Raw genomic sequence first — 57671 nt, 5'->3', positions numbered from 1 at the left:
TAAGCCTCCCTATCTTATTGAACAAAAATTACACAGCACGCTTAAATACTGGTAGAATGTACAGGCATTTTGCAAATCACATTAACAACCCAGAGGTGACATTATGGGAAGAAAGCGTGTAACTACTACTCAAGAATCTAGTAGCGGAAGAAATACCAAGTTTCGTGACAATTACACTGGCGAAAGTATGACTAGAAGTCAGTTCGTTAAGAAGATTGAGAGTGGTGAATATTCCAAGTACCACGTAAGAGAAATCAAAGGTGTTAAAACTCCAGTATCAAACCCAGACCCAAGCAAAGACAATAACTTGGACTAATCCACAACCTGTAGGGAATGGAGTCCCTAGCATTACCCCACCGTTTTCTTTACACGCTGCACTAACTAACACCCCACAACCTAGCTTTCAGCGAGCTTGAAATTTTTCTTATTACGACCAGCTTGAGCACTAACAACGCGCGCCTGACGTAGTAACGTCAACTGCCCAACAAGCATGTCCTCAGTAGCCTTACTATGTATTTAATCACTAACTCTTCATGCCCCATCAGCAAGCCTCTGGACTCTTTTGAGTTACGAAGTGCTAACTGTGAATGTGATCAGCCTGGTATGAGTAGGGACAGTTCCGAGTTAGGGATTGTGGTTGAATGTGGCTATATCGAATAAGTAGAGTTTGGGGAGATTCATCTTCAAACTCGATTGCTATTCACCGATAAGCGATATATCAAACAAATTGCATTGGCAAGCGCTTAACACGTAGTACAATACCCTGGTCTTTTCTGGGGGGTATATGCATGTTTAAAAACATAAAATCGATAAAAAATTTCGGTATTTTCAAGGGTGCTAAGACTAATGCTGGTCAGCCTTTCTATCAATTCAATCTGTTCTATGGCTTTAACTATTCAGGGAAGACAACATTATCAAGAGTCTTCCGTGCGATGCAGTTAGGTGAAATGCCTGAAGGGTTTGAAACTGGTTCGTTTGAAATTGATCAGCATGAAAACATTTCAATCAAAAGCAACGCGATCAAAAAGGTTGAGAACCTACGTGTATTCAATTCAGATTACATAGCAAAGAACGTTAATTTTGATGAATCAAGTGTTAGCCCTGTTTTGATTGTTGGTGAACGCAATATCGACTTAGAAAATGAAATTCAAGAACTTGAAGCAGCTATTCCTGACAAAGAACAAGAATACGAAAACAATTTAAAATCAGCAACTTTTAAAGAAAAAGAAAAGAACATACGACTTGCAGCCGTTGGTCGCAATGTCACAGACTTAAATATTCTTGGCAGATCGACCTTCAACGCTGCAAGTGTAAAATCAATGCTTAGTGGTGCAACCGCTGAACATAAACTAACGCCAGAGCAATTAGGTGCGTTCATAGATACAGCAAAAGCCACTGCCGTTGCTAGTGCGCCTAAAGCAGTAATTACTGTTCCTGATATGACAACTATCTTCAACGAAATCGAAGATATCTTGCGTACGTCAGTTACACAGATAACCATTGCTGAATTAGATGCAGACAAGAAATTAAGGGACTGGGTTGAAGAAGGTATTGAACGTAACGAAGGCCACACGACTTGTCAGTTCTGTCAAAGTCCTATCAATCCAGCACGGTTAGATGAACTAAATACATACTTCTCAAAGGCATACAAAGATTTAAGTCAGCGAATTGATTCTGCTATTGCTTCGGTAAAAGCAAAGTCATTAATTTCCAGTATTCCTAAAACTAGCCAGTTGTATCCTGACTTACAGGCAGGATTTGATGATCTTAGAAATGAAGTTGAGCCACTGAATGAATCTTTTGATGCTGTAAAGCTATCACTAATTGATTTGCTGACCGATAAAAAAGAGCACATGGCTGAAGATGTCCCCTTCAGTGCTTCAGATTATCCGTTGCCAGATGCAACAGAGTTACTTGAGAAATTCAATATACAAATCAAAGCACATAACGAAAGAGCCTCTAATCATTCAACTGAACAGCGGCAAGCCATTGAAGCGATCAAGCGTCACTATGTCTATCAAGAGACGCAGGATTACGACCACCCAAAAGCAGCAATAGATATAAAAGCATTTCAAGATGCCGCTAAAATATTGCAAGCTGACATCACTGTTATGGATACACGTGCCGCTGCCATCAAAGCCGAACTGAATAATACTAAGCAAGGCGCCCAAAGTCTTAATGACAACCTAAGACAGTACTTTGGCAAGACAGATATTGAAATTAAGTCGATTGCTGGCACTTACAAGTTCATGCGTGAAGAACGAGAAGCCAAGCACTTATCTGATGGTGAACGTACGGCTATTGCCTTTGCGTATTTCATAACGCAGCTTGAAGATGAAGAACTGAAAGATGTTAAGCCAATTGTGTATCTGGATGACCCCATCTGTAGCCTTGATTCAAACCACATTTACAACGTTCTTGGGATCATTAAAAGTAAGCTGAATCATGACCACGTAGAACAGCTTTTTATATCTACGCATAACTTTGAATTCTTCAATTTAGTGAAGATGTGGATGTCTTACTATCGTGCAAATGAAGGCAATCAGAAACGTTCGCAGTACTTCTTAATTAACCGTAAAGGCGATCATTCGCAAATTGACCAGTTGCCTGATTTATTGAAGAACCATAGGTCTGAATACGCTTATCTAATCAGTAAAATCAAAGAAGCTGTCACCCAACCACAAAACTGTGACGCTATTGCTGTTCAATCGTATGTCAGAAAGATAATGGAAGTGTATTTTTCGTTTAGGTTTAACCTGAATGATTTCAGAAAGCAAGGGACAGATTATATTGCCCCTAATTTATTGAAAGGTATTGATGACGCAGAAGTGAAGGCAAACGCCTTGTATGAGTACATGAATGAAAAATGCCATGCGAAGTCGATGGAGCTTGGTACGCAACTTCCTGAAGCCGTACAGCCACAATTAGCGGCTATTTGGAACATAATCTGCACTGCTATTGAAACGAATGATAAGCCACACTATGACGCTTATTTCGCTTGATATATTCTTCGAGTTTTGAACTCAACCTAGAGTCAGTGATTCCTTCGCTGACTCTATTAGCTAATACGCTGTAGCCAAAAAGCAGAGAGTAGGGAAGAGATTGCCCCATGATCTTTCGTGGTCATCGAACTCTCCGCAACATAGCTGTGAAAAACAGCCCTATCCCTAAAATAAACTCCAATCGATTCAGTCCGAACTGCATACAAACCTAACTCACTAAGGCAGAAGTTCCTTCACATCACAGCCCAAGGTCTCCGCAATCTGATACAACTTCTCAACCGTGATATTAACTTCACCGCGCTCAATGCGTCCCACATAACTTCTATCTATCTCTGCGAACAACGCGAGTTTATCTTGAGTTAACCCTTTGGCTTTCCTCATTTTTGCAATGCGTTTGCCCACAAGTGCTGCAATCTTCTTGTTCATGTTTTTTATTTATGAAATTAATTTGCTGAACAATTACACACTTGCGGCATATAACTCCACGGATTATAATCCTCAAAATCATCAATAAAGGCCGTTTTTGGAACACATGAAGGTAAAGATCAGAAAAGAGTTATTTCTCGCCATTTATTACAATGAACACTTCTCTGCCAATGACTTAAAGTCCTTTCCAATAGACTGTGATGAGAAAGAATACTTATCAGATGAATACGTCGAAAAAAAATTGAAGGAAATGTCGCTTATCGGCGCAGTCCTGTCGTGCGGTTTCGATAAGCATGGTGATGAAGAATTTTCCAAAGGTTTTATGTTTAACCATATCGACTGGGAGGTCGTGGATTACGACAACTACGGTGAGGACTCCAACTACCTTTCTCTTAAAAAAGAAAGCCTTTTGACGATTTTGCAAGATAAACAGTCAGAGCTGTCAGAGTCCTATTCTCTTCATAAAAGGACATGGAAGCATTTCAATCGGTTGTGTGCTCAACACTCAGAACTTCGGCTGTGTTTAGACGAGTATATATCCGAGTATGACAATCGTAGATTGGATCTCAAAGCCGAAATGCAGGCAGTAGAAAACGCAATTACCTTCTACAAAAATACAGCCCACCCAGTGGAAAGTGGGAGCTAATTTGCACAATCCTATACTTTACGCACATGCCACAAACAATATGCTCGTGGGGCAGTTTGTCCAACAGTCGAAGACCAACTTATTATTCTCATACTCTGATGAGTGGTTAGCATATGATTCCGCTTTCCCTCTTTCATTAAGCTTACCGCTCGTAAGGGGAGAATGCTCATCATTTAATGCACTGAATTTTATTCACAACCTGCTTCCTGACTTGAAAGAAGAACGATTAAGCCTTGCTCACTCGGTAGGTGTGCAATCCAACGATGCATTCAGTTTACTCTCCAAGATTGGTCATGATTGCACGGGCGGCATTTCATTTACTGAAAGCAGGGAGCCGCCAAAGATAGGATGGAAATATCGAGAGATCTCGGCAAGTGAATTAAATGAACTCGTTACTCAGCGTAAGTCATTTCTTCCATTTTTTGGGGATTATCGACCTTGTATTTCGGGAACACAGCGAAAAACAACGCTAACTAGGTTGAACAGTAAATGGTATGTACCTCAAGAGAAATCACTAAGTAGCCACATTATCAAATACCCAATGGATACAATTGAGCAAAGCAACTCAGTACTAGATATGAGCAGCAGTGTTGAGAATGAATTCATCTGTACTCAAATAGCGAAGGAACTTGGTTTTAAAGTACCCGATACGGAGATAATAACGACTGAATCAGGAGCTAAAGCCCTTGCAGTAAAACGCTTCGACCGATGTTTTGGTGACGGAGTTGTGACTCGTAGACACCAAGAAGATTTCTGTCAGATTTTCGGTGTACCTGAACATCAGAAATATCAATCGGAGAACAACCTAAGTGTCCCCAAAATTGTTGATGTTTTAAGTCTCTCTGCGGAAAGCAAGGCGAACAATCATGACTTTTTTAAGTTTATGGTTTTTCAGTATTTTATTGGTGCAACTGACGGTCATCTCAAGAACTTTTCCGTGCATATTGCTCCTAGCGGACACTATCAACTTACACCGTTCTACGATTTGCTATCAGCTTACCCCGCTATCGGTAATAGAGGCTTAAATAAGCGTAAGCTAAAGCTAGCAATGGGACTGAAAGCATCACGAGGATACAAATATCATATCAGCAAAATTTGCTTACGGCATATAGAGCAGACAGCTAATCAGTTCGGTATCAGCAATACGAACTGTCATGAAATCGTCTCTGCCTTTCTCGCTCAATTTAGTAGCGCACTTAGCTCTGTAGACAATCGATTTCCTGAAAAGGAATTTTCGCTAGTAAAGGACGCAATATTTCAACATGCCACTAAGATCGTCGAAAAGTTAAACAGATCAATTAAGTAAACATCTCGGGTAACAATTATTGCCCATTTTGTAAACATACTCGTTAGCAGTGAGGGAAAGATGGCTGAAACCACGACCAATGGAAGTAACACGACTCTTGATTTGAAGCAGTCTTTCGCTCTGTTAAGTGTCGATAAGAATGGAATCGTAACGATGAAATTTGGTGATGAAGTAACGGTTTTTATGAACGACAAATGCCCAGCAATCGCAACAGATTTGTTAAAAGTGATCGCGTCAATAAAAGCGGGAGCAGCTAACAATGGAACATGAGGAAGATAAGAGTAATGAGCTAACAGAACCTTCTTGTGAGAACCTGAGTATAGCTCGCTTTTTAGCCTTGCTCGAAAAAGACATCGAGCTGCATACAGATAAATTAGTCGTTCCTTCTCATGAAATGAAAGAAGAATTAGATGAGAGCGTCGGTGATGATTTAGTCGATTTAGATGGCGACTATTTGGGGAGAGGATAGTATGAAAGCAAAAATCGGCATTCTATCAGAAGAGCTTGCTCGTAAGCGCATGATTCGGATTGCAGAAGGAAAAGTGGCGTCTAAAGAACATTACCCTCAATTTTTGTTTGAGTCACTGGCTGATCTTTCACTACTGCTGTCTAACGAAAATGTTGAACTACTGAATTTGATTGCTCGCGAAAAGCCAAACAGTCTTGATGACCTTGCTGAAATAAGTGGGCGCAGTATCAAGGATGTTACTGATACTTTGGAAGTTCTCTCATCTAAAGGTTTTGCTTACATAGAAACGAAGGGAGGTAAATCTCGACCAATTGCGTTGTTTACAACGTTCGAGATCATTATGGGCAGCTCTCATTTACTTTGAATTGCTAACAAATAAGAATAGCTGTCGCGCAGCCGACAGCTTTAGTCAGTGTTGAACAAGCCCGAACCTCTTCTTTATATGTAAATTGTGTCTTATGAGTTTAGCGTCTAGATAAGATGTGACTTTTCTTGAAGCGAACGTTACCATGATGTGTGGCCTGATAGCTTCACTTCACATCTTTAGCTGAGTAGTCCTGTTAAGCTTTATGCGTTTGTTATGTTTTTTTTACCTGCGTCATCTGCTTTTTTAACCAAGACTTAAAACGGTTTTTCTTAGTATATTTGTGGAGGTCAAAATCCTCAGGAAACTTTGACTTGAATCTAGACTCGAAGCGCTCATAAGAAAAACCAACCTTCAGGCTATCAGCAACTTCATGTAGCTTTTTACTCAAATCTGGATCGGTGTATGTCCCAGCTTTTGGTGGTTTAACAATATCAAGACCAAAACGTTTCAAGCGTTCATACGCAGTCTCACGAACATCATCAACTTTGTCTGACAACATAGTTGATGAAAGAGCCTCTATTACTTCATTGCATTTAAACTTGCCCAGTTTATTTACTGCTAAAATTCTATCCTCAAAGCTGTTCTGGTTATGTAGTTGCTTAAGCCATTTATCTAACTCAGCAGGAACCTCTTCTACAAATTTTGGCTTAGGTGTGGTTAGCTCAACAAGAAGTTCGTTTAGGTCTTTACCATTGGAGTAAAGCTCTCTAATTTTTCTCGATGCATTAAGCATATACTGGTGAGGTTTAGGCATCGGGTGGCTTTTTCCCTCAGGGGTTAACCGCTCATGTGCATCATACCGCTTTTTTACTTTCTTCCAGTCATCAGGGTACATTTCTTTAAATTTATGAACGAAGTCATCCCCAGAGGCATCTGAATCTAATGTCAGAAGAACGGCTATAACCTTTTCATCTTTTCTAAGAATTATTTTTCCTTTTGGTACTCTTTGTCGTCCCATCTTTGGTATTCTCCAAACTTTCAAAAAACATAACCCGTCTTAAAGCGTTTGTTAGCACTCTGACTCGTATTCTTTGTCGATATCTTTAGCTATTTCTATAAGTTCATCGAACTGCCTCTCGACAAAGCTTGCAAATATATAAGCGTCTTTTTCATTTAATTTTGATTCCCTATTAAAGTAGAGTTCTAGCTGTTGAAGCGGGTACTCTAACTGCTCATAGTGAAAGTTAACTGAGTCATAAACACCCCACTCAGAACGTGATTCAAGAGCATTCTTAAAGTCTTCCAACACTTGAGATACCGTAGTCAAATTGATTTTACCTAATGCAAATGATTGTCTCGTATATGTAGCCTCATAAATTTTGCCTAGGTGATAACTCAATGTTTGAGGGAATGAGTCTTCAAGTTTATTGTCTTTGTACATTAATCGATGCTCCATTTCTTGCTTTTTAAGTTCATCCACCACTTGCTTTAATAGTTCAGCAATATATTTTCCCTGAATTTCTATCAACGAAGGAATGCTAACGGTTGTAAACTTAGACTCCGATGAATTAGAGAATGATGTCACCATTTGGAAGCTGACAGGACTCAAGGAGATGCGAGATATAAAGCAAGACTTATACGCTCCATTTTCTTTTTGAGATGTAGGGTGTCCCGCGGCACTATTTCGTATAATTCGAATTTCGTCTAGTTGCTTAGGACGCTTTATATTTTTCAGCTCTAATGAGTCAGCAATATGTTTTGCAGCATCTTGCTGCAATAGTAAGGTTTGCAAAACTCCATAAACGATGAGATAACTTGCTCCTTCACTCTCGGTTGAGCATAAATTGGGATATGCTTCTATTGCTAACTCGGTATCACCTACAAGATCAAGCGCTGAACACAATTTGTTCCAGTTTGCTTTATTCCCCATGATTTGAAACTGCCGCCTAGACGCATTGATGTAGTCTCTAATTTCTGATTCTAGCTTCCTGACCATACTCTCTCCTGATGAACTGATAAGAGTGCTAACAATTTATTAGATCCCCAAGTGGAGTAATTAAAAACCCCACTTGGGGAATTTTCCGCATCTATCGAACACTAGTTTTCTGCATAAACTATTGTTTTGGACAGAGTACCACCATATGCAACAAAATCACCAATGAGAAAAACGACAAGGCATGGTATCTCTACATACCTCTCATTTTACATGACGAAATCTATAGAAAAATCTCTAGTTGGGAGTAATAAGGTTTGTTACCGCTAACTCAAAAAGGGGCAGATCCGAGCTAGCTCAAAAGCTCTTTCAGGTAGCTATTCCGCTTATGAGAGTGGCTTGGGGCTTCGGTGATACTCTTCATATCATCGCTACTACCAACGATATGAATTTCACTTTCAGCTCTCGTGATTGCCGTATAGAGCCATGCTCTATCAACTATTCTTCCGTTTTGTAGGGCGATGATGATACGTGGAAACTGTGAGCCTTGGGCTTTGTGTAAGGTGATGGCATAACCTAATTCCATACAGTCTAGGACGGATTGTGTTACCTCGATCTTATCACCTGTATCTAGTGTTATTTCACCGTAACTATCACCAGAATGCTTTGCGCTAGTTAACGTGCCAAGAGAGCCGTTCTGAATGCCTTTTTCGTAATGATTCTGAGTGAATAACACCGCATCATTGAGGCGAAGTGGCAGAAAGAATTTGTCACCATTGATTGCGAACTCAAGGCTGGTACTATCTGGGTTAACTGCTTGTTGAGTGAGTTTATTTATTTCTGATGCTAGTGTCTTGGTTGGAGCCATGACACGACTGCTATCAGGAGATTCTTGGTAAAGCTCGCAACAGACTTTGGAAATGTCTGTTTTACTGGTTTCGTGAAAGTGTATTGCACCTGTGCTTAATTGTTCAGGCATCGCACCTTGATTAATGAGCTTTGAATATTCGGAGATACCCGTCGAATCTTCTTGTCTCTTGACGATATCTAGCATCGTATTAGCCACCGTTTTTGCTTCAACGATGTCTGCCAACACCTTTCCGCAGCCGATTGGTGGAAGTTGGTCAGGGTCGCCAGCGAATATCAATCGTACAGAGGGGTGAATGTGATTCACAAGACGATACATGGTTGGCAAGTCAATCATGCTTGCCTCATCAATCACCAGTAGGTGATTTGGTTTATCTACACTGGGTACAATAGGGTTTTCACGGAGCAATTTAGCAATGGTTGAGGTAACAAAACCGATGGACTCATGAAGTCTCATTGCAGCACGGCCACTGAGCGCAACGGCGTGTATTTCAAATCCAAGTTGATGGTAAGCCCTGAGAGCCGTTCTGAGTACCGTTGTCTTGCCTGTTCCTGCACCGCCCGTAATACAGCTTACCGAATTATCTAGACACGTTGTTACGGCTTCGATTTGTTTAGGAGTTAATTCGTATGGAAGCTCCGCAGCCGCAGAGCAATACGCAGCATTGGCGTTTTCATCAAACAAGTCATTTCGCTTAATCAGTGTATTTAGCCGCTTGGCAACGACACTTTCCATCAGAAGTTGCGCAGTTGGATGGTAGGTTCCTGTGTCGGGATTTAAAATGTACTGGGCTTTATCATGACCTGATTGGAACGCTTGAGTGACTAGCACTTTGTCTTTCAGTAACTTGTTGAGATAAGGGCGCACATTAGCATGAGTGGTGTAGGTGTGACCTTTTTCAATCTCTTTTCGAATCGCCATTTCCAGAGCAGCGCTGAGCCTTCTTGGATCATCCTGCGCAACATCGGTCTTAAAATTCGTTACCTTGATAATATCTTCAATGGCACTGAACGAAAGACCAAAGCCCATCAGAGCATAAGGATTCCCCTTGATAACATCGATGGAGGCTTCACCGTGATGCTTGAGCAGCCGTTGCTGCACACTGGCAGGGATTTTGTGCTCACTCATCCAGTTGCAATGCGCCAAATTTTTGTATTTGGCGTACCCTCTATAGAGTGCTTCTACTGAATCTTCACTCAGAATCGATGTCAGGTACTTTCTGGATTCTGGGGCGTCATTTCTTAATGTGGCATGGAATTCTTTCCCCAAGAGCTGCCAGAGCGCCCTAGCTTTGCTTTCGCCAATACCCTTGAAGTCACTTTCTCTGGCGATGAAGCGAATCAGTTGCTCACCTGTTTCGGGCAAGGTGCATTCAACATGCTCTGGCGATTCATAAGTGTGCTGCTGCATCACATAATCGCCTACCTCCATGTTTTCTATCTGGCGAGCGCCTTTGACTGACCAATGCTGACCCAGCGTTGGAAGCACAGGGATGCTATCGGGGTCGGCTTTGATAGTGACATAATACTTCCCACTATTGGTTATATAAGAGTCCTTCGCCAGCGGTACACCGCTGAATATCACGAGTTTACTCGTGCAGTAAGGGATGCTGGTGACACGCATCTGGTCTTCATACAAAGCGGCATTCATCGTGGCATCAACCCCAATTCGGATAAGGTTTCAGACAGATCACCAAAGCGCTCAAGTCGCTTTTCAAGCTCCTTAACCTTGGCTTTTAATTCAATGTTCTCAGCTTCCAATGACGACACCCGCTTTGAATCGAGCATCTTACGATTCGCTGTATTATCGTAGGCTTGGGGTTTGCCCTCGTTTTTTTTAGCATTTTCCGTAAGAGGTGGAAGCACACCTCTATCACGTAAATCGCCCTCTAGTGCTTTGAGTGCTTTTTTGAGGGCAGGATTTTGATTTAAAGCCGATTTTCCACAACCGATACCCTTTGCCACTTCGATTCGATTTAGCTGACCTCTGAACAAGATTTGTTTAAAGTCATCGTCCGTCTGTGTGGCTTTCCAAGCCTCAAATGCCTCAAGATTTTGCTGTGCTTTCTGCTGCCCACTCGCCATTAGCTATAACCCTATGCGAAAATTATTTGTCGTTACCATATGTAGCGTTAAACTCAGCTTCGCTAATATCGATTACTTCTTTCAAAGCATCTAACTCAGCAGTGGTTAATACGGTTTTCTTGTTTATTCCAAAACGCCCTCGATACATACCGTACCCTCTGTCAGCTAAGTGCCTTAGCAATGATGAGACAGCGCTTTTTAAGTGTGGCGTATGACTGATTGAAGGTAATAGTTTTTCGCTGGTATTTTGTTTTTTTGGTTCGCTCAGTAGGATGCTACTAATATCGTTGTCAATATCGGTATTGAGTTTCTTAAATATTACCCTTAATGCGTTATTTTCATTTCTCAGTCCTTTGACCGTTTCTTCAAGTATTTTTACTTGTTGTGCTAGTACGGGATCTGACACTTTCGCAGAAACGACAGTTCTTGCGATTATCGTTCCCTTATTAATATTCTGCTCTTGTTTTCGTAAGCGAACATATTCACCCAGCTTTGAGCCAGTGTTTGTTACTGTTGAAATCGCTGGACTACCAAATGAGTCAAGACATCTTTTGGCTACCCCACTCAAGGTGATTTCCACGCCATCTTGCACCATATGATCGCAGGTGAGCTTTATATTCTGTGCGTTTTCTCTTCTTTTACTATTCGCGGATTTACATAGGTCATTGTACAAAATAGCTGACGGTGACTGAGATACAGAAGTATTCATGTTTTAGTTACTCCCAATCGATTCAAAAGTATTTGCATCGAGTCTAAAAATCTTCTCTTCGCTTTTACTGACGAGTTCAATTACTTGACGGCTTAATTCTGGAAATTCTGACAGGGCGACATCGCCATTAAGAAGGTTTTCGGCACATTCAGCCCCGACATTGCTTATAAGCGCATCTGTCATCAAATTGGTAGCTTGTAGTCGTTGTTCATCATTCAACTTAAACAGAATATCGCCTAGATTATTCATAGCCATGAATCTAGCAATAGCCTGCTCTAGATCAGGTACAGAAGTATCATCAGAGTCTATGAACTCAGGAAGAAATTCAGATACAGTTGAGAGGAAATGAGTCAGTTCCAAATTGCTTGATTGACTAAAACCATACCGAATTTCTTCTTCTGTGGACTTGCTAAACATGGATATAGGAAGGCTTGAATTTTCCTCATGATTTTTGTCTTTATACGCGATCCATGCATCGAGTTTTCTCACTGAAGCTTCGTAAAATTTCATGCGCTCAGACCATTCAGTTAACATGTTTGACAGGATTCGTAGTTCACGATCCTCTCGACCTGATAACTTGTTATATAACTGCGTATTACCGTTGTCTTCAGCATCAATTATTGACTCTCTGATCTTGTCGATAGCAATTACTTTTTTCTTGATTTTTCTTATTAACTGGTTTCCTTCTACAACTTGACCTAAAAGAAACATAGGTCCAGTTATCCAAAATCGACATTGAGGGCAGGATGGACCTCTATCTCCGACAGGAACAGGTACTCCAGTTTTTTTGTAAGGGTCAAGACCTCCTTCCTCACAACTTGCACCAGGGCAAATTCCCGAAAGCTTTATCGATACGATCCCAGCGTTCTTTTTCAATGCATCAAAAGCTGTATATTTATTGTTAGCATAGGCTTGGTTAGTAACAAAATGTTCAATAACTTGGTCGATTTCTGATTCTATAAATTCAAAATCAGAAACGTTACTATCCTTAGTACGCGCTGCCTCTAAATACTCCCTCACTTTCGCATGAGAAGGGTTATCGTAATGAAGTGTCATCATGTAAGTCTTATGTCCAGCAACAAACTTCTGAACAATCCCTAATGGCACTCCTTTATCTAGTAAGTCTGTAATACCGCTCACTCGTAATGTATGGATATCGTAGCGAGATTCAGTCGGTGCTCCCTCTTTTGTCAAAGATATTTTTCTGTGTGTCTCAGGAAGTTTTCTGTTTATCCGTTTCTCAGCCTCGTTACAGAGCAATCCCCACGCTTTTGTTATAATGTGAGTTGCAACTGGTTTTGATTGGTCGTCGGATCTCTGTTGTGAGGGATCTCGGAATAAACAATAGAAAGTTTTATCTGTCATTATGCTTTCTTCTGTCAGAAGCTTTCCAAGAGAGTCTTTTCCTCTTCGCTCTGGGTAGGGGGAGTACTTACGGAGCCATTGATACTGGTTTTTTAATGATGCAAGTAGTTCATCACAAACCCAAGGGATATCGTAACCATCATCTGAAGTTTTATTGGTTGTAATGTGCAAGCCGAGCACGTCAGTAATTCCAAGTACGCCTGATGGAAGTGTTTGCAATAAACCTTCTTGTCTTTTTTCGTTCCCGATCTTGTTTTCATTCTTAACAAACTTTTCTAGATCAAAGTCATAGATAAAGTCATCTCCCTCACCAGAATCAAGAAGTTGAGCTTGAATCTTTCGTATTGGAATCCAGAGCATAAAATAGAGAAGGTTTGCAACTGATGGGCAGAACACGTTGTGTTCATATTCTCCAGTTTCGTGATTTGTTAAATGAACATAAGAAAATGAAAATGCTTTTTTGGGAAAAGCATAATCATCTTCAATGATTAAATTTCGAATCTCATTCATTATCCTTGATTCAATCGGTGTTCGTTTGCTTCCTGGACTAGAACCTTCTGCAAATCGATCCCACTTGGTGTCAACAGGATTAACAAATGTACTTAGAGATTCACGGTTGTCAGGGTTCTTGTAAAGAGTATCGTGGCAGAAATCAAAGAACTGTCTATACATCGACAAATGTCTGTTAGAGGCTTTTAGAGAGTAACGGTTCTTGAGATGGTTCCGCAGAGTGTTTCCCTCAGCATAATCATTTACATGTATCGTTCTGACAATCTCCAATGGGGATTGTGGGATGTGTTCAAGTCCAGAAAGCCAGTCAAGGAAGTATCTTGCAGAAGATATGCGTAATTGAAACTGCGTATCGTTTATAGATAAGCAATACTGAGAAAGAAGCTCAGTCCAAATCTTAAGTTCAGGAAGTTTGTCTGAGTACAAACTAAAGTCAGCAAGCTCATAAATCGTCTTTTTAGTTTTCCGCATGTACTTTCTATGCTTTAACTTAAGGGCGGGATTATTATGTTTTGAATTGAAAATATCCCTACACATATTTGTGTAAGCATTAAACGCTGAGCCATTCGTTCTGGTTGTTGTTTCTGATGATGATGAGGTTTGATAATTTTCTTCATACAGTTCAACCTGTCGATCTAGGAGTTCATCACTGATCTGTTCAATTCTGGTGAAAGTAGATGCCTTCACCATTGTTTTAGCGTTGCTACCAAGCCTCTTGTTTGCTCTACTTGCTTCTGAAGCTTGATGAATACGATTAACAAACTCATATGCATCTGGATTAACTAGCTCAGGGTATTCACAGTGCCTTACATTGTTTTTGTGAAGCATCCAGTATTCAAAAGGATCTTCAGAGAGTTTTCTTACATATGGGAAAAGTACATACCCCTTGGCATGTAGAAAGCTTAGTAATTCTAGAGTGTTTCTAGGTGTCTTATTGGAGTGTTGTAACCTGAATCTCTTTGATTTGATACCGCTATCTGCAACCACTTCATTCAAGAGTGAGGCCATCGCGTTTACAGCTTCAGTGAAATTATCTTGAGGTTTTATTACCTCATCTATAAACCTATAACCGAGAGCATCATTGTGATGAAATGATCCTTCCTTAAATAGACTTTTTGCTTCTTCAAGACTGTTGGGCTTGATTGCCTCTGCAAGTTTTTTTTGCTCTTCAATACTGAAGCTTTCTACCTTTAGATGGCATTGGTAACTAGTTTCTTCGCCAATAGCTTTGGTATAACTGTCGGCAAAAATGTATGTCGGCATGAACTTTTTGTCACTACCCGAAGCCTTTGTAGCCGCAAATAACCTTATTCTATCGCCATTAATTTTGCTGAGATCTTTGTTGAGTGGTTCTAACAACTCTCTCCAAGTAATTTGAATCTTTGCGTTCACATATTCTTGTAAGAGTTCGTTGAATTCCTCTTTTGTAGGAGTTTTGAGTATACAAAATGCTCTACTAGATGGATTAAATTTAATCACCTCACCTGTTAATGGGGAAGTGTACTCTTCAAATTCATTTGTTATATAATCCATGTAGCTTTTACCTGTGAATTAACATCGTATCTATTTCTTCGCCAGTCAACCATGAAGTCATCCATGAATTTGGCAGTTTCGCAATTGCAGGTTGATTTTCGAATCTCTGTTGAATCTGCAACCTCTCCTCTATATCTGCATCGATTCTGTCTTCGAGCTTTGCTTTGTCCTGAGCATTTTGTATGACTTGGCGAGCTTTTTCTGGTGATATATGTGTGTAAATAGCTGTGGATGAGAGTTGCTTATGCCCCATATATTTACGGATCATTAATAAATCCATCTGTAAAACGTCTGCACAGTAAAAACCATAATGATGTCTAAGGCTATGTCCTCGACGCCCATCTAAATTGATGCCATACTTTTTTTCTAGTCTTTTACATGCATTATCTATGGCTTTACTCATGGATTTCTGAGTCATTGGGTCGCCATTCTGATTAACAAAGTAATACGGATGGTGTGAATACTCACCTCTTACTTCTTCCATATACTGAATGTGCAAGGTCAGAAGGTATCTCTCGACCTCTTCTCTAATAAACCACATGATAGATGTTTCGGTATTTTTGTCGTCATACTTTATACCTTTCCAACCAGCGCTCGAAGAAAGTGCACCCAGATTGATTCTGGGCTTTAGTCCATACATTGTTTTAAGAAACTCACCGCGAGTACCAGTACGCTTTTTTCCTGCTTTACAAAGCCAGGACATACTAGAAGTTTCAGGATGGGCAAGAGTTACATGTAATCTACCATTAACAGGTTCAACATCATTGATGAGTATTTGGATGATTTCACATTGCCGTCGGCCACCATACGCAGCCATTAACAAAATGATCTTATCCCGTACATTTGTTGTCTCTTCAATAAGCAGTGGTACGTATTCTGGAGGGAAATACTTGACTACGGTCGCGCCAGACTTGGCTCTTCTGCGACCTCTTTCCTTAGATTTATGAGAATCCTTCATACTGTGGGATTTTCTTTTTATATGGAACAGAAGGCTGGTCTTCAGGTGGGCGCAGTATTCATAAGAGCGATTTATTGAGTATTCAAGGTCCTTTTCTTCCGCAGGAAGAAGCTTTCTGCTGCTTTTCAAGCCCGAAACAAACTGGCAGAACTGTTTTGTAGTGTTTTTGCAATATGTATAGTCTGCTGTTTTTGCAGCTCTCCAACCTAAAACAGCGCCTTTATCAAAAGCGCTTAAAAAATCTTCAATGAACATTTCCCAGTCGTTGGTATTTTTGGCGTTGGGTTTTACCACGAGATAATAGTAATCAAAAAGCAAACCAATGTAATGTAAGTCTCTGCTTATTGTTGCATATGAGGCGTGACCTTCTTTTTGAAGGTAACGTGCATATCTAGCAACGATGAATGAAGCATGTGGTTCAACACCTTCAGGAAACAGTATTAACGTAGGCATAGTTTCGTAGTCTGGTGCGGAAATCCCTAAGTGAATAACTGTATGTATCGTGTTCATAATTAATGACGTACCTATAACTAGCCTATACATACCATAGAGTAATTTTTTAACTAGTACAACTAGTAGGGGGTATTAACTGGTTATGTAAATTGTCTAAGGTGGACTTTAAGTGCTTTTTTCACATTTAAAGTTATCATATGAGTACAACCAGTAGGGAATAGTAGGGGGTAATAATACAACCCGGGTGAGTTCCACATGGGGTGCTTGCGTCCTTGTATGTACAGTCACCATTTTTCATTGCTGGATGATACGCTTTACCTGAATAGTACTCAGCGTTCGTGTGATGTACCGCTTGGCTTAAACTTCAATATGGTTCAAGTTTACGTATTCTTGGCGATTATGGCGCAAATTACGGGCAAGAAACCTGGTCAGGCATTTCATAAGATTGTGAATGCTCACATTTATGAAGACCAGCTTGAACTGATGCGCGATGTTCAGTTGAAGCGTGAGCCATTAAAAGCGCCGACGTTCCATATCAACCCAGAGATTAAATCTCTAGAAGATTTGGAAACATGGGTCACACTGGATGACTTTTGGGTTGAAGGCTACGAGCATCACGATCCTATTCGTTACCCATTCTCAGTGTAACGAGTATCGTTCTTCAAGATATAGAAAAAGCTCCGAATGGAGCTTTTTTCTTTTTTGTACTTAGAAGGTATTATTTTAGTGCACTGACAATATAACGGTGAATTGGGTTGGTCTGCATCGGTGTGGACAGTGCCGGGCTAATAAACTTAGGTTGAGTGAATATTTCTTTACTCACTAATGAACGGATAAGCTCAAAGTACTTCAGCTCTGTTTTCCCGCACAACAATAGTGAAAAGTCATCGCCCAATTTATCATAGGCATTGAGCACCTCTCGGAATCCTCTAAGATACAAGTAATCCTTCGTTAAACCTCCACCTCGATAGACTCGGGCAGTCGTTGTAAATGCTTGAAGATCAGAAGCTTTATACTGTTCTTTTAATAGCATGAACGTATGGCGGAAATCGCGATCCTTGATCATCGACTCTACTGCCAGAACTCGTAAGGATAAGGTTCTTAGGCGCTTGATACTGAAATGTCCTGACAGATACTCACATAATATAGCCAGCCCTTCTTGAGTGTTGGTATTGGCAGGACAACCTAAGCTCAGGACTTTTAGCGGTTGTTGACGACCGTTAAGCGTAGTCAGGAGATGTACTCCCATTTCATGATGTGCAAGAGCCTCCAGCTCATCAGTGGTGATGTACGCCGCGTGGTTAATTTTGACTCGAGACCCTGAAACTAGTGCGTTTGCTAACATCCCGTCCAACACCTGTATTTCACATTCATACCCATTGCGTTGAGCAAAATTTTGCATGAAACGTGCTATTGCACGGCTATCGTGCTGAGGTTCTTTTTCTTCTTCTGTAGGAAGGTGCAATATGAAATGGGCGTTGGCAATATCTTTGGCGCTCGGTTCCCCATAATAGCGTAAGGAGTTATAAAGAAACTCTTGCGTGCCGATGGTATTCACTTGATCCAGTTTATCTGCATAAGACTGAATTACATCCGCGTACAGCCTTTGCAATTGGGTGTCTTGAATGTTTTCTAGAGGTAGCTCATATAGACGTCGCTTTGCGCTGTGAGTATCTACATTAGTAATTGAATATTGAAAATTAGGCTCTTGAGAATATTTGTTTTTAATGAAACGTTCTCTTTCTTGAGCATAATTAAGAGGATTCACGCTACTGAGGATATCAATATCAGCAACCAGTTGGGTTAGGTTTTCGTCTATTGCGAGTAGCTGATCAGAAATAGCGTCATTAAGCTGCGTCATGTTGTCGACTCCAAATGAGATAGCTCAGCATAAGCATGCTGATGTGGCTCAAATTATCACTGGACAATCGATTTGAACAGTTTAATTATCATAAAAAAGGCTCCACGATGTGGAGCCTAAACAATAAGCGATGGTATGTCGTTGTTGTTACGTTGTTAGGGCTAGAATCGCACCTGGTAGAATAACGAATACTGACATTAGGTAGCCACCAACAACAGCTTTATTCTTAATAGCCATTTCAGAAATCATCTCAGCGCCTTTAACCGGAATCTCACGTAGGAATGGAATTCCAAAGATAAACAGCGTCGCCATGATGTTAAATACTAAGTGGACTAGAGCGATTTGAAGTGCGAATACTGCGAACTCTCCAGATACCGCTGTCGCTGCTAGTAGTGCCGTAATACAAGTACCAATGTTAGCACCCAGAGTGAAAGGGTAGATATCTCGTACTTTCAACACGCCAGTACCAACCAACGGAACCATTAAACTTGTCGTGGTTGAGGAAGATTGTACTAGAACGGTCACGATTGAGCCTGATACGATGCCGTGAATAGGACCACGACCGATGGCGTTTTTCAAAATTTCACGTGCGCGACCAACCATTAGGCTCTTCATCAATTTACCCATCACTGTGATTGCAACGAAGATAGTCGCAATACCCAAAGCAATAAGCATGACGCCGCCAACAGTATCACCGAAGGTAGAAAGTGGCTCTTTAATTGCGCCTACGACTGGCTTTGTAATTGGTTTAATAAAGTTGAAGCCTTTAATGCTCATATCACCAGTAGCAAGCAGTGGAGAAACAAGCCAGTGAGAAACTTTCTCTAAAATGCCGAACATCATTTCCAACGGAAGGAAAATAGCGACAGCAAGCAAGTTGAAGAAGTCGTGAATGGTTGCACTTGCAAATGCACGTTTGAACTCTTCTTTACAGCGCACGTGGCCAAGAGATACAAGCGTATTGGTCACTGTGGTACCAATGTTAGCACCCATCACCATAGGGATAGCGGTTTCTACAGGTAAGCCACCTGCAACCAAGCCTACAATAATAGACGTTACAGTACTTGAAGACTGAATTAAGGCTGTTGCCACCAAGCCGATCATTAGACCTGCAACTGGGTGTGCGGCAAATTCAAATAGCACCTTAGCTTGATCGCCAGTTGCCCATTTAAAGCCACTACCAACCATAGATACTGCTAGAAGAAGCAGATATAACATGAATGCCAAGTTAGCCCAGCGTAACCAACGAGCTGTGCTCGAAATTGGTGCCACTGTTGAAGTAGCTTGGTTCATCATAATTTTCTCCGTTGACCTTTCAGTTCATTTTTCGGTCTGTAGTTGAATCTGCGGGCGATGTTAGAGAACAAATATTTCAGTAATATTACAGATTTCTTGCTGTGAGAGATTTTTATTGTTCTTTTTGATAATGGCGTAAAAGAGGAAGAAAATTAATTTTTAACTTGTTGATTTTAATGGTTAAATTTTGATTTCGTTTTGTTTGGTTTTTGCGTTTTTTTTGTAGAGAAAATGCGCCTCAGTTCAACTTTTATGACAGTGTTGACTTTATACTTTCGGTAAAACTTATGCTTTTGTAAGGTATTGTATGGTTTTGTCGAGTTTATTGTTTGTCTCTGTCACATTTGGTATAAAAAGTATCACTTTCTTTTCGGGACTCGATCATGTCACATCTAAACTACAACCATCTCTATTATTTCTGGATGGTGTGCAAACAGGGCTCTGTAACTAAGGCGGCTGACGCGCTCTTCCTGACACCGCAAACCGTGACAGGACAGATTAAAGCGCTTGAAGAGCGCATGAAAGGAAAGTTAACCAAGCGCAATGGTCGTACAGTTGAGCCCACTGAGTTAGGTCAGCTTGTGTTTAAGTACGCCGACCGGATGTTCGGTTTGAGTTATGAGATGTTAGATATCGTCAATTACAGCCAGCACTCGAACATTCTATTTGAAGTTGGTGTAGCCGATGCGTTATCTAAACGCTTGGTCAGTAAAGTACTGATGACGACCGTCCCGGAAGATAACAGTATTCATTTACGCTGTTATGAATCAACCCACGAACTGCTACTTGAACGCCTTTCTCAGCACAAGCTAGATATGATCCTTTCAGATTGTCCCGTTGATTCTACTCAAAGTCCTGGCCTTTATAGCAAAAAGTTAGGTGAAAGTAGCATGAGCTTTTTTGCTTCTTCTGAAATTGAAAATGTGCGATTCCCTGAGATCTTGGAACAAAAAAAACTTCTGATTCCCGCGAGCCGAACGGCTATGGGGCGTAAAGTTATTCAATGGTTTGATCGTCAAGGCCTTCAACCCAATGTGCTGGGGGAGTTTGATGATGTTGCGTTGATGAAAGCTTTTGCTCGGTACCACGATGATGTGATTTTCTTGGCACCGACCGTATACATGTCGGAGATTGAAGACGACCGAAATTTACAGCTAATTGGCCATGTCGATGGGCTAAAAGAAGAGTACTACGTGATTTTTGCGGAACGAATGATCCAACACCCCGCGGTAAAAAATGTTTGTGATGCTGATTTCAGTCAAATGTTTGAGTAAACCCGTATCGTTGCGTAAATAAATAGATTACTATCAATAAAAATATAATTCTAAATAATATCTAAGTAAGCAAGATACTTGTTTTAGTGAGCAAAACTATTAATTATTGATGGCGCACCAATTAAAGTCCTTGGTGGATAATATTGGTGTATCACTAACAACTAAATTAGAGGTTCTAATAATGAAGACTCTGGAAGTGTATCTTGATTTTCTTAGATATATAAATCAGTGCAACACAACAAGCTGGCCAGGGTTGGAATAAGTAAGTTGTAGCTAGAGGTCCAACACATGAATCTACAAGAAATGGAGCAGAACTCCGCAAAAGCCGTCGTGTTGCTCAAAGCGATGGCAAACGAGAGACGCCTACAAATCCTTTGTATGCTGCATAACCAAGAGCTGTCCGTGGGAGAGCTGTGTGCAAAGTTAGAGCTAAGCCAGTCGGCATTATCTCAGCATCTTGCTTGGCTTCGCCGTGATGAGTTAGTCACGACAAGGAAAGAAGCACAAACGGTGTACTACACATTAAAGAGTGATGAAGTGAAAGCGTTAATAAAAACACTGCATAGTCTTTATTGTGCTGAGAGTGCTCAACATTAATTAAATAGTCCTAATATACTGCCCATCTTAGAGTGTGAATCTAACTTGTTGGAATATTTGAGAGTGGCGTTAAACTTTTGATGATAGGGTACTACTCATCGATCAATTTGCTTTGTTCTCAAGTGTTTTATTAGTGCTTTCTAGTATGAGCGTTATATGGGTAATGAATAAGCTGATGTCTTTAAATGGGACATTCAGAAAAAGAAAAGCTGGCATTGCCAGCTTTTTTTATTAAGAAAATTTTGTAGATATAAAAAAACCGACACAAGGTCGGTTTTTTCTTCACTGTAAAATCAGGACTCTATTAAAGAGCTTTGATTTGTGCAGCGAAACGAGACTTATGGCGAGCTGCTTTATTCTTGTGAATAAGGCCTTTAGTTGCCATGCGGTCTAGGATAGGTGTAACTACAGCGAATGCAGCAGTTGCAGCTTCTTTGTCGCCTGCTTCGATAGCAGCAACAGTTTTCTTCATGTAAGTACGCATCATTGAGCGACGGCTAGCATTGTGCTGACGACGTTTCTCAGCTTGGATAGCGCGCTTCTTAGCAGATTTACTATTTGCCAAGGGTCTAACTCCCAAAAACTTAGTTCTGTGACAATTTAAGGGCGAGGAATATCCCTCATTTGCGCTTAAATGTCAAATGATTTGTGCAAAAACCGATCTAAGCCAAAACAAATTTTGGTAAGAGAGGTTATCGCGGTTAAGATGGCGGGGATTCTAACAGCATTTTTATACCAATGCTAATAATTATCCGCGAAAGGCACACTTATTCCTTACAACCCGCGGATAGATTTTTGACGTCTATTTGCAGCACCTGTCAGAGAAACAGTATAGGGTTAGCTGTCTTATGGTGATATTCCGAGGTTACAGTGAGTAAACGACTACTCAAGTCTGGCATGATCGTCAGTGCTATGACATTTATTTCCCGCGTTCTTGGCCTAGTTCGTGATGTTGTAGTGGCAAGTTTAATGGGGGCAGGAGCAAGCGCAGACGTCTTTTTCTTCGCCAATAAAATTCCTAATTTTTTACGACGTTTGTTTGCTGAAGGTGCTTTTTCCCAAGCGTTTGTACCTGTTTTAACGGAAAGCCATGCTCAAGGCGACATGGATAAAACTCGGGAGCTCATTGCTCGTGCAGCGGGCACGTTGGGGGTGATAGTCTCAATTGTTACCATCTTAGGTATTCTAGGTTCCGGTGTGGTGACTGCACTGTTTGGTTTTGGTTGGTTCCTAGACTGGATGCATGGTGGTCCCGCGGCTGAGAAGTTCGAACTTGCTAGCGTGATGCTCAAGATTACCTTTCCTTATTTATGGTTCATCACTTTTGTTGCCCTATCGGGAGCGATTCTTAATACACTAGGTAAGTTTGCGGTTTCTTCGTTTACTCCCGTCTTCCTCAACGTAATGATCATTTTGGCAGCATGGTTTATCTCGCCGCAGATGTCACAGTCAGAGATTGGTCTTGCCATCGGTGTTTTCCTTGGTGGTTTGGTTCAGTTCTTATTTCAAATCCCTTTCCTTATTAAAGCGGGGGTTATGGTTAAGCCAAAATGGGGCTGGCGCGATCCGGGCGTGGTGAAGATCCGAACCTTAATGATTCCTGCTTTGTTCGGTGTGTCGGTAAGCCAAATCAACTTGTTGTTTGATACTTTTATTGCCAGCTTTCTGCAAACCGGTTCGATCAGTTGGTTGTACTATTCAGATCGCTTGTTGGAATTCCCGTTAGGTCTGTTTGGTATTGCTATTGCAACGGTGATTTTACCAGCATTATCACGCAAACATGTTGACGCACAAAATGAAGGATTCGCACAAACCATGGACTGGGGGGTGCGCATGGTGATCTTACTTGGCCTTCCTGCAATGCTTGGTTTGATGGTACTGGCAAAACCTATGTTGATGGTGTTATTCATGCGAGGTGAGTTTTCGCCACAAGACGTACATCAAGCATCATTGTCACTCTTTGCTTACGCTTCAGGCTTGTTGAACTTTATGCTGATTAAAGTGCTTGCTCCGGGTTATTACTCGCGTCAAGACACCAAAACGCCAGTGAAATACGGCATCATTGCGATGGTGACCAACATGGTATTTAATGCAATTTTTGCGTACTTCTATGGCTACGTTGGCTTGGCTATCGCGACAGCACTATCGGCATTTGTGAATATGGCACTGCTGTATCGTGGCCTGCACATCGCAGAGGTATACCAAATCACTAAGCGAACCGTCTTCTTTATTATACGTTTAGCTATTGCTGGCGCGGCGATGGTTGCGGCAATCTTATGGCAACTGGAAGATATGTCAGTATGGCTGGGCTGGAGCTTTGCTCACCGAAGCGCGGTGCTAGGGATGTTGATCGGTTTAGGAGCCGTGGTTTACCTAGTGGTTCTATTTTTAACTGGTGCGCGTTTAAAAGACCTAAAAGCTGGGACAGACTGAGGGTGATTAGTATATAATCCGTCAGTTTCACACAGTGTAAAGTAAAACAGAGGCAGAAAGCAGTATCCAATGGAACTGATTAGAGGCATTCACAATATCAACCCGCGACATCATGGTTGTGTGCTGACTATTGGCAATTTCGATGGTGTCCATAAAGGCCATCAACAAGTATTGCAGCAAGTGTCTGAGCAAGCGGACAGGCTATCCTTGCCTTCTGTTGTGATGACCTTTGAACCTCAGCCGATGGAGCTGTTTGCCAAAGACAAGGCACCTGCAAGGTTGACGCGATTACGCGATAAGTTCGTGCAATTGAGTAAGCTCGATATTGACCGCTTACTGTGTGTCAATTTCAATCGCCATTTTGCAAGTTTAACCGCGGAAGAGTTTATCCGTGACTTGTTGGTCGAGCGTTTGGGTGTTAAGTTTCTTGTCGTTGGTGATGATTTCTGCTTTGGCAAAGGCCGTACAGGTAACTTTGCAATGCTGCAGGAAGCAGGGGAAAAATACGGCTTTGATGTCGTAAGTACCCAGAGCTTTTGTTTACAACAATTACGTGTCAGCAGTACGGCTATCCGTCAAGCGCTGGCGCGTGACGATTTGCATTCCGCGCAACAGATGCTGGGAAGAAACTACAGCATCAGCGGTCGTGTTTCTCATGGAAGAAAGCTAGGTCGAACCATTGGGTTCCCTACTGCAAATATTCCTTTGAAACGCTGTGTTTCTCCGGTTTCCGGAGTCTATGTTGTTCAAGCGCTTGGCTTAGGAAATAAGCCAGTTGGTGGTGTTGCTAATATTGGTCAAAGACCAACCGTCAATGGTGTTCGCCAACAGTTAGAAGTGCACTTATTCGACTTTCATGCCAATTTATATGGCAAGCAACTAGAAGTAGAACTTTTGCATAAACTTCGAGATGAGCAAAAGTTTGAGTCGTTTGAAGCACTTAAACAACAAATCGAATTGGATGCTGAAGCAGCAAGGGTGTGGCTGCGTCAGCTTAAGCGTTGAGCGGTTTATTCCACCGTTCAACATAATGTCTAATTTTCGCCCAATATAACGGAATTAAGAATCGATGAGTGAGTATAAAGATACCCTGAACTTACCTGAAACAGGGTTTCCAATGCGCGGCAACCTGGCCAATCGTGAGCCAGAAATGCTTAAGCGTTGGTACAAAGAAGATCTTTACGGTGAAATCCGTAAAGCTAAGAAAGGCAAAAAGTCATTCGTATTGCACGATGGCCCTCCTTACGCAAATGGTGACATTCATATTGGTCACGCACTAAACAAGATTCTTAAAGACATTATTATTAAATCCAAAACACTTTCAGGTTTTGACGCACCTTACATCCCAGGCTGGGACTGCCACGGTCTACCAATCGAATTAATGGTAGAGAAGAAAGTAGGTAAGCCAGGCCAAAAAGTGACAGCAGCGGAATTCCGCGAGAAATGTCGTGAATACGCAGCAGGTCAGGTTGAAGGTCAGAAAGAGAGCTTCAAACGCCTTGGTATCATGGGTGAGTGGGACAAGCCATACCGCACTATGGATTTCGCAACTGAAGCGAACATTATTCGTGCTCTTGGTAAGATCGCAAGCAATGGTCACCTGCTAAAAGGTTTCAAACCTGTTCACTGGTGTACAGACTGTGGTTCTGCTCTTGCTGAAGCGGAAGTAGAGTACAAAGATAAAGTATCGCCATCTATCGACGTTCGTTTTAAAACGGCTGACGAAGCGGCACTATTGTCTAAGTTTGAACTGACAGAAGGTCATGAAGGTCACGGTGACGTATCTATCGTTATCTGGACAACAACACCTTGGACACTGCCAGCAAACCGCGCAGTATGTCTACGTGATGATCTAGAGTACGTGCTTATCCAAACAGAAGGCGACAACGCTGAGCGTATTATCGTTGCTGCTGAGCTGGCGAAAGACGTAATGGACCGTGCGGGTATCGAGCACTTCCACAACCTTGGCTTTGCTAAAGGTGCGGATCTAGAGCTTTCTCAATTCCAACACCCATTCTACGATTTCACTGTACCGGCGATCCTTGGTGATCACGTTACAACTGATTCAGGTACTGGTGTTGTTCACACTGCACCTGGTCACGGTCAAGAAGACTTCGCGGTTGGTAATAAGTACAACCTAGAAGTAGCAAACCCAGTTGGTTCAAACGGTGTTTACCTACCAGATACAGAGCTGTTTGCTGGTCAGCACGTATTTAAAGCGAACGATGCGGTAGTAGAAGTACTGAAAGAAAAAGGTGCACTACTACACCACCACGCTTACGAGCACAGCTACCCACACTGTTGGCGTCATAAGACTCCAATCATCTTCCGTGCTACGCCTCAATGGTTCGTTTCTATGGACCAAGCTGGCCTACGTGCTAAAGCACTAGAGTCAATCAAGAACGTAGAGTGGATGCCTGAGTGGGGTCAAAGCCGCATCGAAGGTATGATCGAAGGTCGCCCTGAGTGGTGTATCTCTCGTCAACGTACTTGGGGTGTGCCAATTGCTCTGTTTGTTCATAAAGAAACAGCAGAACTTCATCCAAACACGCTAGAGCTGATCGAGAAAGTCGCTAAGCTGGTTGAAGAGAAAGGCATCCAAGCATGGTGGGATGTAGATGCAGCTGAACTACTAGGTGCAGACGCTGACCAATACGAAAAAGTGCTAGATACGCTAGACGTATGGTTCGATTCAGGTGTGACTCACTTCTCTGTTGTTGATGCTCGTGAAGAGTACAACGGCAACAGTGCAGACCTATACCTAGAAGGTTCTGACCAACACCGTGGTTGGTTCCAGTCTTCTCTAATTTCATCTATCGCGATGAAAGACGAAGCGCCTTACAAACAAGTACTGACACACGGTTTCGTGGTTGATGGTCAGGGTCGTAAGATGTCTAAATCTATCGGTAACGTGGTTGCGCCAAAAGACGTAACTAACAAGCTAGGTGCTGACATTCTTCGTCTATGGGTTGCTTCAACAGACTACACTGGTGAAGTTGCGGTTTCTGATGAAATCCTAAAACGTAGCGCAGATGCTTACCGTCGTATCCGTAACACAGCGCGTTTCTTCCTAGCTAACCTGAGCGGCTTCAACCCTGAAACAGACATCGTTCCTGTTGAAGAGATGGTTGCGCTAGATCGCTGGGCAGTTGGTCGTGCACTAGCAGCACAAGAAGAGATTGTTAAAGCATACGAAGAGTACAACACACACGGTGTAACTCAGCGTCTAATGCAATTCTGTTCAATCGAAATGGGCTCTTTCTACCTAGACGTAATTAAAGACCGTCAGTACACAGCAAAACGTGGCGGCAACGCTCAACGTAGCTGTCAGACAGCACTTTACTACATCGTAGAAGCGCTAGTTCGTTGGATGGCGCCAATCATGTCGTTCACTGCAGATGAAATCTGGAACGAAATGCCAGGTCAACGCGACAAGTTCGTATTCACTGGTGAGTGGTTCGACGGCCTATTCGGTCTTGCTGAAGGTGAAGAGCTGAACAACGAATTCTGGACTGAGATCCAAGCGGTTCGTGGTGCAGTAAACAAACTTCTAGAAGATGCGCGTAAAGAGAAAACCATTGGTGGTGCACTACAAGCTGAAGTGACTCTATTTGCTGATGACGCACTAGCGGCGAAGATCAACAAACTTGAAGATGAACTGCGCTTTGTTCTACTAACATCTGCTGCGAAAGTTAAGCCTCTAGGTGAGAAGACGGATGCAGCACAAGCGACAGATATCGAAGGCTTGTTTGTTGAAGTAGCAGCAGCTGAAGGCGAGAAGTGTGACCGTTGTTGGCATCACACGCCAGACGTAGGCACAATCGAAGGTCACGAGAAGATCTGTGGTCGTTGTGTGTCTAACGTAGACGGCGAAGGTGAAGTACGTAAATTCGCGTAATTGCCTAGAACGACTGAACTTTTTTTAAAATTAACAGCCCCAGTATTTACTGGGGCTGTTTGTAGGTAAAGTAATGAGTGAAAAAGCACTGACGTTAAAGCAATCTGGAGTTCGCTGGCTGTGGTTAGCAATTCTGGTATTTATTGCAGATATTGGCATCAAATTGGTGGTGATGGACAACATGGGCTACGGATGGGCAAACCGAATTGAGGTGTTGCCATTCTTCAACCTACTTTACGTTCATAACTACGGTGCCGCTTTCAGCTTCTTGAGCGATCAAGCTGGTTGGCAGCGCTGGTTATTTACAGGTATCGCGTTTGTTGTTACGGGTCTTTTGACCTACTGGATGAGTAAGCTTCCAGCAAAAGAAAAATGGAACAACATTGCTTATGCACTGATTATTGGTGGTGCAGTGGGCAACGTGTTTGACCGCGTCGTTCATGGCTTTGTTGTTGATTACCTAGACTTCTTCTGGGGTAACTACCACTGGCCAGCATTCAACCTTGCTGACATGGCGATCTGTATTGGTGCGGCAATGATTATTCTGGATGGCTTCCGTAAAAAAGACGCTGACAAGTAATCTTTTGCGGTATATCGAATAACCCTAAGCGTCGTCCGTTGATTCGAGCGACGCTTTTTATTATGTTGGAGCGCCAATCAGCATATCAATGTATAAAAAGACCAAGCTGACAGCGTAATAACCCAAGAACAAGGAAGCATTAACGTGACAACAATAACCAATGAATCGGTAGTAACCCTTCACTTTACGATTAAAATGAAAGACGGATCGGTTGCAGATAGTACTCATAACATGGGTAAACCAGCGAAATTTGTTATGGGTGATGGCAGCTTGAGTGAAAACTTTGAGCAGTGCTTGATAGGCCTCGAAACAGGCGCACAAAAAGCGATTGAGCTAAAGGCAGAAGACGCGTTTGGTATGCCAAACCCTGATCATATTCACTATATGGATCGCACTAAATTTGTAGGTGATGCAGAAGTGGAAGTTGGTACAATCATGGCCTTCAGTGGCCCTGATGGCATGGAAATCCCGGGCATTATTACAGAGATTGCAGGCGATTCAGTCACTGTGGACTTCAACCATCCTCTAGCGGGACAAGACGTGACTTTCGAAGTTGAAATTTTGTCAGTAGAATAGCGAACCAAATAAAAGATAACTTCCATGAGCAATGAAATGAAAATCCTGTTAGCTAACCCACGTGGTTTCTGTGCTGGTGTTGACCGCGCGATTAGCATCGTAGAGCGTGCGCTAGAGATGTATCAGCCACCGATTTATGTGCGTCATGAAGTGGTGCATAACCGTTTTGTGGTTGAAGGTCTAAAACAGCGTGGTGCTATCTTCGTTGAAGAGCTGCATGAAGTGCCAGACAACAACATTGTGATTTTTTCTGCTCATGGTGTATCGCAGGCGGTTCGTCAGGAAGCCAAGCTGCGTGATTTGACCGTATTTGACGCAACGTGTCCTTTAGTAACCAAGGTGCATATGGAAGTGGCGCGTGCGAGCCGTCGTAATATGGAAGTGGTTCTGATTGGTCACGCAGGTCACCCTGAAGTCGAAGGTACGATGGGGCAATACGCCAGTGAAACCGGTGGTATGTACTTGGTTGAAACTCCAGCCGATGTTGAGAAACTGAAGGCGATTGTGAAAGATCCATCCGATCTTCATTACGTAAGCCAAACGACGCTTTCTGTCGATGAAACTGCCGATGTTATCGAAGAGCTACGCCGCGTGTTCCCAGATATCCAAGGTCCACGTAAAGACGATATCTGTTACGCGACACAAAACCGCCAAGATGCCGTACGTGAATTAGCTGGTGACGTAGATGTGATGGTTGTGGTGGGTTCTAAAAACTCATCAAACTCTACACGTCTTAAAGAGCTAGCTGAAAAGCTAGGGACACCTGGCTACTTAACCGACTGTCCGGAAGATATCAAACCTGAGTGGTTTGAAGGCAAAACAAAGGTCGGCGTGACTGCGGGAGCATCTGCTCCGGAAGAGCTCGTTAATCAGATTCTAGAGCGAATCAAAGAACTCGTTGGTGCCGAAGCGGTTGATGAAGTACTTGGCCGTGAAGAGAATATGTTCTTTGAAGTACCTAAAGAACTGCAAATCAAGCAAGTGGATTAGTCTCCATTTATCGAATATTCAAAAGGCGACCTGTGGGGTCGCCTTTTTTACATCTCTCTTAACTCATTTAGGTAATCACGAATTTGGTCTTTTCCTAAACCATCGATAATCATATCAGACACCTTCGTGATTCTTCGCTCAAGCGATTGAGCAACCTTTTCGCAATGTGCGTACATGTCTTCATCAGAACCATCGGTCGGAAAAGCATCAACTTGCCAGTTTACTCGAACACCACCTGCAAGCCACTGAGGAGCGGTTTCTTGATGTAAAGAATCACAGAGAATAATAACGATGTCGGGAAGAAACTGAGTTCGCTCCTCCCATGAATGCGTGTGGATATGCGGAATGGGGAGTTGGTGGTCATCTAAATATTTTTGCACCACTGGGTGCACCTTGCCTGTGGGATGTGAGCCTCCACTGGTGACACTAAAATCTGCTGGCAGGATATTGGTTGCGATTGACTCCGCGAGGACGCTTCGTCCAGCGTTGTGCTTACATATGAATAAAACTTTATACATCATCGCCTCGTCTTTTCAGAGCGTCCTATTTATACGCTAGCGGAAACTCAGCGATGATGTGTGAAGTTTTTGTGTTAGTGGCTAATGCCGAGCATCTCTTTGAGCACCTTTAAGTAGCGGCGGCTTACTGGTATCTCAAAGCCTGTTTTGGTGATGATTTCCGCTAACCCATTTTCCAGTAACTTGATTTCGCTAATCGCTTTAATACTGACTAAGTATTGACGATGGCAGCGGACTAGAGGGGTTTTCTCTTCCAACGTTTTTAATGTCAGTTGGGTGCTCGCGGTTTGGCTGGTGGAGCGTACATGCACGCCGCTGATATCACTGTAAGCACATTCCACCGTGTCGGTGGCCATGATAACGATGCGGTTGTGTCCGATGCACGGTATCTGATCCAACGTGTCAGGTGTAATAGCAGACAGTTGTTGCGTTAGGGCGGATTGGCTAATGACTTTGTTTAGTCGTTTGACCGTTTTAGTTAACCGGCATGGGTCGACAGGTTTGAGCAAGTAATCAAAGGCATTGTCTTCAAATGCTTGAATCGCATACTGATCATAAGCCGTGACAAAAACCACATAAGGCATGGTTTCTGGATCAAGCATCCCAAGTAGTTCAATCCCCGTGACTTGAGGCATTTGGATATCGAGAAACACTACATCAGGCTTAAGTTCATTGATTTTTTTTAGGCCAAGGATTGCGTTTGAGGCATCGCCCACGACCTCAACTTGGCCTGTTTCATCCAGTAACTCTGCTAGCTCTTCACGAGCAAACTGTTCATCATCAATGACGAGTGCGGTTAACATCCAACATTACCTTTATTGCTTCAGCGTGCTTTTATGATTTTGGGGGAATGATAAAGCTCATTTTAGTAAATTGATGTGGCTCGCACGTAATTTTTAGCGCTGCATCACGTCCAAATTGATTAGTGAGACGTTTGTCGACAATTTCTAAACCTAGGCCTGAGTGGTTTTCTTTTGGCGGTTCAAAACTGCCTGCGTTGTCTTCGACGATAATCAAGTGACCTTGTGGGTGTGCTTCGCTGTAGATATGAACTTTACCACCTTCAAGCATGTTTGAAATGCCATGCTTAATGGCATTCTCAACCAAAGGCTGGAGTGTAAAGCTTGGTAATTTGATGTCCAGCAATTCAGGTTGAATATCGATTTCAACCTCTAAGCGGTCCGTAAAACGCGCTTTTTCGATGCTCAAGTACGAGTTCACATGTGCAAGCTCTTCCTTTAACGTCACGGTATTAATGTTCTGCTTTAAATTGCTGCGGAAGAAGTGCGATAAATTTTGGATTAGCTCGCGCGCTTTGTCAGGGTCACGACGAGTAATCGCACTAATAGTATTGAGTGCATTAAACAAAAAGTGTGGATTCACCTGAGCGTGAAGCAATTTTATTTCTGCTTGGGCGAGTAAGGCTTGTTGTTGTTGGTAATCGCCATAAAGGATTTGGCTAGATAGAAGCTGGGCTATTCCTTCCGCCATCGACATGTTGGCCGTCGAGAACAATTTACGCTTCGGTTCATACAGCTTTATGGTACCAATGACCTCTTTCCCTGCACGCAGTGGGATGATCAGCGCAGATCCGAGCTTGCAATCTTTTGCAATGGAGCATTGGTATGGACGCTCCGCGCCATCAAGATAAATGATGTCGTTTTTCTCCATGGAGTCTAATGTGCTTTGCGATGAAATCGGCGTGTTTGGTTTATGGTGATCATCGCCAATACCCACAAACGCCAAGATTTTTTCTTGGTCAGTAATCGCGACAGCGCCCACTTTGGTTTCTTCGTAAATAATACGCGCGATTTTCTCTGCGTTTTCGGTGTTGAAGCCGTTGCTTAGAATTCCCACTGAGCGATCAGCAATGGTGAGCGCTCGACGCGAAAACGTCGCAGAAAACTTTTCAAAGATTGCTTTTCTGTCTTGCAGGATACTCATGAACAACGCCGCACCAAATGAATTCGCGATGATCATAGGCGCTGCAATAGCGGACACCAGTTCATAGGCTTGATCAAAAGGTTTCGCGACGGCGAGCAGCAAAATCATTTGCACCACTTCTGCAACAAACGTGACGCTGAATACGACGCTTGGATTAAACAGCAATGCGCCTTTATTTCGCTTGATAAGGTAAACGTGGAGTAAGCCACCAATTACGCCCTCGGCGGTGGTTGAAATTGCGCAGGCTAGGTCAGTAAAGCCACCAAGAGAGTATCGATGGATGCCACCAGTAAATCCGACGGCGAAACCTACAACAGGTCCACCAAACAGCCCGCCCATAACTGCGCCGATCGCACGAGTATTGGCAATAGCATCGTTGATGTGCAGACCGAAATAGGTGCCGAGAATACAAAAGCCAGAGAAGAGTACGTAACAAATTAGGCGGTGGCTTAAGCGCGAAGAAATACTCAGCAAAGGTAAGATGATTGGCGTTTTACTTAGCATGTAAGCCAAAACTAAGTACACACACATCTGTTGTAAAAGGGAGATGACTAGTTCCATAGTGAACCTAACCTAGAATCAATGTTGTTATTGTATACCTAAGTAACCTCAAGATGCTTGGCTCAGATAGATAAGAACAGCTAAGTAAATGATGCTGCGCTGTGCTTTCTGAGTCTTAAAGTGACTTGGGTATAAAACAAAAAGAGCCTGCAATTGGCAGGCTCCTATCTTAGTCACTCAGATGTGACGAGTATTACGCTGTTTCTGATACGGCTTGTGGTTTCTCTTCGTCAGCCAGTTCAGTTTCACCTTTACCCTTAGAGGTTTTGATAACGTAACCTGTCACAGCTAGGGCAAACACAATACCTACGATAGTTGATAGTTGCATTGGCAGACCAAAACCTAGCGAGCTGTTGTTTAAGATGAACGTGACACATACCGTGGTCATGAAGATAGCTGGGATAGTGGTAATCCAGTGCAGCTTGTTGTGACGCAGTAGGTAAGCGGACGCAGTCCAAAGCATCATTACCGCTGTTGTTTGGTTTGCAAAACCGAAGTAGCGCCAGATAATGCCGAAGTCTACTTGAGTTAAGATACCGCCGATAACGAACAGTGGAAGTGCCATCAGTAGACGGTTACGTAGCGTTTTTTGTTCCATGTTGAAGTATTCAGCAAGGATCAAGCGGCTTGAACGGAACGCTGTATCGCCAGACGTAATTGGTAGGATAACCACCCCCAGGAACGCAAGGATACCACCGAACACACCTAGCAGACCAAATGATGCGCTGTATACCACGTTACCAGGACCACCGTTTTTCACAGCTTCGGATAGAGCGTCTAGAGAGCCGAAGAAAGACAGAGCGATAGCACACCAAATTAGCGCGATAACACCTTCACCAATCATTGCACCGTAGAATACGAAGCGACCGTTTTTCTCATTTTCCATACAACGCGCCATCAGTGGAGACTGAGTTGCGTGGAAGCCAGAGATAGCGCCACATGCGATAGTGATGAACAATGCAGGCCATAACGGCATGTCATTTGGGTTGAGGTTAGAGAACATGTCCGAAACTTGGAAGTCACCCATTACTGTGTGTTCGCTAGAGAAAGCAACGGCTGTCATTAGGCCAACAGACATAAAGATAAGTAGGGCGCCAAACAGTGGGTAGAAACGACCAATGATTTTATCGACAGGAACAATCGTCGCAATGATGTAGTAAGCAAAGATAGCAATAACCATCGTTGTCATGCTTACACTCAAGCTTGTTTGATCATTGATGAGGTTAGTAATCATGCCAGCAGGGGCTGAAACGAACACTACGCCAACTAGAAGCAATAGGACAATGGCAAAAATATTCATAAAGTGTTTTGCGCCATTACCTAGGTAGCGACCTGTAATGGTAGGTACAGATGCACCGCCGTTACGCACTGAAAGCATGCCTGAGAAGTAATCGTGTACTGCACCAGCAAAAATACAACCGACTACAATCCAAAGCATCGCCGCAGGACCGTATAGTGCCCCCATGATCGGGCCAAAAATTGGACCCACACCTGCGATGTTTAGTAGTTGAACTAGGTAAACTTTCTTTGTTGACATTGGAACGAAGTCAACACCGTCCGATTTGGTGTGAGCTGGCGTTTGGCGTTTTTCATTGATGCCGAAAATCTTCTCGACGAAAGCGCCGTAGATGAAATATCCGCCGATTAGGGCTGCGACACAGGTTAGAAACCACATCATAGCAATTGTCCTTGGTCTTAGTTGGGTAGGGTAATTTTTTAATCTCAGGATGCATGTTATGCGTCACTTGTGTTAAATGCATTCGGTTAGTAGATGAGTGGTCGAATAGAGCACTGAGTGGTCGATATGCTGCTTGAGCGGTTTTTAAAAATGGCGAAAGGTTGATGACAGTCTTGAGTGGCTGATTTGAGTCATCAGTGGTTAAATCTGCAAGCTCAGCGGCAAGCGCCAATAATTAGTGGTAAGCTTATTTTTGAAAACAACTACTTAAGGAAGAACCATGAAAAAGGTAACGGTAGGTCTGGCACTGGCTTTACTTGCAGGATGCACAGCAACGACAGCAGATCTTGCCAAGTCGGGAGATTGGCATCAGATCGGATATCAAGATGGCATAACCGGACACACATCGCGCACGATGAGCGAGCTTCGTGAGTTGGGTAGTGTTAAGCAAAGTGACTACGACCAAGGTTATTTAGAAGGTTTACGTGAGTACTGTAATCCTGCTTTTGCGTATCAAATGGGGTTATCTGGTCAGTATTACGAAGGGGTTTGTGAAGGTACTGAGCAAGCGCAAAAATTCCGCATGGAATGGCAACGTGGTTGGAATGAATACTCAAATTAATAGTCAATAAAGCCGTTGTTACACTGTCTGCATCACATAAATGTGGCAAAATCTTCCTTATTAAACTATGTTCATACTGCTTGATAGTGAGCACAGAAAAAAGGAATCACATTATGTCAACGCAAATGGCTGGTGGCTGGAGTCCATTTCATGAACTCACAGCAGATAATAAAGAAGTATTTGCTAAAGGTATCGAGGGGTTTGTCGGTGTCAAATACTCCCCTTTGGTTGTGGCTACTCAAGTCGTAGCCGGACAAAACTATGCGTTTTTCTGTAATGCAGAAGTTGTCTACCCTGGAGCACAACCATACCCAGCAATGGTTCATATGTTCAGTGACCTTGAAGGTAAAGTCGGTATTACTCACATTGAACGATTGAACTACTAAATTAAGCCATAAAAGGCGCCTGACTTTTAAATAAGTGAGGCGCTTTATTGATTAAGATTGATTAGCTTGCTCGATCACGACTTTTCTTAAATATCCTTGCTTGGCGTTCAGTTGCTCAGTTGCGCTTTCTTTATCCAGCCCGGTTAAAATCATCAAAATCGCTAACTTGGCGTCGTAGTCCGTTTCTTTGAGCGCCGTTTTAGCCTCTTGGTTAGTACAATCTGTTGCTTGCATAACAATACGAGCCGCTCTTGCAACTAGCTTTGCATTCGTCGCTTTCACATCTACCATTAAGTTCTGATAACTTTTGCCCAGGCGAATCATGCTTGCGGTAGTGAGCATGTTCAGTACGAGTTTTTGTGCTGTCCCTGATTTTAAGCGAGTGGATCCCGTTAACGCTTCAGGTCCAACAACGGGGCTAATCGCAATATCAGCAATATCTGCAATCGGAGAGTCAGGGTTACAAGATAGTGCTACAGTGGTGGCACCAAGCTCGTTCGCATACTCTAAGCCACCAATCACGTAAGGTGTTCGTCCACTTGCCGCAATACCAACGACGACATCGCGTTGTGTTAGCGTATTCTCTTTAAGATCTTGCTCGCCCAATGCTGGGTCGTCCTCCGCCCCTTCTTTTGCACGGAACATTGCCTCTTTTCCACCGGCAATAATACCAACGACCATCTCTGGGTCTGTGCCAAAAGTTGGTGGGCATTCTGAAGCGTCCAAAACGCCAAGTCGACCACTGGTACCCGCACCGATGTAAAACAACCGACCTCCGACCTTAAATGCTTCCGTGATCTTATCAACGGCTTCAGCGATCTCAGGCAATACTTTTTCAACGGCAAGAGGAACGAGTTTGTCCTGTTGGTTGATGCGTTGAACAATATCGAGAGAAGGCAGCAAGTCGATGTCCATGGTGTCTGGATTTCGCCCTTCAGATACCAGATGGGATAAAGCTGCGATAAGTGCATCGTTCGTCATAATGAATTAAGCCTTTTTGTTTAGGATCTATTGCCCTTAATTTTTTGAATAGAGTACACCCAGTGAAGCGAGACGACTTGCCCCCGTAACTTCCGGTAAGTTGCTAGGGAGGCCGTGAATATGACGCTGCGCAAGCCAAGCAAACGCCATTGCCTCCATGTAATCGCCATCAACACCTTTTTCTGCCGTTGTCGCAACGCTCCATTGTGGCAATAACTTGGCCAGTCGTTGCATCAAAAGCGGGTTTCTTGCTCCACCGCCACAGACCAATAGTTGAGGTGTGATGCCATGAGAAAACTTGTCGACTTCGTTGGCAATGGTAATTGCAGAATACTCGCAAAGTGTACGTTGTACGTCTTCGATTGGTAAATTGTGATGGGCCAGTTGTTGATGCAGCCAGTCAATATTGAACAGTTCTCGTCCGGTACTTTTAGGGGCTGGCATGGCGAGGTAAGCTTCTTTGAGTAATTGAGTCAACAAAGCAGCGTTTACCGTTCCTTTAAGTGCAAATTGTGCATCTTCGTCGAAGCTTTGCCCAGTATGCAGCGCACACCATGCGTCCATCAACATATTGCCCGGGCCTGTGTCATAGCCAATGACTGGTTGTTCTGGATGCAGTACCGAGATATTGGCAATGCCTCCAATGTTAAGCACCACAGTTGTGGAATCCTGCATCGCAAAAATGCTTTTATGGAAAGCAGGGACGAGTGGGGCACCTTGTCCACCTAGCGCCATGTCTTTACGACGAAAATCCGCTACCGTATCAATGCCTGTCTTGACCGCGATAATGTTTGCATCGCCCAATTGAGTGGTAAACGGCAAGTTTCCGGTAGGCTGATGGAACACTGTTTGACCGTGATTACCAATCGCACGAATTTGATCTGCGACGTAATCAGACTTATTGAGCAGCTGTAACACAGCATCTGCAAATAGGTGGCCGAGCTGATGGTCAAGTTCACCTATGGCTTTTAAATTTGTTGCTTGACCGGTACAAACAGATAACAGCATGTCTTTTAGTGCTGCGGGCATTGGGTAGTCGTCGTGCGCAATCAGACGAACGTGCTCATCGCTTATTTCAACTAGAGCGGTATCAACACCATCCATACTCGTTCCAGACATCACACCAATGTACAGTTCGTTAAATTTCATAGCCGATCTCGTCAATTCTTCATTCACTTATTGTAAAGCAAATCTGAAGCGAATAACCTCATCGAATACGAGATATTCAGCCGATTTTGAGGAGAAAACATGGGACCGTTATGGGTTGACGTTGCGGGGTATGAACTGACCGCTGAAGACAAAGAAATCTTGGAGCATCCTACGGTTGGTGGCTTAATTCTATTTGCTCGCAACTATCATGATAGCGAACAGCTTCAAGCACTTACTCAATCCATCCGAAAGGCGGCTAAGCGCCCGTTTTTGATCGGTGTGGATCAAGAAGGCGGCCGAGTGCAGCGCTTTCGTGAAGGTTTCTCATTAATTCCTGCTGCTGATGAGTACGCTAAACATCAAAATGGTGAAGAGCTTGCTCGTATGGGCGGTTGGTTAATGGCAGCAGAGCTGATTGCCCATGATATTGATTTAAGCTTTGCCCCGGTACTTGACCAAGGCCATCAATGTAAAGCGATCGGTAACCGCGCATTCGGTGAAGATGCCGACACCATTCTTCGCTATAGCACTGCATATATGCAGGGAATGAAGAGTGTTGGCATGGCAACGACAGGCAAGCACTTCCCTGGACATGGTGGCGTGATTGCAGACTCACATCTAGAAACACCATACGACGAGCGCAGTGATATTTTTGAACAAGATATGGCGATCTTCAAAGCGCAAATTGATGCCGGTATTTTAGATGCCATGATGCCTGCTCACGTGATTTTCCCACATTATGATGCTCAACCAGCCAGCGGTTCTGAATACTGGTTAAAACAGGTCCTGCGTCAGCAATTGGGTTTTAAAGGTTTGGTTTTTTCGGATGATTTGACCATGGAAGGCGCTGCGATTATGGGCAGCCCAGCCGAGCGAGGTGCTCAAGCATTGAGAGCTGGTTGCGATATGTTGTTAATGTGTAATAAACGAGAAGCGCACGTTGAGGTATTAGACAACTTACCGGTTTCAACCGTGCCACTCGCGGATGGATTACTGAAAAAACAGTCATTTTCTCCAAGCGAACTTAAGCTATCTCAAGAGTGGAAAGCGGCGAGTGAAGCGATGAAACGCTTGACTAGCTAAACCTCTTGTAAAAGATTCAAAACAGCGATTAGAAGCCAAAGTTAATTATACTTTGGCTTTTTATTTGGCTGTAAATTTAATTTTACACTAAATGTTTTTTATTATGTACGCTTGTTTTTCTTTTTTAGCCTGTTATCTTGTCGTTAAAGCTTAGTTGTCTCACCAAGGGTTTGGTTGGGTGTAAAAATAAATATACAGGTTAGAGTTATGCAGAAAAGTGAGTTGAGCAATATTAATATTATCGAAGAACAGGTTCTTATTACTCCGGAGGAACTAAAAACCAAGCTTCCTTTGAGTGAAAAAGCACGTCGCTTTATTCAAGAGTCTCGTCAAACTATCGCTAATATTATTCACAAGAAGGATCACCGCCTGCTTGTTGTATGCGGTCCATGTTCTATCCACGACGTAGAAGCGGCGAAGGATTACGCAAAGCGACTTAAAGCACTCTCTGAACAACTAAGTGACCAACTGTATATTGTTATGCGTGTTTACTTTGAGAAGCCGCGCACCACGGTCGGCTGGAAAGGCTTGATCAATGATCCACACCTAGACGGCAGTTTCGATATTGAACACGGTCTGCATGTTGGACGCGAACTTCTGGTGGAGTTGGCAGAGATGGAAATCCCGCTCGCGACTGAGGCTCTAGACCCAATTAGCCCACAATACTTGGCGGATACTTTTAGCTGGGCAGCCATCGGTGCTCGTACGACGGAGTCACAAACTCATCGTGAAATGGCAAGCGGCCTGTCTATGCCAATCGGTTTTAAGAATGGCACCGATGGCAGTTTGGCAACCGCAATTAACGCGATGCAAGCTGCGTCCTCTAGCCACCGTTTTATGGGAATTAACCGTGAGGGACAAGTCGCACTGTTGACCACCCAGGGCAATGCTAATGGACATGTGATCTTACGTGGCGGCAAGCAAACTAACTACGATTCGGTATCAGTCACTGAGTGTGAGCAAGAGATGGCGAAATCTGGTCTTGATGCTTCATTAATGGTGGATTGCAGTCACGCCAACTCACGTAAAGATTACCGTCGCCAGCCATTAGTCGCGGAGGATGTGATTCATCAAATCTGTGAAGGCAATAAATCTATTATCGGTCTTATGATTGAAAGCCATATCAATGAAGGAAATCAATCTTCTGACTTAGCTCTTGAAGAGATGAAATACGGTGTATCTATCACTGACGCATGTATCAATTGGGATTCAACTGAGGCACTATTACGTCATGCACATGAAGAGCTAGTGCCTTTCTTAGAAAATCGTCTAAAGGCTAATTAATACAGGATTTAAGGAACATCAATGGCAGTTGAACTTAACGCATTACGCGATCAGATTGATGCAGTCGACAAGCAAATGTTGGAGCTATTGGCTCAGCGTTTAGCGCTCGTAGAGAAAGTTGGGGAAGTAAAAAGCGAACATGGTTTGCCAATTTATGCTCCAGACCGCGAAGCGGCGATGTTAGCTTCTCGTCGCGCTGAAGCTGAAAAAATGGGAATTCCTCCACAGCTTATTGAAGATATTCTGCGTCGAACAATGCGTGAGTCTTATGCCAGCGAGAAAGATTCCGGTTTTAAGTGTTTGAACCCTGATTTACGCTCAGTTGTTATTATTGGTGGTAATGGTCAATTGGGTGGCCTGTTTGGGCGTATGTTCAAATTGTCGGGCTACCAGGTCAAAGTTCTCGGTAGTAAAGACTGGGATCATGCGGATGAGATTCTAGACAACGCGGGTTTAGTCGTGGTCACGGTGCCGATTCATCTAACGGAAGGGGTGATCGAAAAACTGGGGAACTTGCCGCAAGACTGTATTCTGTGTGACCTGACTTCTATCAAATCGAAGCCTCTGCAAGCAATGTTGAATGTGCATCAAGGTCCTGTGGTTGGTTTGCACCCAATGTTTGGCCCAGATGTTCCGAGCCTTGCCAAGCAGGTTATTGTGTACTGTGATGGCCGTGGTCACGAGCATTACCAATGGCTATTGCAACAGTTTGGGATTTGGGGCGCAAGCTTGTGCCAAATCGATGCACAAGAGCACGATCATGGCATGACGTTGATTCAGGCGCTGCGCCACTTCACGTCGTTTGCTTACGGTATGCACCTTAGCAAAGAGAATCCGAACATCGATCAGTTGTTGAAGTTAAGCTCGCCAATCTACCGCCTTGAATTGGCGATGGTGGGACGACTGTTTGGTCAGGATCCGAACTTGTACGGTGATATCATTTTCTCTTCTCAAGAGAATATCGATATGATCAAGCGATTCCATCAGCGTTTAGGTGATGCGGTAGCGATTCTGGATAGCAGAGACAAAGCGCGATTCATCGAAAGCTTTAAGCAGGTGAGTGATTGGTTTGGTACTTATTCTCAACAATTTATGAATGAGAGCCAAAACTTACTCAAACAGGCGAATGATAATATTCATCGCGGCTAATCACGGGTCATTTAGCCGTGCAGAGTCCGAAACAAAAAGAGCAGCGTAAGCTGCTCTTTTTCGTGTTGATGGACAAATCAGTTCGTCGCAGTATTACTCGTATCTTCACTTGATACTGTGTTGATACTAGTATCGCGATAGGGTGAATTGGTTAAATTGACTTGTAGACGTACAACGTTATCAATCAATTGAACCAAAGGTCCCCATTTCACTTTTTTCTCTTTTTCAAAGACGTCATTGAAGTTTTCTGGCGTCCACTCCATTAAGTATTGAGGGTTGAGTGCTCGTCCGAGAAAGCGTACTTCATAGTGCAAGTGTGGCCCTGTGGAGTTGCCAGAGTTACCGCATTGAGCAATGATGTCGCCTTTACTAACAAACTGACCGCTTTTCACTTTGAAGCGTTGTAGATGAGCAAAGGAGCTCATAAAGCCAAATGAGTGACGAATGGTGACATAGTTACCATAACCACGATTGCTCGGGCGAACGGTTTCCACCACACCGTCAGCCGGTGCCAGGATCTCTTCTCCTCTTTTACAAGTCAGATCGATACCAGTATGAACATGCCTCTTACCTGAAATCGGATTAATACGACTGCCGTAAGAAGAAGAAATACGTTGGTATGTGACTGGACTGTCATTTGGTATCAAACGGAACATCGTCGCGCGAACAGCAGAATCGATAGCGGCTGCGTCAATTCGCTCCTCTAACCCCATGCTGTTCTCATCGATCATCAACTCTTCGTCTGCGAGACCTAAAACCGATTCAACGTCGAATACCCGTTTGCCCAATAGCTGAATTTGATTGTTTTTGTCCGTCAAAGACTGGGAAAGTGAATGATTGGTATCAAGCTGCTCTTCGTAAAGAGCCGTCACTTCGGCCTTTTCACTTTCCAGTTTGGCGATGATTTGTGTTAGTTCGTCTTTATTGTGCATCTGCTGCTGATTAAGGTACCACGCACCACCAACGACGGCGGGTAATGCCAATACCGAAGCAAATACTGCTAGGACCGAACTGCGGCCCAAATAGAACTGCTGATCGCCGTCTTTCGTCGGGATCTGCATGATGATTTTTTTAGACATAGTTATTGTTACTTAAATAGGCGTTCATTTATTTTTCTCCTAAAAACCAGAGAGGTGCTCTAACTCTCTATTCAGAAGGTCGTTATTGCCTACATTCAATTCTATAAATCGTTTTAGTTGGCTAATGCTTTCGATGTCTATCTTAGCGATCTTCAACCTCACCTCACACTTAGAGACATCCACAACTTGCGCTTTTAACGTAATCAATTGTTCGGATTGATCAAATGAAAAAGTCACATGGACCGGAAGGGTTGGATCCAAAGCCTCAGTCTCTTCCACTTTCATGAGTAAACCATGCAAGGAAAGATCTTGAATCCTAGCTTCAATTGCCAAGTCACGTTGTTCTATCTTAGCTGGAGCTTGATGGAGAATACGTGAAAAGCGTCGTCTCTCTGTCATATGAATATTCTCGTCAGGTCGTCAAACAGAATTGAATAGTATATCAATACGAACAAAAAGTGTTCGATTGTTGTTTGAAAAGTGTCGAGGTCGCTACAGAGTGACGTAAGTGCAATGTCATGTTCTTAACGAATGAGACGGGCTAATGAGCTCTTTTTATAACAAAGAAAACAAAGGCCGCTATGATAGCGGCCTTTGTACAAATTACAATCAAACTTTGTGGGTTGCGATTACTTCGCAATACGCTTGTATTTGATACGGTGTGGTTCTGCGGCTTCAGGACCCAATGTTTTCTTCAACCAATCCATGTACTCTGTGTAGTTACCTTCGTAGAAGTTAACTTGGCCTTCGTCACGGTAGTCAATGATGTGGGTTGCGATACGGTCAAGGAACCAGCGGTCGTGCGAGATAACCATTGCACAACCAGGGAACTCTAGTAATGCTTCTTCTAGAGCACGCAGTGTTTCAACGTCAAGGTCGTTGGTTGGTTCGTCGAGTAGCAACACGTTGCCGCCCGCTTTAAGAAGCTTCGCAAGGTGGACACGGTTACGCTCACCCCCCGATAGTTCACCAATAATCTTTTGTTGGTCACTGCCTTTAAAGTTAAAGCGTGAACAGTATGCACGAGCTGGGATTTCGAAGTTGTTGATCTTAATGATATCAGCACCTTCAGAGATCTCTTGGAATACGGTTTTAGAATCGTCCATGCTGTCACGGAACTGATCGACAGATGCTAGTTTTACTGTATCGCCCATCTCAATTGTGCCCGAGTCTGGTTGTTCAGTACCACTTAACATCTTGAATAGCGTCGATTTACCTGCGCCGTTAGCACCGATGATACCAACAATTGCACCTTTAGGGATGCTGAATGACAGGTCATCAATTAGAACTCGACCGTCAAATGACTTGGTCAGGTTCTTCACTTCAATAACCTTATCACCTAGACGCTCACCTGGTGGGATAAATAGTTCATTGGTTTCATTACGTTTTTGATGATCAGAGCTTTGCAGTTCTTCAAAGCGAGCCATACGTGCTTTTGACTTCGCTTGACGACCTTTAGGGTTTTTACGTACCCACTCAAGCTCTTTCTCGATAGTCTTTTGGCGAGCACTCTCTTGGGAGGCTTCTTGTTGTAGACGAGCGTCTTTTTGCTCCAGCCATGAGGTGTAGTTGCCTTCCCATGGGATACCTTCACCACGGTCCAGTTCTAAGATCCAGCCCGCAGCGTTATCTAGGAAGTAACGGTCGTGGGTGATGGCTACTACGGTACCTGTGTAATCCACTAAGAAGCGCTCTAGCCAAGCCACTGATTCTGCATCTAGGTGGTTGGTAGGTTCATCAAGCAGTAGCATGTCTGGCTTAGAAAGTAGCAAGCGACAAATAGCCACACGGCGGCGTTCACCACCTGATAGGTGCGCAATTTTTTGGTCCCATTCAGGTAAACGTAGTGCGTTTGCTGCACGCTCAAGCGCATTTTCTAGGTTGTGGCCATCTTTCGCTTGGATAAGGGCTTCTAGCTCGCCTTGCTCTTTTGCAAGTGCGTCGAAGTCTGCATCTGGTTCAGCGTATGCTGCGTAGACTGCGTCCAAACGTTTCAGAGCGTCAGCAACGTCAGCAACCGCTTCTTCAACAACTTCACGAACGGTTTTTGATTCGTCTAATACTGGTTCCTGAGGTAGGTAACCTACGTTTAGACCAGGTTGTGGACGCGCTTCACCGTCGATATCCGTGTCGATACCTGCCATGATACGTAGCAGTGTGGATTTACCTGCACCGTTCAGACCTAAAACACCGATTTTCGCACCAGGGAAGAAGCTCAGAGAGATGTCTTTAAGAATTTGACGCTTAGGTGGCACAATTTTGCTCACCCGCGACATGGTATATACGTATTCAGCCATTGCCGATCGTTCCTAAATTAACTGTCATTCAAACCCATCATTTTATACCAAGTGCTTTGTTTTTGTTACCGCATTGCAAGAATTTCCCTAACGAATGGATTTCTTATTTTGAGCTGACCGGAAACTTACACGGTTAGGGTATACACTTTTGTTATTCGTTAAGAATGACGAAGTGTTTTCTATGCGAGTTAGAAACGCTTTGTCTCCATCGTCTTAAAGTTTGACGAGTACAATTTTTAATACACTAAGTTGCTTTACATGGACATCTGCATTCTGTGTAAATAGATGCATGTGTGAAAATTGCCTTAACATCACATGAACTCTAACAAAACTAGGCTTTAGGGCAGTATATGTCTGGGGAAAATGACACAAATGAGATTCAACGTATCTGAATTGGCTAAAAACGTATGCTGCGCCGCCGCGTTGTGTGCTATGAGTTTGAGTGCTAATGCCGCGCTGAGTTTGGAAAAGCAGCGCGAAGTATATGAGCAAGCTCAAGATTTATTAGATAAAAATGACATCGATGGATACCTTTCGATTCGTCCTAAAATTTCTAACTATCCACTAACGCCTTATGTGGATTACCGCACTTTTATTAGACAGTTACCGGAAAAGTCACCACAACAGGTAAACGAGTTTATTTCTGAGCACGAGTCTTTTCCATTTTCTCGTCGAGTTCGCGCTCCATACCTCAATCATCTTTATAAGCAAAAAGATTGGAAAACTATTACTGAGTTTCAAAAAGTCATTCCTAGTGGTGAGCGTTACCAATGTATTTTCTACGTTGCTCAGTTAAAGCAAGGCAAGAAAGTCGCGGCGTTTAAAGGGGCTGAACATATGTGGTTACGTGGCATCAGCATTGCTGATGAGTGTGACCCATTATTTGCGGCATGGGACAAGGCGGGTGAGCGTACCGATGAACTGATTTTACAGCGTATGTTACTGGCGTTTGATGCTCGTAATGGCGGTTTGATGAGTTACTTGCTCAAACTGCCTAAATCTGCGCAGGCAAAGCAACAAGCCAAAGAAATGAAAGCGTTGTTTGATAATCCTGCAAGTGTTGCGGAATTCGCGAAGAAAAAACCTGCGAATGATTTTAATCGAGCGCAAAGTGAATATGCGTTAGAAAAGTTGGCTCGTATGAACACTAGCCAAGCACAAGGTGCGTACGATGCCGTCATTAAAGGACAGAAGTTTTCTCCAGAAAAAGCGCAAGAACTTGCCGACTATATTGCATTTCGATTGACTCGTACGGAGTCTGAGTCATTAGCTAAATGGCGCGATGATAAAACGAAAACCAGTCAGTACTTACCGTTGATTGAAACGCGCATCCGCTTAGCGATTCAAAATGCAGATTGGAAAGGCGTACAAGAGTGGATTGCTGTTCTAAATAAAGAAGAACAAGCCACGCTACGCTGGCAATATTGGCTTGGAAGAAGTGAAATAGCGTTAGGTGATGACATCGCGGGGAAACAGCGTTTAGCAACTCTGCTTGGGCAACGAAACTTCTACAGTGTGGCTGCCGCCAATGCAATCGGACAATCAATCAAATACCCAACGCATACGGTTAAGTTGGATAAGAAAGTTGTTCAACCCTATCAAGACTCGTTAGCTCGTATCGAAGAGTTGATCGCGACGGATAAAATCGCAGCAGCGAAGAGTGAATGGGCACACTTACTGCGCCGCGTAGGAAAAGATGAAAAGGCGATGTTGGCGGCTTATGCATCATTTAAACGTTGGCATCACCTAACGGTGACCGCGAGTATTCAAGCGCAGATGTGGGATAATATCGAACTTAGGTTCCCAATAGCACACCGCTGGTGGTTTAACTTTTATGCGAAAAAGCACAACATTGATCCCGTCACGATGATGTCTCTCGCTCGACAGGAAAGTGCGTTAGATGTTGAAGCCCGCTCTCCAGTTGGCGCTCGTGGTCTTATGCAGATCATGCCTGCGACGGCGAAGTACACGGCACGTAAATATAAGTTGAGTTATCAAGGTACGCAGGATCTCTACAATGTAGGAAAAAATATCGAAATTGGTAGCCATTATTTGCAAGGTTTATTAGAGGATTACGATAATAATCGTATTTTTGCTCTTGCTGCTTATAATGCAGGTCCTAACAGAGTAAAAACGTGGCGAGAGCGTACCCAAGGAAAAGTGGATGCTTATGCCTTTATTGAGGCAATTCCATTTAAAGAGACGCGCGGTTATGTACAAAACATCTTGATGTTTGAAACATACTATCGTGATCTTTTGGGTATCGATGGCGCGTTCTTGAATCAACATGAGATCAATACCAAGTATTGAGTGAGGTAACTTGATGTCGCACGAACCCGAGTACAAAGACTGGCAACAGATTATTGAGCTAATTCGAACAAGTATGGGCACCCAGCAAGATGACATGCTGTTAACTATGCTGATGTCACGTGATGAGAGAGAGTCATTAATATCACGCGTTAATATAATTAACGAACTTCTTAAAGGAGAATTATCTCAACGTCAGATCAGTCAGATGCTTGGTGTGGGCATTGCCACCATTACTCGTGGCTCTAACGAACTAAAGTCGAAATCTGATGAAGAAAAAGACAAGTTGAAAGTCTTGTTAGAACAAGTTGCGGTATCTAAGTAGACAGTATATCCAATTTGCTTTTAGGCCTTGGTGTTACAAGTGACTAAGATAACGTATTACAAAGGGCGGAAATATCCGCCCTTTTGCGTATCTAGAGACTAGGCTGAGTGTTATAAATTTGAAGGAAAATGCTCAGGGTTTGTGAATGGAATTAAAGCCAGAATCAAGGCTTGGTGATAGACTGAGCTTCGAGTTAGCTGGTTTTGGGTTAGCAGGCTAATAGCGCCACCTTTCTGTTTGATATTATCAGTACCAAACACTTCGTCCATTACATCTCCCAATTCATTCGCATCCTTGAGTTTTTCCAAGACTTTTGGCGGCAACATTAAGCTTGCAGAACGAGATTCACCGCGGTGAGTCTCTGATTCAACCACCATCCAAGCAAACGTCACGTTTGCTTCAATTCCCGCTTCGAGACCGACATAGTAATCCGCGTTTGGCATCTCTACTTTTGCGTTTTTAACGCGGTTTAGCGCACCACGATGAGTTTCTTCATTCGTCATGGGCTGATCTGCGACCTCACTCGGTACACTGATGCCAACGAAGTTGAATTCTTGATGCGGAAATGCATTACGAAATGCACTTTGAACTGCATTAATTTTGGCTGGGTTTAGCGATGCGATTACGACTTTTTGGGTTGCCATGATCTTTTTACTCACTGGTGTCTATTAACTCAATTTTACTTGCGTAGGCTTTACGTTCTCACTCGGGTAACAGCCTAATACTTTCAAGTGCTTAGTGATTTTTGTTAGCTCTTCAAGTGCCTGTTGCATTTCTGTCGAAGCAAGATGTGATGTCAAGTCTACGTAGAACATCTCTTCCCACGGGTTCCCCATAATTGGGCGTGATTCTAGCTTGGTCATATTGATGCCGTAACGTTGCAGCACTAATAGTGTTTCAACCAATGAACCTGCCTCTTGGGAGGTCGACATGATCAATGTGGTTTTTGCTGGAATCTGAGTAGAAACTTCAACCGGTTTACGAGCAACCACGATAAAGCGAGTATGGTTTTCGGTTTGGTTTGCGATGTTGCCTTGAATTGCTTGCAAGCCATATAGCTTACCGCTTGATGCATTACCAATTGCAGCTACATCATCACGATCCATCTCTTGGACTTTCTGCATTGCATCTGCTGTGCTCGCGCAGGACTCCAGCTTTACTCCTTTCATACGGCTTAAAAACTCACTGCACTGTTGGTGTGGCTGAGGGTGAGAATACAGCGTTTTAATATCTTCCAGACGAATGTCTTTTTTCGCAACCAAGCAGTGTTCGATTGGTTGAGTTAGCTCTCCAACGATGTAAAGCGTCGTGTGTTGTAGTAAGTCATACACTTCATTAATAGAGCCTGAGCTGGTGTTTTCGATTGGCAGAACGCCATAATCAGCATGGCCAGATTCAACCGTTTGAGTCACTTCTTTAAAGTGCTCGCAGTTGAGCTCGATAAGCTCCGTATTTTTACGACTGAAGTATTCGCGACTTGCCAAGTGCGAATAAGAGCCTTTGGCTCCTAAAAAAGCGACGCGAGCAAGTGGCTTACGGCTTTGCTGTGGGTTAACGAGATTTTGCAGATAACTTTGTTGAAGCAGAACTGAGTCTTCAATGATGGTATGGAAAAGTTTGGTGATGTACTGCGCGTCAAGTTCGTATTTATCTTGGCCATTAGAAATCAGCTTGACCAATAATTGCTGTTCACGGACGGCGTCGCGAACAGGCTTTGAGGTTTGTACTTTGCTTTTGGCTACTTCAATGCTGAGTTTACGGCGCTCAGACAATAAGCTGAGAAGTTGGTCATCCAACTCATTCAAGCGTAAACGAATTTCTTCGAGGGAAATAGGTTGGTCAGTCATCAATTCTTTCCTTATAAAAAAGCCTCCCGATTTGGGAGGCTTTCTGTTTGTTTTTGACTTTTCTTTCACAAACGAGTTTGCCCCTCCAACTATGGGAGGAAAAAGAAGTCAAAAATAAACAGTGAGGTTAAATGCATAAATAGTGCTTAATTTATGAGTGTTTAAACACAATAAGCAAGGCTGGGGAGAGCGTCAAGCAAAAAAATAGCGCCTTTCGGCGCTATTTCCTCAATCTGTTCAGTTTACTCTTCTTCTTCCACTAGCTCAGGCTTACTTGCACGTCGAGCTTCAGGTTTGTGGGTCAGCTTGTTCAATTGTCGTTCTAGTTTTTGCTCCACTTCGTTGATAGCTGCGTAAAGATCTTCGTGAGTTGCTGAGGCAATGAGCTGGCCTTTAGGAACTTTGATAACCGCTTCGAATTTCTTCTGTTTGTTTGGTTCCTCACTGAAAGTTGCTTGGCAACCAATTAGGTCTACTTGCCATTTCTCCAGTTTTTTAAATTTGCTCTCAATATGAGCTCGGATTGCAGAGGTGATTTCGATGTTTTTGCCAGTGATATTCATTGTCATAAGTGTTTTTCCTCTGTTGCATCCCTCATGGGTTGAGTTCAGATTACCGCTTTAAACATAAAAAAATGTGATTCAGATCATTATTTTGCTCGGGTTTTTTATGATGAAAAATGAATGTGATCTCACTCAAGAACTTCTGAGATTTATCGTGAAATTGCTTGTTATCGGTTAGTAAATCCGTAGATTGGATAGAGTACTCAGCTGAAAACGGCCTCGTTTTTAGGGAAGTTTTACGGCCTAATATTTGAGGTGGTTAAAATTTAACTACACGTAAGGTGTGATGACGATCACTGAGTCTCTCCAATGAATCCATTTAAAAAGCCGCTTACTGTACAAGCGGCTTTTTACTGTCTGGCATTTGGCTGACTTTTCGTAGCGGTATCATGAAAATGGGGTCTTTTGGGGCTAGTGAAACCCTTTCTAGACTTTTGACTTGGTCCAAACTTTCTAGTTGTTTGTATATTATGTAGTAGCGATTAATGCTTGTGACGTACCCAACCGTTGAGCTTAAACTTTTCCGCATAACGACTTCCACGTTATTAAACCAAACATTAGGATCGTAACCTTGTTGGGCTGCACGCTTACGAATACGCTCTACATTGCCGGGGCCCGCATTGTAAGCCGCCAATGTAAAGTAGAGTTTATTTTGTGCAGTAATATCAGGATCACTGAAGTACTGCTTACGCAAAAAAGCTAAGTATTTCACTCCAGCATGAATGTTGTTTTCTAATTGTCGAACATTTTTGATATTGATATTCGGATCTTGAGCGGTGCTGGGTAGGACTTGCATTATACCAACGGCACCTCGACTTCCAACTAGGTCGTTATTAAATCCTGATTCCTTGTAAGCGATTGCTGCGATCAGTAAATAGTCGATATCGTATTTCTCACCATAGCGTGAAAATAGCGCCGCGAGTTTTTCTAGTTGAGCAATTTTCTTAGGGTTAAGAGCTCTGTTCAACCATCCCGTGTTATCGATGTATTTACCGTAAATAACGTTACCGAGTAGTGTCCCAGAGCGAGACTTCTGGATGAACTTATTCACGACGGCTTTTAATTTGGGACTATTTTCTCGCATTGCCCAAGCAATTTTGCCATTTTTGCGGATAGGGATTTTTTTGTGCACCCGAATATCATCCATCACTTTCAGCCAAAGCTTGGCTTTATGGCTATCGAGAACAATGGCTTTGACGTAACCATTGTTGAGCATTCCGACCAGCTCATAATCTTGAAGTGTTTCTTCAATAAAGTGCACGATAACAGGCGGTAAGCCTTTTTTGTTTAGTTTCTTATTTAGTGTCTGAATGCTTTCAAAGTAGCTAGAACTGGCGCGCACCCAAATCTCTTTGCCGCTCAGTTGTTCGATTTTCGTCATCGTTGGTGTGCTTTTGTTTGTCACTACCCACTCTTGAATGTCAGTGAGAATGGGTGAACTGAACTCCACTTTCTGTTTGCGCGTGTCGGTAATAGTCAGGTTGGCGACAACTAAGTCACCTGAACCGTTTTCTAAGGCTGGCAGTAGCTGGTCGCGGGCAACAGGAATAATTTGTACGTTAAGCTTTGGTTTGAGTTTACGAAGGTCTTTTTCGAAATGCGCCAGCAATTCCGCGCCTATGCCTTTTGGTGTGCCGCCCTCAATGTAGTAAAAGCCTAAATCAGCAGAAACTAAGACGCGCAGTACATTCTTCTCCTTGATGACATCGAGGTCTCCGGTATAAGGAGGCTGTTTGAGCGGCGAGATTTGCAGTGCGCAAACGGAAGCAGACAATAGGAGCAGCATAACTGCGCAAAGCTTAGATATCGTCACGTTCACATCCTTTTTATAAAGGGGGGAGGAGAACTTTAAGCATATGTGGAGCTAGGAAGATCATCAAGAAAGGGCTGAATACACTATTGAGAGTAATAAAAAACCGCCACGGTAAAAACGGTGGCGGTTCAGTTTAAAGCAAGTTCAATTACTTCACAGGGTTGAGCTCGATAAGCTTTTCAGTTCTTGCTACGGCGTCTTCCAAACCAAGTTGCTTGTAGGCCTCTAGCTGGATAGTCAGTGACTTACGTGCAGCTTCTGTGTCTGGATACGCTTTTTGTAGCTCTTGGCTGCGATTAATAGCAGCGACCCAAGCTTCACGGCGAAGGTAGAAGTCAGCAGTCGCTAAATCATAGTTCGCTAGACGGTTTTTCAGCGCAACCATACGTTTTTGTGAATCTTCTGCATATGGGCTATTCGGGTAGCGTTGAAGTAGTTTTTTGAAGTCATCAAACGCTTTTTTTACCGGTTCAGGATCGCGATCGCTTCGATCTACGCTGAATAAATCATGCATAAAGTTACGATCTTGCGCCATGTGGCTTAGACCTCGCATGTATAGCACCCAATCCATCTTTTCATGGGTTGGGTTTAAACGCATAAAGCGAGAAATGGTTGCCAAGCCCAAAGCAAGGTCGTCGTTTTTGTAGTACGCATAGATTAGGTCAAGCTGCACCTGTTCTGAGTAGGCACCGAATGGGTAACGTGAGTCTAATGCTTCCAGTTTCTCAATTGCAGAAAGCCAATTACCACTTTGAAGAGAAATCTGTGCGTCTGCATACAGTTCCGAAGGCGGCACATCAGGAACGATTTCTTCTTTGCTTGCACATCCAAACAGAAGGGATACCGCTAAAAGGCCTGTTAAAGTCTGACGTTTCATATCAGGAGTCTGTTCCTTGAATCTAAATATTTCTTAAGCTGCCGTTACTTTCTTTCCAGTAACAGATACAATGACGTAATAGTCTATTTTTTCACAGTCGTGAGCATTAGTCTCACAGTTTTTAAAAAAGTTCGATATGGCTCAGCAGATTGTATTAACAAATACCGTAAAAGATAGCCAGTTAGGTCAACGTTTAGACCAAGCTATCGCCGAATTATTCGCGGACTTCTCTCGCTCGCGCCTAAAAGAGTGGCTGCTTGATGGGAAAGTTCAAGTTGATGGTGAAGTTGTCACTAAACCTCGTACCAAAGTAATGGGTGGCGAGGAAATTACATTGCAAGCCGAGTTAGAAGATGAAGAACGCTGGGAAGCGCAAGATATCCCGCTAGATATCGTCTATGAAGATGAAGATATTATCATTATCAACAAACCTCGTGACTTTGTGGTTCATCCGGGCGCTGGTACGCCTGATGGCACTGTGCTTAATGCGTTGTTGCATCATTACCCTGATATTGCAGAAGTACCTCGTGCAGGTATCGTGCACCGTTTGGATAAAGACACAACGGGTTTGATGGTGGTGGCGAAAACCGTTCCTGCACAAACTCGTCTGGTTCGCGCACTGCAAAAACGTAATATTACTCGTGAGTACGAAGCGATCGCTATTGGTCGTATGACTGCGGGCGGTAAAGTGGATCAACCGATTGGTCGTCACTCTACTAAGCGCACGCTTATGGCGGTAGCACCAATGGGCAAACCAGCAGTAACGCACTACCGTGTTGCTGAACGCTTCCGCGAACACACGCGTATTCGCTTGCGTCTAGAAACGGGTCGTACGCACCAGATTCGTGTGCACATGTCTTACCTTCAGCATCCGTTGCTCGGTGATATTGCATATGGTGGACGTGCTCGCATCCCGACAGGTGCGTCTGAAGAGCTAACGGCAATGATCCGGGGTTTCGATCGCCAAGCATTGCACGCAGTAATGCTGCGCTTTGAGCACCCAATTACGGGCGAAGTTCTTGAGTTTCATGCTCCAGTGCCTGATGACATGGTTGTGATGACTGAAGCGCTTCGTCAAGATACAGAAGAGCACGGCTTACCGGAAGAATTCTAATATGAAGACGATCATTCCGAATTGGCCAGCGCCTAAAAATGTCAAAGCTTTCGCCTCAACACGCATAGGCGGATTTTCGACAGGCCCTTACCAAGGGCTAAATTTAGGTACTCACGTTGGGGATGATTTGTCTTTAGTAGAGAAGAACCAAGCTTGGTTGGCGCAACAGGCAAGCATGCCAAATGCGCCAATCTGGTTAAACCAAACGCATTCAACCGTTGTGGCTCAAGTAAATGAACCAACAACACAGGTGCTTGATGCGGATGGTGTATTTACTTCTTCAAGCCATGTTGTTTGTTCAGCGATGACCGCCGACTGTTTACCTGTATTATTGACTAATACACAAGGTACGCAAGTAGCCGCTGTTCACGCAGGTTGGCGTGGCTTAGCAAATGGCATTGTCGAAAATGCGTTAGCGTTGTTTTCTGGTGAAGTGATAGCGTGGCTTGGCCCCGCCATTGGCCCTCAAGCCTTCGAAGTGGGTGAAGATGTTCTGCAAGCTTTGGTTGATTTTGATTCACAGGCGAATCAAGCATTTGCTCCACGCGATATCGACGGTAAATGGTTTGCTGACATGTCGGTGCTGGCAACGCAACGTCTAAACCGGGCTGGTGTGACACAAGTGTTTGATTCTGGACTTTGTACTTACCAAGATAAAGCCTCTTTTTACTCTTATCGCCGTGATGGTAAGACTGGTCGACAAGCAACCTTTATTTGGATCGAAGACTAGCTATAAGCACCAAAGTGCTAAGATGCATACTACTATTTTTGCAAAGCTATCTTTATTCATTCACTCCCTTGAAATTCCCCACCCGAGAATCCATCTTTCTAACTGTCAAAAGAATTTCCTTTAGTTGAGGTTAGGAAGGTAGATATGCGTCTTGATCGATTCACAAGTAAGTTTCAAATCGCTATCTCTGATGCTCAATCACTAGCGTTAGGGCGCGATCATCAATATATCGAGCCAGTTCACCTCATGGTGGCTTTGCTTGATCAAAATGGCAGTCCAATTCGTCCATTGCTTACTATGCTGGATGTGGACGTAACGCATTTACGCTCTAAATTGAGTGAAATGTTAGATCGATTACCAAAAGTCAGTGGCATCGGTGGGGATGTTCAGCTCTCTAGCTCGATGGGCACATTGTTTAACCTGTGTGACAAAGTGGCGCAAAAGCGTCAAGACTCCTATATCTCGTCTGAAGTCTTCCTGCTTGCCGCTTTAGAAGATCGCGGACCATTGGGGCAATTGCTCAAAGAGATCGGCTTAACAGAGCAAAAAGTCAGCCAGGCAATCGAAAAGATCAGAGGTGGTCAAAAGGTCAATGATCCGAATGCAGAAGAGCTTCGTCAAGCATTGGAAAAGTTCACCATAGATCTTACCGAACGTGCAGAGCAAGGTAAATTGGATCCGGTTATCGGCCGTGATGATGAAATCCGTCGTACTATCCAGGTATTGCAGCGTCGTACTAAAAACAACCCTGTGATTATCGGTGAACCAGGCGTAGGTAAGACAGCAATTGTTGAAGGCTTAGCGCAGCGCATAGTTAACAATGAAGTACCTGAAGGTCTGCGTGGTCGCCGTGTGCTATCACTGGATATGGGCGCACTGGTTGCTGGCGCGAAATACCGTGGGGAATTTGAAGAGCGTTTAAAATCAGTATTGAATGAACTTGCTAAAGAAGAAGGCAACGTCATCCTCTTCATTGATGAACTACACACTATGGTCGGTGCTGGTAAAGGTGAAGGCTCAATGGATGCGGGCAACATGCTAAAACCGGCATTAGCTCGTGGTGAGCTGCACTGTGTTGGCGCAACAACATTGGATGAATATCGTCAGTACATCGAAAAAGATGCAGCATTAGAACGTCGTTTCCAAAAAGTGCTGGTGGATGAGCCGACCGTTGAGGATACCGTAGCGATTTTACGTGGCTTGAAGGAGCGTTATGAGCTTCATCATCACGTCGAAATTACCGACCCAGCGATTGTTGCTGCGGCGAGTTTGTCACATCGCTATGTCTCCGACCGTCAGTTGCCGGATAAAGCGATTGACTTGATTGACGAAGCGGCTTCAAGCATTCGTTTACAAATTGACTCTAAGCCAGAGTCCTTGGATAAGCTTGAGCGTAAAATCATCCAACTTAAAATTGAGCAGCAAGCACTAAGTAACGAGCACGATGAAGCGAGTGAAAAGCGTTTGAAAGCGCTTAATGAAGAACTCAATGAAAAAGAACGTGAGTACGCTGAACTAGAAGAGGTTTGGAATACAGAAAAAGCAGCTCTTTCTGGTACTCAACATATTAAGTCTGAGCTTGAACAAGCTCGTATGGACATGGAGTTTGCTCGCCGAGCTGGCGATCTAAACCGTATGTCGGAGCTTCAATATGGTCGTATTCCTGAACTTGAGAAGCAGTTAGATCTTGCAACCCAAGCTGAAATGCAGGAAATGACGCTATTGCGTAATAAAGTAACCGACAACGAGATTGCAGAAGTACTTTCTAAGCAAACCGGCATTCCGGTATCCAAGATGCTAGAAGCGGAAAAAGAGAAACTACTTCGTATGGAAGACGTGCTGCATAATCGTGTGGTAGGGCAAAGCGAAGCGGTCTCTGTTGTATCGAATGCCATTCGTCGTAGTCGAGCTGGGCTTTCTGATCCAAACCGACCAATTGGCTCCTTCTTATTCTTAGGTCCAACTGGTGTGGGTAAAACAGAGCTTTGTAAGACACTTGCGAGCTTTATGTTCGACAGTGAAGATGCGATGGTCCGTATCGATATGTCTGAGTTCATGGAGAAACACTCAGTGGCAAGATTGGTGGGTGCGCCTCCAGGCTATGTCGGATATGAAGAGGGTGGTTACTTAACGGAAGCGGTTCGTCGCAAGCCGTATTCGGTAATTTTGTTAGACGAAGTAGAGAAAGCGCATCCGGATGTATTTAACATTCTGCTGCAAGTTCTCGATGATGGGCGTTTAACGGATGGTCAAGGTCGTACTGTTGACTTCCGTAATACGGTTGTGATCATGACATCTAACTTGGGTTCATCTCGTATCCAAGAGAATTTCGCAACATTAGACTATCAAGGTATCAAGAGTGAAGTGATGGATGTGGTTAGCAAACACTTCCGCCCAGAGTTCTTGAACCGTGTTGACGAAATCGTGGTGTTCCATCCACTTGGTCAAGAGCACATTAAGTCCATTGCTTCTATTCAATTGGAACGTTTGGCGAAACGACTAGAGGAGAAAGGCTATCAACTAGAAGTTTCCGACAAAGCACTCGACTTGATCGCTCAAGTTGGTTTCGATCCTGTGTATGGTGCGCGTCCTTTAAAACGTGCAATTCAGCAGAATGTCGAGAACCCGTTAGCCAAATCAATTCTTTCTGGTGAAATCGTTCCAGACAAGACAGTGCAGCTAATTGTTACTAATGACCAAATTTGTGCTCATCAATAATTGTATGGATACAGTAAAATTGAGATAAAAATCACACTAAAGGGGCCGTTTGGCCCCTTTTCTATAGTTTTTTAGAGTCTTTTGTCTGTTTTCTATACGAATAAACTAAAAAGGTGAGTTTTTTTAAAAAATGCACTTGTGTTCTTTAATGAACTCCCTATAATGCGCCTCCGTTGTCATGGGAAAGCAAGTGAAGCGGAACCTAAACAACTACGGTTAGTGAGTTAAAATTAACTCGCAGATAAATAACTTAAAAAAGTGTTTGACACGATAAGTTATCTAGCTAAAATAGCCGTCCACTTTGAAGAGAACTTCGAAGTGTGCTCTTTAAAAATATAGACCTATCAATCTGTGTGGGCACTCGTTGATGATAATCCAATTAGAAGCTTAGGCTTCAAATTAGGTTTCAATGATACGAAGTGACCATTGAATCGAAAGATTCAGCACAGTCAATTCAAACATTACTTATGTAATGTTCAGTATTCATTGAGCCGAACAAAATCTTAAATTGAAGAGTTTGATCATGGCTCAGATTGAACGCTGGCGGCAGGCCTAACACATGCAAGTCGAGC

The 57671-nt window shown here is 43.3% G+C and carries 50 protein-coding genes, 1 rRNA gene, 1 pseudogene and 1 other annotated feature; of the genes and pseudogenes, 27 read left to right on the top strand and 25 right to left on the bottom strand.

Features of this window, described 5'->3' with window-relative positions; all coding sequences use genetic code 11:
• Positions 1-103 precede the first annotated feature (103 nt).
• Both R7E38_RS09955 and R7E38_RS09950 read left to right on the top strand, forming a co-directional pair.
• Positions 104-316 (top strand): DUF3892 domain-containing protein, encoded by a 213-nt coding sequence (locus tag R7E38_RS09955; RefSeq protein ID WP_053321081.1) that lies wholly within the window; start codon positions 104-106, stop codon positions 314-316.
• A 472-nt stretch (positions 317-788) separates the two neighbouring features.
• Positions 789-3002 carry an AAA family ATPase gene (locus R7E38_RS09950; RefSeq protein ID WP_053321082.1) on the top strand — a complete coding sequence of 738 codons (2214 nt, stop codon included), beginning with the start codon at positions 789-791 and terminating at the stop codon, positions 3000-3002.
• 216 nt (positions 3003-3218) lie between these two features.
• Here the strand turns inward: R7E38_RS09950 and R7E38_RS09945 are convergent, their stop codons facing one another.
• Positions 3219-3428 (bottom strand): helix-turn-helix domain-containing protein, encoded by a 210-nt coding sequence (locus R7E38_RS09945; protein WP_047690150.1) that lies wholly within the window; start codon positions 3426-3428, stop codon positions 3219-3221.
• 106 nt (positions 3429-3534) lie between these two features.
• Between R7E38_RS09945 and R7E38_RS09940 the strand changes: the two genes are divergently transcribed.
• From R7E38_RS09940 to R7E38_RS09920, 5 genes are read left to right on the top strand one after another with little or no spacing between them, the layout of a single operon-like run.
• Positions 3535-4074: a hypothetical protein gene (locus R7E38_RS09940; protein ID WP_137032143.1), complete on the top strand. Its 540-nt coding sequence runs from the start codon at positions 3535-3537 to the stop codon at positions 4072-4074.
• A gap of 1 nt (position 4075) precedes the next feature.
• Positions 4076-5380 carry a HipA domain-containing protein gene (locus R7E38_RS09935; RefSeq protein WP_170963374.1) on the top strand — a complete coding sequence of 435 codons (1305 nt, stop codon included), beginning with the start codon at positions 4076-4078 and terminating at the stop codon, positions 5378-5380.
• Positions 5381-5440: 60 nt separating this feature from the next.
• Positions 5441-5650 carry a hypothetical protein gene (locus R7E38_RS09930; protein ID WP_055466299.1) on the top strand — a complete coding sequence of 70 codons (210 nt, stop codon included), beginning with the start codon at positions 5441-5443 and terminating at the stop codon, positions 5648-5650.
• Positions 5640-5849, top strand: a complete 210-nt coding sequence (locus R7E38_RS09925) for a hypothetical protein (RefSeq protein WP_137032148.1) — start codon at positions 5640-5642, stop codon at positions 5847-5849. Before R7E38_RS09930 ends, R7E38_RS09925 begins: the two co-directional genes overlap by 11 nt.
• A 1-nt stretch (position 5850) precedes the next feature.
• Positions 5851-6213: a transcriptional regulator gene (locus R7E38_RS09920; RefSeq protein ID WP_222712334.1), complete on the top strand. Its 363-nt coding sequence runs from the start codon at positions 5851-5853 to the stop codon at positions 6211-6213.
• 214 nt (positions 6214-6427) lie between these two features.
• Here the strand turns inward: R7E38_RS09920 and R7E38_RS09915 are convergent, their stop codons facing one another.
• The 7 genes from R7E38_RS09915 to R7E38_RS09885 form a co-directional block, all read right to left on the bottom strand.
• On the bottom strand, positions 6428-7174 hold the full coding sequence (locus R7E38_RS09915; protein WP_137032152.1) for a HEAT repeat domain-containing protein: 747 nt from the start codon (positions 7172-7174) through the stop codon (positions 6428-6430).
• Between the two features lie 51 nt (positions 7175-7225).
• Positions 7226-8152, bottom strand: a complete 927-nt coding sequence (locus R7E38_RS09910) for a hypothetical protein (protein WP_137032154.1) — start codon at positions 8150-8152, stop codon at positions 7226-7228.
• A gap of 289 nt (positions 8153-8441) precedes the next feature.
• Positions 8442-10607 (bottom strand): AAA family ATPase, encoded by a 2166-nt coding sequence (locus tag R7E38_RS09905; protein WP_222712335.1) that lies wholly within the window; start codon positions 10605-10607, stop codon positions 8442-8444.
• Positions 10604-11041 carry a VPA1267 family protein gene (locus R7E38_RS09900; protein WP_039450253.1) on the bottom strand — a complete coding sequence of 146 codons (438 nt, stop codon included), beginning with the start codon at positions 11039-11041 and terminating at the stop codon, positions 10604-10606. Before R7E38_RS09900 ends, R7E38_RS09905 begins: the two co-directional genes overlap by 4 nt.
• A gap of 22 nt (positions 11042-11063) precedes the next feature.
• Entirely contained in the window at positions 11064-11750 is a 687-nt protein-coding gene (locus R7E38_RS09895) for a hypothetical protein (RefSeq protein ID WP_136979787.1), read from the bottom strand.
• A gap of 3 nt (positions 11751-11753) precedes the next feature.
• Positions 11754-15158, bottom strand: a complete 3405-nt coding sequence (locus tag R7E38_RS09890; protein ID WP_137032161.1) for a VPA1269 family protein — start codon at positions 15156-15158, stop codon at positions 11754-11756.
• A gap of 7 nt (positions 15159-15165) precedes the next feature.
• Complete coding sequence (locus R7E38_RS09885) at positions 15166-16626, bottom strand: tyrosine-type recombinase/integrase (RefSeq protein WP_170963375.1); 1461 nt, start codon at positions 16624-16626, stop codon at positions 15166-15168.
• Between the two features lie 177 nt (positions 16627-16803).
• On the opposite strand from R7E38_RS09885, the pseudogene R7E38_RS09880 reads away from it, so the two are divergent.
• Positions 16804-17217: pseudogene (locus tag R7E38_RS09880) on the top strand (thymidylate synthase); the annotation flags it as partial.
• 70 nt (positions 17218-17287) lie between these two features.
• Here R7E38_RS09880 and R7E38_RS09875 read toward each other — a convergent pair.
• Both R7E38_RS09875 and R7E38_RS09870 read right to left on the bottom strand, forming a co-directional pair.
• Positions 17288-18430, bottom strand: a complete 1143-nt coding sequence (locus tag R7E38_RS09875; RefSeq protein WP_206959261.1) for a flavohemoglobin expression-modulating QEGLA motif protein — start codon at positions 18428-18430, stop codon at positions 17288-17290.
• Positions 18431-18577: 147 nt separating this feature from the next.
• Positions 18578-19723, bottom strand: a complete 1146-nt coding sequence (locus R7E38_RS09870) for a Na/Pi symporter (protein ID WP_025768431.1) — start codon at positions 19721-19723, stop codon at positions 18578-18580.
• Positions 19724-20109: 386 nt separating this feature from the next.
• Between R7E38_RS09870 and nhaR the strand changes: the two genes are divergently transcribed.
• Both nhaR and R7E38_RS09860 read left to right on the top strand, forming a co-directional pair.
• Positions 20110-21000, top strand: coding sequence for a transcriptional activator NhaR (gene nhaR / locus R7E38_RS09865; RefSeq protein ID WP_005381942.1), 891 nt, complete (start codon positions 20110-20112; stop codon positions 20998-21000).
• Positions 21001-21288: 288 nt separating this feature from the next.
• On the top strand, positions 21289-21597 hold the full coding sequence (locus R7E38_RS09860; protein WP_005381940.1) for an ArsR/SmtB family transcription factor: 309 nt from the start codon (positions 21289-21291) through the stop codon (positions 21595-21597).
• 304 nt (positions 21598-21901) lie between these two features.
• Here R7E38_RS09860 and rpsT read toward each other — a convergent pair whose 3' ends face one another.
• Positions 21902-22162, bottom strand: a complete 261-nt coding sequence (gene rpsT, locus R7E38_RS09855; RefSeq protein WP_005381938.1) for a 30S ribosomal protein S20 — start codon at positions 22160-22162, stop codon at positions 21902-21904.
• A 305-nt stretch (positions 22163-22467) separates the two neighbouring features.
• On the opposite strand from rpsT, the gene murJ reads away from it, so the two are divergent.
• From murJ to ispH, 6 genes are all read left to right on the top strand, one after another.
• Positions 22468-24030: a murein biosynthesis integral membrane protein MurJ gene (gene murJ, locus R7E38_RS09850; RefSeq protein ID WP_222712336.1), complete on the top strand. Its 1563-nt coding sequence runs from the start codon at positions 22468-22470 to the stop codon at positions 24028-24030.
• A 69-nt stretch (positions 24031-24099) separates the two neighbouring features.
• Entirely contained in the window at positions 24100-25035 is a 936-nt protein-coding gene (ribF, locus tag R7E38_RS09845) for a bifunctional riboflavin kinase/FAD synthetase (RefSeq protein ID WP_005381933.1), read from the top strand.
• Between the two features lie 64 nt (positions 25036-25099).
• Positions 25100-27928, top strand: a complete 2829-nt coding sequence (gene ileS, locus R7E38_RS09840) for an isoleucine--tRNA ligase (protein WP_213896350.1) — start codon at positions 25100-25102, stop codon at positions 27926-27928.
• Between the two features lie 73 nt (positions 27929-28001).
• Entirely contained in the window at positions 28002-28508 is a 507-nt protein-coding gene (gene lspA, locus R7E38_RS09835) for a signal peptidase II (RefSeq protein WP_005385948.1), read from the top strand.
• Positions 28509-28652: 144 nt separating this feature from the next.
• Complete coding sequence (gene fkpB / locus R7E38_RS09830) at positions 28653-29084, top strand: FKBP-type peptidyl-prolyl cis-trans isomerase (RefSeq protein ID WP_005381922.1); 432 nt, start codon at positions 28653-28655, stop codon at positions 29082-29084.
• A 24-nt stretch (positions 29085-29108) separates the two neighbouring features.
• Positions 29109-30074 (top strand): 4-hydroxy-3-methylbut-2-enyl diphosphate reductase, encoded by a 966-nt coding sequence (gene ispH / locus R7E38_RS09825; RefSeq protein ID WP_017636164.1) that lies wholly within the window; start codon positions 29109-29111, stop codon positions 30072-30074.
• Positions 30075-30121: 47 nt separating this feature from the next.
• Here ispH and R7E38_RS09820 read toward each other — a convergent pair whose 3' ends face one another.
• The 4 genes from R7E38_RS09820 to R7E38_RS09805 form a co-directional block, all read right to left on the bottom strand.
• Positions 30122-30595, bottom strand: a complete 474-nt coding sequence (locus R7E38_RS09820; protein ID WP_033906110.1) for a low molecular weight phosphatase family protein — start codon at positions 30593-30595, stop codon at positions 30122-30124.
• 71 nt (positions 30596-30666) lie between these two features.
• Positions 30667-31395, bottom strand: coding sequence for a two-component system response regulator BtsR (gene btsR, locus R7E38_RS09815; RefSeq protein ID WP_005381917.1), 729 nt, complete (start codon positions 31393-31395; stop codon positions 30667-30669).
• Positions 31396-31426: 31 nt separating this feature from the next.
• Complete coding sequence (locus R7E38_RS09810) at positions 31427-33097, bottom strand: sensor histidine kinase (RefSeq protein ID WP_104975869.1); 1671 nt, start codon at positions 33095-33097, stop codon at positions 31427-31429.
• A gap of 193 nt (positions 33098-33290) precedes the next feature.
• Positions 33291-34775, bottom strand: coding sequence for a carbon starvation protein A (locus R7E38_RS09805; protein WP_005381914.1), 1485 nt, complete (start codon positions 34773-34775; stop codon positions 33291-33293).
• A 280-nt stretch (positions 34776-35055) separates the two neighbouring features.
• Between R7E38_RS09805 and R7E38_RS09800 the strand changes: the two genes are divergently transcribed.
• A complete protein-coding gene (locus tag R7E38_RS09800) occupies positions 35056-35397 on the top strand; it encodes a DUF2799 domain-containing protein (RefSeq protein ID WP_005381912.1) in 342 nt (113 codons plus the stop codon).
• Positions 35398-35510: 113 nt separating this feature from the next.
• Positions 35511-35783, top strand: coding sequence for a hypothetical protein (locus tag R7E38_RS09795; RefSeq protein ID WP_053350226.1), 273 nt, complete (start codon positions 35511-35513; stop codon positions 35781-35783).
• A gap of 51 nt (positions 35784-35834) precedes the next feature.
• Here the strand turns inward: R7E38_RS09795 and murQ are convergent, their stop codons facing one another.
• Positions 35835-36764: an N-acetylmuramic acid 6-phosphate etherase gene (gene murQ / locus R7E38_RS09790; protein WP_025768437.1), complete on the bottom strand. Its 930-nt coding sequence runs from the start codon at positions 36762-36764 to the stop codon at positions 35835-35837.
• A 36-nt stretch (positions 36765-36800) separates the two neighbouring features.
• Positions 36801-37913 (bottom strand): anhydro-N-acetylmuramic acid kinase, encoded by a 1113-nt coding sequence (locus R7E38_RS09785; protein WP_226083826.1) that lies wholly within the window; start codon positions 37911-37913, stop codon positions 36801-36803.
• Between the two features lie 99 nt (positions 37914-38012).
• On the opposite strand from R7E38_RS09785, the gene nagZ reads away from it, so the two are divergent.
• The 3 genes from nagZ (at position 38013) to tyrA (ending at position 41429) form a co-directional block, all read left to right on the top strand.
• Positions 38013-38996 (top strand): beta-N-acetylhexosaminidase, encoded by a 984-nt coding sequence (gene nagZ, locus R7E38_RS09780; protein WP_005381905.1) that lies wholly within the window; start codon positions 38013-38015, stop codon positions 38994-38996.
• Between the two features lie 207 nt (positions 38997-39203).
• Positions 39204-40280: a 3-deoxy-7-phosphoheptulonate synthase gene (locus R7E38_RS09775; protein ID WP_226083827.1), complete on the top strand. Its 1077-nt coding sequence runs from the start codon at positions 39204-39206 to the stop codon at positions 40278-40280.
• Between the two features lie 21 nt (positions 40281-40301).
• On the top strand, positions 40302-41429 hold the full coding sequence (gene tyrA / locus R7E38_RS09770; RefSeq protein WP_005381901.1) for a bifunctional chorismate mutase/prephenate dehydrogenase: 1128 nt from the start codon (positions 40302-40304) through the stop codon (positions 41427-41429).
• Between the two features lie 77 nt (positions 41430-41506).
• Here the strand turns inward: tyrA and R7E38_RS09765 are convergent, their stop codons facing one another.
• The 3 genes from R7E38_RS09765 to ettA form a co-directional block, all read right to left on the bottom strand.
• Positions 41507-42508 (bottom strand): M23 family metallopeptidase, encoded by a 1002-nt coding sequence (locus R7E38_RS09765; RefSeq protein WP_005381900.1) that lies wholly within the window; start codon positions 42506-42508, stop codon positions 41507-41509.
• Between the two features lie 39 nt (positions 42509-42547).
• Positions 42548-42907 carry a PilZ domain-containing protein gene (locus R7E38_RS09760; RefSeq protein WP_017821492.1) on the bottom strand — a complete coding sequence of 120 codons (360 nt, stop codon included), beginning with the start codon at positions 42905-42907 and terminating at the stop codon, positions 42548-42550.
• 230 nt (positions 42908-43137) lie between these two features.
• On the bottom strand, positions 43138-44805 hold the full coding sequence (gene ettA / locus R7E38_RS09755) for an energy-dependent translational throttle protein EttA (RefSeq protein ID WP_005381894.1): 1668 nt from the start codon (positions 44803-44805) through the stop codon (positions 43138-43140).
• A 363-nt stretch (positions 44806-45168) separates the two neighbouring features.
• On the opposite strand from ettA, the gene R7E38_RS09750 reads away from it, so the two are divergent.
• Positions 45169-47115, top strand: coding sequence for a transglycosylase SLT domain-containing protein (locus R7E38_RS09750; RefSeq protein WP_372434380.1), 1947 nt, complete (start codon positions 45169-45171; stop codon positions 47113-47115).
• A 13-nt stretch (positions 47116-47128) separates the two neighbouring features.
• On the top strand, positions 47129-47437 hold the full coding sequence (gene trpR / locus R7E38_RS09745) for a trp operon repressor (protein WP_005381892.1): 309 nt from the start codon (positions 47129-47131) through the stop codon (positions 47435-47437).
• A gap of 110 nt (positions 47438-47547) precedes the next feature.
• Here trpR and yjjX read toward each other — a convergent pair whose 3' ends face one another.
• The 5 genes from yjjX to bamD all read right to left on the bottom strand — a co-directional run bounded on the left by yjjX (position 47548) and on the right by bamD (position 52537).
• Positions 47548-48081 carry an inosine/xanthosine triphosphatase gene (yjjX, locus tag R7E38_RS09740; RefSeq protein ID WP_005381891.1) on the bottom strand — a complete coding sequence of 178 codons (534 nt, stop codon included), beginning with the start codon at positions 48079-48081 and terminating at the stop codon, positions 47548-47550.
• A 24-nt stretch (positions 48082-48105) separates the two neighbouring features.
• Positions 48106-49284, bottom strand: a complete 1179-nt coding sequence (pheA, locus tag R7E38_RS09735; protein WP_017636154.1) for a prephenate dehydratase — start codon at positions 49282-49284, stop codon at positions 48106-48108.
• Between the two features lie 12 nt (positions 49285-49296).
• Positions 49297-49418: a sequence feature (Phe leader region), on the bottom strand.
• Positions 49419-49526: 108 nt separating this feature from the next.
• The gene (hpf, locus tag R7E38_RS09730; protein ID WP_005381889.1) at positions 49527-49853 is read right to left on the bottom strand and encodes a ribosome hibernation-promoting factor, HPF/YfiA family; all 327 of its coding nucleotides are present in this window, start codon (positions 49851-49853) and stop codon (positions 49527-49529) included.
• Between the two features lie 325 nt (positions 49854-50178).
• Complete coding sequence (locus tag R7E38_RS09725) at positions 50179-51660, bottom strand: lytic transglycosylase F (protein WP_309473959.1); 1482 nt, start codon at positions 51658-51660, stop codon at positions 50179-50181.
• A 148-nt stretch (positions 51661-51808) separates the two neighbouring features.
• Positions 51809-52537 (bottom strand): outer membrane protein assembly factor BamD, encoded by a 729-nt coding sequence (gene bamD, locus R7E38_RS09720; RefSeq protein WP_005381876.1) that lies wholly within the window; start codon positions 52535-52537, stop codon positions 51809-51811.
• A gap of 136 nt (positions 52538-52673) precedes the next feature.
• Here bamD and rluD point away from each other — a divergent pair, with 136 nt between their 5' ends.
• From rluD to R7E38_RS09700, 4 genes are all read left to right on the top strand, one after another.
• Positions 52674-53651 (top strand): 23S rRNA pseudouridine(1911/1915/1917) synthase RluD, encoded by a 978-nt coding sequence (gene rluD / locus R7E38_RS09715; RefSeq protein WP_318081766.1) that lies wholly within the window; start codon positions 52674-52676, stop codon positions 53649-53651.
• 1 nt (position 53652) lies between these two features.
• Positions 53653-54381 (top strand): peptidoglycan editing factor PgeF, encoded by a 729-nt coding sequence (gene pgeF / locus R7E38_RS09710; protein WP_318081764.1) that lies wholly within the window; start codon positions 53653-53655, stop codon positions 54379-54381.
• Between the two features lie 144 nt (positions 54382-54525).
• Positions 54526-57099 carry an ATP-dependent chaperone ClpB gene (clpB, locus tag R7E38_RS09705; RefSeq protein WP_005381873.1) on the top strand — a complete coding sequence of 858 codons (2574 nt, stop codon included), beginning with the start codon at positions 54526-54528 and terminating at the stop codon, positions 57097-57099.
• Between the two features lie 505 nt (positions 57100-57604).
• Positions 57605-57671: ribosomal RNA gene (locus R7E38_RS09700) — 16S ribosomal RNA — on the top strand; the annotation flags it as partial.

The sequence above is a fragment of the Vibrio sp. Vb2131 genome (assembly GCF_033338535.1).
GTDB classification, from domain to species: domain Bacteria; phylum Pseudomonadota; class Gammaproteobacteria; order Enterobacterales; family Vibrionaceae; genus Vibrio; species Vibrio alginolyticus.
This window is presented reverse-complemented; position numbering and strand designations above follow the sequence as displayed.

Bases quoted from the DNA above. Each gene is read 5' to 3' on its own strand.
- R7E38_RS09890 (WP_137032161.1), bottom strand. From the start codon at position 15,158: ATGGATTATATAACAAATGAATTTGAAGAGTACACTTCCCCATTAACA.
- R7E38_RS09775 (WP_226083827.1), top strand. From the start codon at position 39,204: ATGCAGAAAAGTGAGTTGAGCAATATTAATATTATCGAAGAACAGGTT.
- btsR (WP_005381917.1), bottom strand. From the start codon at position 31,395: ATGTTAACCGCACTCGTCATTGATGATGAACAGTTTGCTCGTGAAGAG.
- R7E38_RS09810 (WP_104975869.1), bottom strand. From the start codon at position 33,097: ATGGAACTAGTCATCTCCCTTTTACAACAGATGTGTGTGTACTTAGTT.
- tyrA (WP_005381901.1), top strand. From the start codon at position 40,302: ATGGCAGTTGAACTTAACGCATTACGCGATCAGATTGATGCAGTCGAC.
- R7E38_RS09955 (WP_053321081.1), top strand. From the start codon at position 104: ATGGGAAGAAAGCGTGTAACTACTACTCAAGAATCTAGTAGCGGAAGA.
- R7E38_RS09870 (WP_025768431.1), bottom strand. From the start codon at position 19,723: ATGAACCAAGCTACTTCAACAGTGGCACCAATTTCGAGCACAGCTCGT.
- R7E38_RS09945 (WP_047690150.1), bottom strand. From the start codon at position 3,428: ATGAACAAGAAGATTGCAGCACTTGTGGGCAAACGCATTGCAAAAATG.
- murQ (WP_025768437.1), bottom strand. From the start codon at position 36,764: ATGACGAACGATGCACTTATCGCAGCTTTATCCCATCTGGTATCTGAA.
- ispH (WP_017636164.1), top strand. From the start codon at position 29,109: ATGAGCAATGAAATGAAAATCCTGTTAGCTAACCCACGTGGTTTCTGT.
- nhaR (WP_005381942.1), top strand. From the start codon at position 20,110: ATGTCACATCTAAACTACAACCATCTCTATTATTTCTGGATGGTGTGC.
- ribF (WP_005381933.1), top strand. From the start codon at position 24,100: ATGGAACTGATTAGAGGCATTCACAATATCAACCCGCGACATCATGGT.
- pheA (WP_017636154.1), bottom strand. From the start codon at position 49,284: ATGACTGACCAACCTATTTCCCTCGAAGAAATTCGTTTACGCTTGAAT.
- R7E38_RS09895 (WP_136979787.1), bottom strand. From the start codon at position 11,750: ATGAATACTTCTGTATCTCAGTCACCGTCAGCTATTTTGTACAATGAC.
- lspA (WP_005385948.1), top strand. From the start codon at position 28,002: ATGAGTGAAAAAGCACTGACGTTAAAGCAATCTGGAGTTCGCTGGCTG.
- ileS (WP_213896350.1), top strand. From the start codon at position 25,100: ATGAGTGAGTATAAAGATACCCTGAACTTACCTGAAACAGGGTTTCCA.
- rluD (WP_318081766.1), top strand. From the start codon at position 52,674: ATGGCTCAGCAGATTGTATTAACAAATACCGTAAAAGATAGCCAGTTA.
- R7E38_RS09940 (WP_137032143.1), top strand. From the start codon at position 3,535: ATGAAGGTAAAGATCAGAAAAGAGTTATTTCTCGCCATTTATTACAAT.
- R7E38_RS09930 (WP_055466299.1), top strand. From the start codon at position 5,441: ATGGCTGAAACCACGACCAATGGAAGTAACACGACTCTTGATTTGAAG.
- clpB (WP_005381873.1), top strand. From the start codon at position 54,526: ATGCGTCTTGATCGATTCACAAGTAAGTTTCAAATCGCTATCTCTGAT.
- hpf (WP_005381889.1), bottom strand. From the start codon at position 49,853: ATGACAATGAATATCACTGGCAAAAACATCGAAATCACCTCTGCAATC.
- R7E38_RS09860 (WP_005381940.1), top strand. From the start codon at position 21,289: ATGAATCTACAAGAAATGGAGCAGAACTCCGCAAAAGCCGTCGTGTTG.
- R7E38_RS09905 (WP_222712335.1), bottom strand. From the start codon at position 10,607: ATGAATGCCGCTTTGTATGAAGACCAGATGCGTGTCACCAGCATCCCT.
- R7E38_RS09805 (WP_005381914.1), bottom strand. From the start codon at position 34,775: ATGATGTGGTTTCTAACCTGTGTCGCAGCCCTAATCGGCGGATATTTC.
- R7E38_RS09925 (WP_137032148.1), top strand. From the start codon at position 5,640: ATGGAACATGAGGAAGATAAGAGTAATGAGCTAACAGAACCTTCTTGT.
- R7E38_RS09750 (WP_372434380.1), top strand. From the start codon at position 45,169: ATGACACAAATGAGATTCAACGTATCTGAATTGGCTAAAAACGTATGC.
- ettA (WP_005381894.1), bottom strand. From the start codon at position 44,805: ATGGCTGAATACGTATATACCATGTCGCGGGTGAGCAAAATTGTGCCA.
- R7E38_RS09820 (WP_033906110.1), bottom strand. From the start codon at position 30,595: ATGATGTATAAAGTTTTATTCATATGTAAGCACAACGCTGGACGAAGC.
- R7E38_RS09765 (WP_005381900.1), bottom strand. From the start codon at position 42,508: ATGTCTAAAAAAATCATCATGCAGATCCCGACGAAAGACGGCGATCAG.
- R7E38_RS09900 (WP_039450253.1), bottom strand. From the start codon at position 11,041: ATGGCGAGTGGGCAGCAGAAAGCACAGCAAAATCTTGAGGCATTTGAG.
- nagZ (WP_005381905.1), top strand. From the start codon at position 38,013: ATGGGACCGTTATGGGTTGACGTTGCGGGGTATGAACTGACCGCTGAA.
- R7E38_RS09760 (WP_017821492.1), bottom strand. From the start codon at position 42,907: ATGACAGAGAGACGACGCTTTTCACGTATTCTCCATCAAGCTCCAGCT.
- trpR (WP_005381892.1), top strand. From the start codon at position 47,129: ATGTCGCACGAACCCGAGTACAAAGACTGGCAACAGATTATTGAGCTA.
- R7E38_RS09800 (WP_005381912.1), top strand. From the start codon at position 35,056: ATGAAAAAGGTAACGGTAGGTCTGGCACTGGCTTTACTTGCAGGATGC.
- R7E38_RS09785 (WP_226083826.1), bottom strand. From the start codon at position 37,913: ATGAAATTTAACGAACTGTACATTGGTGTGATGTCTGGAACGAGTATG.
- R7E38_RS09795 (WP_053350226.1), top strand. From the start codon at position 35,511: ATGTCAACGCAAATGGCTGGTGGCTGGAGTCCATTTCATGAACTCACA.
- yjjX (WP_005381891.1), bottom strand. From the start codon at position 48,081: ATGGCAACCCAAAAAGTCGTAATCGCATCGCTAAACCCAGCCAAAATT.
- R7E38_RS09885 (WP_170963375.1), bottom strand. From the start codon at position 16,626: ATGAACACGATACATACAGTTATTCACTTAGGGATTTCCGCACCAGAC.
- bamD (WP_005381876.1), bottom strand. From the start codon at position 52,537: ATGAAACGTCAGACTTTAACAGGCCTTTTAGCGGTATCCCTTCTGTTT.
- R7E38_RS09920 (WP_222712334.1), top strand. From the start codon at position 5,851: ATGAAAGCAAAAATCGGCATTCTATCAGAAGAGCTTGCTCGTAAGCGC.
- R7E38_RS09875 (WP_206959261.1), bottom strand. From the start codon at position 18,430: ATGACGCAGCTTAATGACGCTATTTCTGATCAGCTACTCGCAATAGAC.
- R7E38_RS09910 (WP_137032154.1), bottom strand. From the start codon at position 8,152: ATGGTCAGGAAGCTAGAATCAGAAATTAGAGACTACATCAATGCGTCT.
- R7E38_RS09915 (WP_137032152.1), bottom strand. From the start codon at position 7,174: ATGGGACGACAAAGAGTACCAAAAGGAAAAATAATTCTTAGAAAAGAT.
- R7E38_RS09950 (WP_053321082.1), top strand. From the start codon at position 789: ATGTTTAAAAACATAAAATCGATAAAAAATTTCGGTATTTTCAAGGGT.
- pgeF (WP_318081764.1), top strand. From the start codon at position 53,653: ATGAAGACGATCATTCCGAATTGGCCAGCGCCTAAAAATGTCAAAGCT.